Annotated in this window: 61 protein-coding genes and 2 tRNA genes (2 of these 63 running past the window's edge); 26 read left to right on the top strand and 37 right to left on the bottom strand. The window is 68.0% G+C overall.

Annotation, left to right across the window (positions count from 1 at the left end):
• Both M3M54_RS16635 and M3M54_RS16630 read left to right on the top strand, forming a co-directional pair.
• Nucleotides 1-300: the end of a transposase gene (locus tag M3M54_RS16635; protein WP_249019411.1), read on the top strand. Its footprint begins 1,050 nt before the window's first position; only the last 300 of its 1,350 coding nucleotides appear in the window; its start codon lies off the left edge, out of view; its stop codon occupies nucleotides 298-300.
• On the top strand, nucleotides 297-668 hold the full coding sequence (locus M3M54_RS16630) for a PIN domain-containing protein (RefSeq protein ID WP_249020134.1): 372 nt from the start codon (nucleotides 297-299) through the stop codon (nucleotides 666-668). Before M3M54_RS16635 ends, M3M54_RS16630 begins: the two co-directional genes overlap by 4 nt.
• Before the next feature lie 145 nt (nucleotides 669-813).
• Here the strand turns inward: M3M54_RS16630 and M3M54_RS16625 are convergent, their stop codons facing one another.
• Nucleotides 814-1,203, bottom strand: a complete 390-nt coding sequence (locus M3M54_RS16625) for a VOC family protein (RefSeq protein WP_249020133.1) — start codon at nucleotides 1,201-1,203, stop codon at nucleotides 814-816.
• Nucleotides 1,204-1,403: 200 nt separating this feature from the next.
• On the opposite strand from M3M54_RS16625, the gene M3M54_RS16620 reads away from it, so the two are divergent.
• Nucleotides 1,404-1,589, top strand: coding sequence for a hypothetical protein (locus M3M54_RS16620; RefSeq protein ID WP_249020132.1), 186 nt, complete (start codon nucleotides 1,404-1,406; stop codon nucleotides 1,587-1,589).
• 506 nt (nucleotides 1,590-2,095) lie between these two features.
• Nucleotides 2,096-2,569 carry a hypothetical protein gene (locus M3M54_RS16615; RefSeq protein WP_249020131.1) on the top strand — a complete coding sequence of 158 codons (474 nt, stop codon included), beginning with the start codon at nucleotides 2,096-2,098 and terminating at the stop codon, nucleotides 2,567-2,569.
• 112 nt (nucleotides 2,570-2,681) lie between these two features.
• Here M3M54_RS16615 and M3M54_RS16610 read toward each other — a convergent pair whose 3' ends face one another.
• Nucleotides 2,682-3,182 (bottom strand): N-acetyltransferase, encoded by a 501-nt coding sequence (locus M3M54_RS16610; protein ID WP_249020130.1) that lies wholly within the window; start codon nucleotides 3,180-3,182, stop codon nucleotides 2,682-2,684.
• Nucleotides 3,179-3,454: a DUF1778 domain-containing protein gene (locus M3M54_RS16605; RefSeq protein ID WP_256465800.1), complete on the bottom strand. Its 276-nt coding sequence runs from the start codon at nucleotides 3,452-3,454 to the stop codon at nucleotides 3,179-3,181. The genes M3M54_RS16610 and M3M54_RS16605 overlap by 4 nt, the downstream gene beginning before the upstream one ends.
• A gap of 213 nt (nucleotides 3,455-3,667) precedes the next feature.
• Here M3M54_RS16605 and M3M54_RS16600 point away from each other — a divergent pair, with 213 nt between their 5' ends.
• Together M3M54_RS16600 and M3M54_RS16595 are read left to right on the top strand one after the other, a co-directional pair.
• Nucleotides 3,668-3,886: a hypothetical protein gene (locus M3M54_RS16600; RefSeq protein ID WP_249020128.1), complete on the top strand. Its 219-nt coding sequence runs from the start codon at nucleotides 3,668-3,670 to the stop codon at nucleotides 3,884-3,886.
• 15 nt (nucleotides 3,887-3,901) lie between these two features.
• Nucleotides 3,902-4,192 (top strand): hypothetical protein, encoded by a 291-nt coding sequence (locus tag M3M54_RS16595; RefSeq protein WP_249020127.1) that lies wholly within the window; start codon nucleotides 3,902-3,904, stop codon nucleotides 4,190-4,192.
• A gap of 149 nt (nucleotides 4,193-4,341) precedes the next feature.
• On the opposite strand, the gene M3M54_RS16590 is transcribed toward M3M54_RS16595, so the two are convergent.
• Nucleotides 4,342-4,716 carry a transcriptional regulator gene (locus M3M54_RS16590; protein WP_249020126.1) on the bottom strand — a complete coding sequence of 125 codons (375 nt, stop codon included), beginning with the start codon at nucleotides 4,714-4,716 and terminating at the stop codon, nucleotides 4,342-4,344.
• Nucleotides 4,713-5,096 carry a hypothetical protein gene (locus tag M3M54_RS16585; RefSeq protein WP_249020125.1) on the bottom strand — a complete coding sequence of 128 codons (384 nt, stop codon included), beginning with the start codon at nucleotides 5,094-5,096 and terminating at the stop codon, nucleotides 4,713-4,715. The genes M3M54_RS16590 and M3M54_RS16585 overlap by 4 nt, the downstream gene beginning before the upstream one ends.
• A gap of 610 nt (nucleotides 5,097-5,706) precedes the next feature.
• Between M3M54_RS16585 and M3M54_RS16580 the strand changes: the two genes are divergently transcribed.
• Nucleotides 5,707-6,300 (top strand): TetR/AcrR family transcriptional regulator, encoded by a 594-nt coding sequence (locus M3M54_RS16580; RefSeq protein ID WP_249020124.1) that lies wholly within the window; start codon nucleotides 5,707-5,709, stop codon nucleotides 6,298-6,300.
• A gap of 301 nt (nucleotides 6,301-6,601) precedes the next feature.
• Here the strand turns inward: M3M54_RS16580 and M3M54_RS16575 are convergent.
• A tRNA-Thr gene (locus M3M54_RS16575) sits at nucleotides 6,602-6,674 on the bottom strand.
• Nucleotides 6,675-6,859: 185 nt separating this feature from the next.
• Here M3M54_RS16575 and M3M54_RS16570 point away from each other — a divergent pair.
• Genes M3M54_RS16570 through M3M54_RS16560 form a run of 3 tightly spaced genes read left to right on the top strand, consistent with a single transcriptional unit; the run spans nucleotide 6,860 to nucleotide 8,758 of the window.
• On the top strand, nucleotides 6,860-7,564 hold the full coding sequence (locus M3M54_RS16570) for a hypothetical protein (RefSeq protein WP_249020123.1): 705 nt from the start codon (nucleotides 6,860-6,862) through the stop codon (nucleotides 7,562-7,564).
• Between the two features lie 51 nt (nucleotides 7,565-7,615).
• Complete coding sequence (locus M3M54_RS16565; protein WP_249020122.1) at nucleotides 7,616-8,401, top strand: LLM class F420-dependent oxidoreductase; 786 nt, start codon at nucleotides 7,616-7,618, stop codon at nucleotides 8,399-8,401.
• Nucleotides 8,402-8,419: 18 nt separating this feature from the next.
• Nucleotides 8,420-8,758, top strand: a complete 339-nt coding sequence (locus M3M54_RS16560) for a hypothetical protein (protein WP_249020121.1) — start codon at nucleotides 8,420-8,422, stop codon at nucleotides 8,756-8,758.
• A gap of 2 nt (nucleotides 8,759-8,760) precedes the next feature.
• Here M3M54_RS16560 and M3M54_RS16555 read toward each other — a convergent pair whose 3' ends face one another.
• Both M3M54_RS16555 and M3M54_RS16550 read right to left on the bottom strand, forming a co-directional pair.
• A complete protein-coding gene (locus M3M54_RS16555) occupies nucleotides 8,761-9,519 on the bottom strand; it encodes a hypothetical protein (protein ID WP_249020120.1) in 759 nt (252 codons plus the stop codon).
• 11 nt (nucleotides 9,520-9,530) lie between these two features.
• The gene (locus M3M54_RS16550; protein ID WP_249020119.1) at nucleotides 9,531-10,658 is read right to left on the bottom strand and encodes a 5-methyltetrahydropteroyltriglutamate--homocysteine S-methyltransferase; all 1,128 of its coding nucleotides are present in this window, start codon (nucleotides 10,656-10,658) and stop codon (nucleotides 9,531-9,533) included.
• A gap of 111 nt (nucleotides 10,659-10,769) precedes the next feature.
• Between M3M54_RS16550 and M3M54_RS16545 the strand changes: the two genes are divergently transcribed.
• A complete protein-coding gene (locus M3M54_RS16545; RefSeq protein ID WP_249020118.1) occupies nucleotides 10,770-12,026 on the top strand; it encodes a D-arabinono-1,4-lactone oxidase in 1,257 nt (418 codons plus the stop codon).
• 70 nt (nucleotides 12,027-12,096) lie between these two features.
• Here the strand turns inward: M3M54_RS16545 and M3M54_RS16540 are convergent, their stop codons facing one another.
• On the bottom strand, nucleotides 12,097-12,804 hold the full coding sequence (locus M3M54_RS16540; RefSeq protein WP_249020117.1) for a metal-dependent transcriptional regulator: 708 nt from the start codon (nucleotides 12,802-12,804) through the stop codon (nucleotides 12,097-12,099).
• Nucleotides 12,805-12,888: 84 nt separating this feature from the next.
• Here M3M54_RS16540 and M3M54_RS16535 point away from each other — a divergent pair, with 84 nt between their 5' ends.
• The gene (locus M3M54_RS16535) at nucleotides 12,889-14,268 is read left to right on the top strand and encodes an NRAMP family divalent metal transporter (RefSeq protein WP_249020116.1); all 1,380 of its coding nucleotides are present in this window, start codon (nucleotides 12,889-12,891) and stop codon (nucleotides 14,266-14,268) included.
• Nucleotides 14,269-14,280: 12 nt separating this feature from the next.
• The gene (locus M3M54_RS16530; RefSeq protein ID WP_249020115.1) at nucleotides 14,281-14,490 is read left to right on the top strand and encodes a hypothetical protein; all 210 of its coding nucleotides are present in this window, start codon (nucleotides 14,281-14,283) and stop codon (nucleotides 14,488-14,490) included.
• A 200-nt stretch (nucleotides 14,491-14,690) separates the two neighbouring features.
• On the opposite strand, the gene M3M54_RS16525 is transcribed toward M3M54_RS16530, so the two are convergent.
• Genes M3M54_RS16525 through M3M54_RS16510 form a run of 4 tightly spaced genes read right to left on the bottom strand, consistent with a single transcriptional unit; the run spans nucleotide 14,691 to nucleotide 18,193 of the window.
• Nucleotides 14,691-15,491, bottom strand: a complete 801-nt coding sequence (locus M3M54_RS16525; protein WP_249020114.1) for a metal ABC transporter permease — start codon at nucleotides 15,489-15,491, stop codon at nucleotides 14,691-14,693.
• A gap of 2 nt (nucleotides 15,492-15,493) precedes the next feature.
• Complete coding sequence (locus M3M54_RS16520) at nucleotides 15,494-16,366, bottom strand: metal ABC transporter permease (protein ID WP_249020113.1); 873 nt, start codon at nucleotides 16,364-16,366, stop codon at nucleotides 15,494-15,496.
• 7 nt (nucleotides 16,367-16,373) lie between these two features.
• On the bottom strand, nucleotides 16,374-17,243 hold the full coding sequence (locus tag M3M54_RS16515; protein WP_249020112.1) for a metal ABC transporter ATP-binding protein: 870 nt from the start codon (nucleotides 17,241-17,243) through the stop codon (nucleotides 16,374-16,376).
• The gene (locus M3M54_RS16510) at nucleotides 17,243-18,193 is read right to left on the bottom strand and encodes a metal ABC transporter solute-binding protein, Zn/Mn family (RefSeq protein ID WP_249020111.1); all 951 of its coding nucleotides are present in this window, start codon (nucleotides 18,191-18,193) and stop codon (nucleotides 17,243-17,245) included. Before M3M54_RS16510 ends, M3M54_RS16515 begins: the two co-directional genes overlap by 1 nt.
• A gap of 72 nt (nucleotides 18,194-18,265) precedes the next feature.
• On the opposite strand from M3M54_RS16510, the gene M3M54_RS16505 reads away from it, so the two are divergent.
• Nucleotides 18,266-18,811: a Fur family transcriptional regulator gene (locus tag M3M54_RS16505; RefSeq protein ID WP_249020110.1), complete on the top strand. Its 546-nt coding sequence runs from the start codon at nucleotides 18,266-18,268 to the stop codon at nucleotides 18,809-18,811.
• A 9-nt stretch (nucleotides 18,812-18,820) separates the two neighbouring features.
• Nucleotides 18,821-20,362, top strand: coding sequence for an NAD(P)/FAD-dependent oxidoreductase (locus M3M54_RS16500; protein WP_249020109.1), 1,542 nt, complete (start codon nucleotides 18,821-18,823; stop codon nucleotides 20,360-20,362).
• On the opposite strand, the gene M3M54_RS16495 is transcribed toward M3M54_RS16500, so the two are convergent.
• Nucleotides 20,329-22,923, bottom strand: coding sequence for a hypothetical protein (locus M3M54_RS16495; protein ID WP_249020108.1), 2,595 nt, complete (start codon nucleotides 22,921-22,923; stop codon nucleotides 20,329-20,331). The two genes, M3M54_RS16500 and M3M54_RS16495, sit on opposite strands and share 34 nt — an antisense overlap.
• Before the next feature lie 365 nt (nucleotides 22,924-23,288).
• Between M3M54_RS16495 and M3M54_RS16490 the strand changes: the two genes are divergently transcribed.
• Genes M3M54_RS16490 through fdhF form a run of 3 tightly spaced genes read left to right on the top strand, consistent with a single transcriptional unit; the run spans nucleotide 23,289 to nucleotide 27,728 of the window.
• Entirely contained in the window at nucleotides 23,289-24,947 is a 1,659-nt protein-coding gene (locus M3M54_RS16490) for an NAD(P)H-dependent oxidoreductase subunit E (RefSeq protein WP_249020107.1), read from the top strand.
• Nucleotides 24,947-25,627 carry a 2Fe-2S iron-sulfur cluster-binding protein gene (locus M3M54_RS16485; protein ID WP_249020106.1) on the top strand — a complete coding sequence of 227 codons (681 nt, stop codon included), beginning with the start codon at nucleotides 24,947-24,949 and terminating at the stop codon, nucleotides 25,625-25,627. Before M3M54_RS16490 ends, M3M54_RS16485 begins: the two co-directional genes overlap by 1 nt.
• A 16-nt stretch (nucleotides 25,628-25,643) precedes the next feature.
• Nucleotides 25,644-27,728, top strand: a complete 2,085-nt coding sequence (gene fdhF / locus M3M54_RS16480) for a formate dehydrogenase subunit alpha (RefSeq protein ID WP_249020105.1) — start codon at nucleotides 25,644-25,646, stop codon at nucleotides 27,726-27,728.
• Between the two features lie 9 nt (nucleotides 27,729-27,737).
• Here fdhF and M3M54_RS16475 read toward each other — a convergent pair whose 3' ends face one another.
• Together M3M54_RS16475 and M3M54_RS16470 are read right to left on the bottom strand one after the other, a co-directional pair.
• Complete coding sequence (locus tag M3M54_RS16475; protein WP_249020104.1) at nucleotides 27,738-28,511, bottom strand: hypothetical protein; 774 nt, start codon at nucleotides 28,509-28,511, stop codon at nucleotides 27,738-27,740.
• Between the two features lie 33 nt (nucleotides 28,512-28,544).
• On the bottom strand, nucleotides 28,545-30,008 hold the full coding sequence (locus M3M54_RS16470; protein ID WP_249020103.1) for an AarF/ABC1/UbiB kinase family protein: 1,464 nt from the start codon (nucleotides 30,006-30,008) through the stop codon (nucleotides 28,545-28,547).
• Between the two features lie 99 nt (nucleotides 30,009-30,107).
• Here M3M54_RS16470 and M3M54_RS16465 point away from each other — a divergent pair, with 99 nt between their 5' ends.
• Entirely contained in the window at nucleotides 30,108-30,995 is an 888-nt protein-coding gene (locus M3M54_RS16465) for a DMT family transporter (RefSeq protein WP_249020102.1), read from the top strand.
• 13 nt (nucleotides 30,996-31,008) lie between these two features.
• Here M3M54_RS16465 and M3M54_RS16460 read toward each other — a convergent pair whose 3' ends face one another.
• Nucleotides 31,009-31,419 (bottom strand): MarR family winged helix-turn-helix transcriptional regulator, encoded by a 411-nt coding sequence (locus M3M54_RS16460; RefSeq protein WP_249020101.1) that lies wholly within the window; start codon nucleotides 31,417-31,419, stop codon nucleotides 31,009-31,011.
• Nucleotides 31,420-31,451: 32 nt separating this feature from the next.
• Between M3M54_RS16460 and M3M54_RS16455 the strand changes: the two genes are divergently transcribed.
• Both M3M54_RS16455 and M3M54_RS16450 read left to right on the top strand, forming a co-directional pair.
• A complete protein-coding gene (locus tag M3M54_RS16455) occupies nucleotides 31,452-33,236 on the top strand; it encodes a chloride channel protein (RefSeq protein WP_249020100.1) in 1,785 nt (594 codons plus the stop codon).
• A 35-nt stretch (nucleotides 33,237-33,271) separates the two neighbouring features.
• The gene (locus M3M54_RS16450) at nucleotides 33,272-34,282 is read left to right on the top strand and encodes a metallophosphoesterase (protein WP_249020099.1); all 1,011 of its coding nucleotides are present in this window, start codon (nucleotides 33,272-33,274) and stop codon (nucleotides 34,280-34,282) included.
• A gap of 6 nt (nucleotides 34,283-34,288) precedes the next feature.
• Here the strand turns inward: M3M54_RS16450 and M3M54_RS16445 are convergent, their stop codons facing one another.
• On the bottom strand, nucleotides 34,289-36,109 hold the full coding sequence (locus tag M3M54_RS16445; protein WP_249020098.1) for an MFS transporter: 1,821 nt from the start codon (nucleotides 36,107-36,109) through the stop codon (nucleotides 34,289-34,291).
• Between the two features lie 87 nt (nucleotides 36,110-36,196).
• On the opposite strand from M3M54_RS16445, the gene M3M54_RS16440 reads away from it, so the two are divergent.
• Both M3M54_RS16440 and M3M54_RS16435 read left to right on the top strand, forming a co-directional pair.
• Nucleotides 36,197-36,655 carry a MarR family winged helix-turn-helix transcriptional regulator gene (locus M3M54_RS16440; RefSeq protein ID WP_249020097.1) on the top strand — a complete coding sequence of 153 codons (459 nt, stop codon included), beginning with the start codon at nucleotides 36,197-36,199 and terminating at the stop codon, nucleotides 36,653-36,655.
• Nucleotides 36,639-37,160: a hypothetical protein gene (locus tag M3M54_RS16435; RefSeq protein ID WP_249020096.1), complete on the top strand. Its 522-nt coding sequence runs from the start codon at nucleotides 36,639-36,641 to the stop codon at nucleotides 37,158-37,160. The genes M3M54_RS16440 and M3M54_RS16435 overlap by 17 nt, the downstream gene beginning before the upstream one ends.
• A 320-nt stretch (nucleotides 37,161-37,480) precedes the next feature.
• Here M3M54_RS16435 and M3M54_RS16430 read toward each other — a convergent pair.
• Nucleotides 37,481-37,554 (bottom strand) — tRNA-Pro (locus M3M54_RS16430).
• Between the two features lie 238 nt (nucleotides 37,555-37,792).
• Between M3M54_RS16430 and M3M54_RS16775 the strand changes: the two genes are divergently transcribed.
• Nucleotides 37,793-37,915: a hypothetical protein gene (locus M3M54_RS16775; protein ID WP_256465799.1), complete on the top strand. Its 123-nt coding sequence runs from the start codon at nucleotides 37,793-37,795 to the stop codon at nucleotides 37,913-37,915.
• A 367-nt stretch (nucleotides 37,916-38,282) separates the two neighbouring features.
• On the top strand, nucleotides 38,283-39,566 hold the full coding sequence (gene dacB / locus M3M54_RS16425) for a D-alanyl-D-alanine carboxypeptidase/D-alanyl-D-alanine-endopeptidase (protein ID WP_249020095.1): 1,284 nt from the start codon (nucleotides 38,283-38,285) through the stop codon (nucleotides 39,564-39,566).
• Between the two features lie 9 nt (nucleotides 39,567-39,575).
• On the opposite strand, the gene M3M54_RS16420 is transcribed toward dacB, so the two are convergent.
• The 4 genes from M3M54_RS16420 to surE are packed head-to-tail and all read right to left on the bottom strand — an operon-like array spanning nucleotide 39,576 to nucleotide 44,580.
• On the bottom strand, nucleotides 39,576-40,130 hold the full coding sequence (locus M3M54_RS16420; RefSeq protein WP_249020094.1) for a MarR family winged helix-turn-helix transcriptional regulator: 555 nt from the start codon (nucleotides 40,128-40,130) through the stop codon (nucleotides 39,576-39,578).
• Nucleotides 40,127-41,632 (bottom strand): DHA2 family efflux MFS transporter permease subunit, encoded by a 1,506-nt coding sequence (locus M3M54_RS16415; RefSeq protein ID WP_249020093.1) that lies wholly within the window; start codon nucleotides 41,630-41,632, stop codon nucleotides 40,127-40,129. Before M3M54_RS16415 ends, M3M54_RS16420 begins: the two co-directional genes overlap by 4 nt.
• Nucleotides 41,633-41,683: 51 nt before the next feature.
• Nucleotides 41,684-43,753 (bottom strand): NAD-dependent DNA ligase LigA, encoded by a 2,070-nt coding sequence (gene ligA, locus M3M54_RS16410; RefSeq protein ID WP_249020092.1) that lies wholly within the window; start codon nucleotides 43,751-43,753, stop codon nucleotides 41,684-41,686.
• On the bottom strand, nucleotides 43,750-44,580 hold the full coding sequence (surE, locus tag M3M54_RS16405; protein ID WP_249020091.1) for a 5'/3'-nucleotidase SurE: 831 nt from the start codon (nucleotides 44,578-44,580) through the stop codon (nucleotides 43,750-43,752). Before surE ends, ligA begins: the two co-directional genes overlap by 4 nt.
• 89 nt (nucleotides 44,581-44,669) lie before the next feature.
• On the opposite strand from surE, the gene M3M54_RS16400 reads away from it, so the two are divergent.
• A complete protein-coding gene (locus M3M54_RS16400; protein ID WP_249020090.1) occupies nucleotides 44,670-45,116 on the top strand; it encodes a lysozyme inhibitor LprI family protein in 447 nt (148 codons plus the stop codon).
• On the opposite strand, the gene truA is transcribed toward M3M54_RS16400, so the two are convergent.
• From truA to rpsE, 14 genes are all read right to left on the bottom strand, one after another.
• Nucleotides 45,100-45,849, bottom strand: coding sequence for a tRNA pseudouridine(38-40) synthase TruA (truA, locus tag M3M54_RS16395; protein WP_249020089.1), 750 nt, complete (start codon nucleotides 45,847-45,849; stop codon nucleotides 45,100-45,102). The genes M3M54_RS16400 and truA overlap by 17 nt on opposite strands.
• A 91-nt stretch (nucleotides 45,850-45,940) precedes the next feature.
• The gene (gene rplQ / locus M3M54_RS16390) at nucleotides 45,941-46,294 is read right to left on the bottom strand and encodes a 50S ribosomal protein L17 (protein WP_249020088.1); all 354 of its coding nucleotides are present in this window, start codon (nucleotides 46,292-46,294) and stop codon (nucleotides 45,941-45,943) included.
• A 28-nt stretch (nucleotides 46,295-46,322) separates the two neighbouring features.
• Nucleotides 46,323-47,306, bottom strand: coding sequence for a DNA-directed RNA polymerase subunit alpha (locus M3M54_RS16385; protein WP_249020087.1), 984 nt, complete (start codon nucleotides 47,304-47,306; stop codon nucleotides 46,323-46,325).
• 104 nt (nucleotides 47,307-47,410) lie between these two features.
• On the bottom strand, nucleotides 47,411-48,031 hold the full coding sequence (rpsD, locus tag M3M54_RS16380; protein WP_249020086.1) for a 30S ribosomal protein S4: 621 nt from the start codon (nucleotides 48,029-48,031) through the stop codon (nucleotides 47,411-47,413).
• Between the two features lie 4 nt (nucleotides 48,032-48,035).
• The gene (rpsK, locus tag M3M54_RS16375) at nucleotides 48,036-48,434 is read right to left on the bottom strand and encodes a 30S ribosomal protein S11 (RefSeq protein WP_249020085.1); all 399 of its coding nucleotides are present in this window, start codon (nucleotides 48,432-48,434) and stop codon (nucleotides 48,036-48,038) included.
• 3 nt (nucleotides 48,435-48,437) lie between these two features.
• Nucleotides 48,438-48,821 carry a 30S ribosomal protein S13 gene (gene rpsM, locus M3M54_RS16370; protein ID WP_249020084.1) on the bottom strand — a complete coding sequence of 128 codons (384 nt, stop codon included), beginning with the start codon at nucleotides 48,819-48,821 and terminating at the stop codon, nucleotides 48,438-48,440.
• A 4-nt stretch (nucleotides 48,822-48,825) separates the two neighbouring features.
• On the bottom strand, nucleotides 48,826-48,939 hold the full coding sequence (gene rpmJ, locus M3M54_RS16365) for a 50S ribosomal protein L36 (protein ID WP_012932843.1): 114 nt from the start codon (nucleotides 48,937-48,939) through the stop codon (nucleotides 48,826-48,828).
• A 147-nt stretch (nucleotides 48,940-49,086) separates the two neighbouring features.
• On the bottom strand, nucleotides 49,087-49,872 hold the full coding sequence (gene map, locus M3M54_RS16360) for a type I methionyl aminopeptidase (RefSeq protein WP_249020083.1): 786 nt from the start codon (nucleotides 49,870-49,872) through the stop codon (nucleotides 49,087-49,089).
• A 30-nt stretch (nucleotides 49,873-49,902) separates the two neighbouring features.
• Complete coding sequence (locus M3M54_RS16355) at nucleotides 49,903-50,580, bottom strand: adenylate kinase (RefSeq protein ID WP_249020082.1); 678 nt, start codon at nucleotides 50,578-50,580, stop codon at nucleotides 49,903-49,905.
• 62 nt (nucleotides 50,581-50,642) lie between these two features.
• Nucleotides 50,643-51,791, bottom strand: coding sequence for an acyltransferase (locus M3M54_RS16350; protein ID WP_249020081.1), 1,149 nt, complete (start codon nucleotides 51,789-51,791; stop codon nucleotides 50,643-50,645).
• Between the two features lie 81 nt (nucleotides 51,792-51,872).
• Nucleotides 51,873-53,156 carry a preprotein translocase subunit SecY gene (gene secY, locus M3M54_RS16345; protein ID WP_249020080.1) on the bottom strand — a complete coding sequence of 428 codons (1,284 nt, stop codon included), beginning with the start codon at nucleotides 53,154-53,156 and terminating at the stop codon, nucleotides 51,873-51,875.
• Between the two features lie 69 nt (nucleotides 53,157-53,225).
• Nucleotides 53,226-53,750: a 50S ribosomal protein L15 gene (gene rplO, locus M3M54_RS16340; protein WP_249020079.1), complete on the bottom strand. Its 525-nt coding sequence runs from the start codon at nucleotides 53,748-53,750 to the stop codon at nucleotides 53,226-53,228.
• On the bottom strand, nucleotides 53,747-53,929 hold the full coding sequence (rpmD, locus tag M3M54_RS16335) for a 50S ribosomal protein L30 (RefSeq protein ID WP_256465798.1): 183 nt from the start codon (nucleotides 53,927-53,929) through the stop codon (nucleotides 53,747-53,749). The genes rplO and rpmD overlap by 4 nt, the downstream gene beginning before the upstream one ends.
• Nucleotides 53,926-54,099, bottom strand: the 3' end of a protein-coding gene (rpsE, locus tag M3M54_RS16330) for a 30S ribosomal protein S5 (protein ID WP_249020078.1). 408 nt of this gene lie beyond the right edge of the window; 174 of the gene's 582 nt are visible here — the last part of the coding sequence; its start codon lies beyond the right edge, outside the window; its stop codon occupies nucleotides 53,926-53,928. The genes rpmD and rpsE overlap by 4 nt, the downstream gene beginning before the upstream one ends.

The following is a 54,099-nucleotide window of genomic DNA, read 5'->3' as shown; positions in this document are numbered from 1 at the left end:
GTCGGTGATGCCCGCAACCGGACCGAGAAAGCCGTGCAACGGACCGTCCCATTCCAGTTCTTGGCGATGGACCTCACGATCATCTGGTACGCGCTCTACGGACATCACCCCGACATCGTCACAGAGCATCGCGCCCGCGCCCCCTGGTATGTCTCCAAGACCACCCCATCATTCCAGGACATGCTCGCCAAGCTACGACGAGTGATCATCGCCACCCAATTTCAACCCGAACAGGCCCGAACCCCCACAACCCAGGAAATCAACCAAGTCCAGCAAGCATGGGCAGCCGCCGGCCTATGAACTGCGAAACCCGAGTGCTGATCGACCCGGTCGATTTGCCCGAGGATGCGCAGGCGGCGATCAGCGCGGTCTCCATTGCCGAGCTGCACTTCGGGCTGCTGGTCGCCGACGAGACCACGCGTCCGTTGCGAGCCGCGCGACTGGGACTGATCGAGTCACGCTTCAGCCCGCTACCGCTCGATGACAAGGTCGCTCGCGAATGGGGGCGTCTACAAGCCGCCGTCGCCTCGCGCGACGCGAACCCTCGCAAATGCTCAGCGGACCTGGCGATCGCAGCAACAGCAAACGTTCACGACGCGACCCTCCTGACGCGCAACCTCAAAGACTTCACAATCATCGAGGACCTCGTACGCGTCTCGGGCGTCTGAGCCGTCGCCATGTAAGACACCAACGCGCGCTAACCGCCGCGAGCGCTTTTGTAGTTAGCACCGTCACGCGGCACGAGTGGTTCGGCGACTTCTGGAGCTACGCGGCACGCTGTTTGATCCGTCTCGCGCGGAGCGCGCTGCCTGGCTACATGGTGACTCTGCCCTCGTCATCCAATCCCCAGCCGGGATTGTGCGCGACCTCCCACACGTAGCCATCGGGGTCGGCGAACGCGCCCGTCGTTCCGCCCCACTCGGCAACCGCGCAGTGCCGTTTGATCGTCCCGCCGGCCCGTTCAGCCTCAGCCAGCACGACCGCAACCTCAGCGGGGGAGCGGACGTTGTGCGCGAGCTCTACACCGGGTGCGCCATGACCGCCGAGAGCGGTCCAGAGACCGAAGACCATCCCGCCCGTCTGAAAGAAACAGACCTCATCGTCAGGCTGTTTGGCCCCACGCCAACCGAGCGCCTCGTAAAACGCACGCGCTCGGGCAAGGTCGCTAACCCCGAGCGTCACGACACTGATGCGCTGTTCCATGATCAAAGCATCTCACCTTTCGAGGCGGGCGCGGTTCCTGTTCGCGATCGCTTCCACGCTTACGCCATCACCAAGAGCACGAGTCCTTTGACGACCAGGCGCGCGTCCTGGTTCTGGCGAATTGCGCGTCTGCTGGGGCGATTCTCGCCGGGTTGCGCTTTCGTGACCGCGCGGGCATCTGCTGAGGTCACGAGCGCGTCGTGAGCTCAGCCTCGAACACAGCGGCGAGTCCTGATCAGGCCTGGTTTTGGACGGGTGAGTGGCAGTCGATGGAGCGTGAGGCTGAGGAGGATCACCTCGCGGGCCGGGCTACCGCCTACGGCAGCGACGAGGAGTTCCTAGCGGCGCTGGACGCGCGCACCAAGCCGCTCGATGCCAACGCGTGAGGTGCTTGCGTCGTTCTGGCGCGATTGGGTCAGATCACTCGCCCGTCCGCGCCCCACATCCCCGATAGCTGCCCGCGTCCCGCGACTCGCCCGGTGGCGAGTGATCAACAGCGGCAGCGCAGCGGTCACAAACGCGCGACGGCAACCAGCTCGGCCCCTGACCCGCGGCCTTCGTTGCAAGCCGTTCCTCAGCACCCCGGGTTCTCTCGTTATTTCGTGCATCCCCCCTGATGCCGGATCACAGTGACCACGCCATGCCGAAACAGAGCGACGCTCGACAGGCGTAAGCATCGCAGCCTGCCCGCAGATACCGGGCCAGCATGCTCGAGACTCACGGTGTTCGGCTGCCTCAAGCGCCCCACTCGCGATCCCGGTACACCGCAGCGAGCCCTGCTTACAGCATCACACGCGAATCTAGGCTCGAGAGACAACCGACATGCTTGGCGCGGACTGGAGGGCTGCTGCCGCTCTATGACGGTCTCGCTCTGAGGGATAGGATCGGCGCCGTGAGCGCGGTTACTCGTCTGTTGGATCGTGAACTCAGACCGGTCGAGAATCGTTCGCGCTGGCTTGCCTGGGGGATCGCGCTGCAGGCTGTCGGTGTCGGCATTCCGACCACCGCCGCGTTGAGCCGCGCGAACAAGGACGGCGTCGGCGGAACGCTCACGCACTACACAATCCGGCTGGTCTGGCATGAGATGCTCCGCAGTCGTGCCGACATCGCGCTGATCGCGCTCGGGGTTGCCGTGTTCGCCGCTGGAGGGATCGTGCTGGCCCGACCGTTCGTCAGGCGCCCGATTGCGCTGTTCGTCGTTACGCCGCTGGCGGCCACCCTCGGCTTCGCCGTGCTCGGCGTGATCGCCCTGCTGTGCGCGGCTGTGATCGCGCTCGCCGAGTCTCCAGGAGACGTCAACTGGGCAGACCTGCTGAACAACGTCAACTGGCCGAGCGACGGCGATCACCGCAACCGACGCAGGTAACCAGTCTCGCTCCTCTCAAACCACGCGCATCTCAGCCGGCGGAGCTTTCGTTCTGCTTCGCGCGGGTTGTGCGCGTTCGGGCGAGCGGTCGTGGGCGCCGGACCCAGCGGCTTTACTGCGGCAGCGAGGTGCGGATGTCGCTGATTTTGCGAAACAGTCGGTGCGGGTTCTCGGGGACGTCGATGAAACCCCACCGTCTGTAGAAGGCGGCGGCCTGTTGGTCGATGGCGTCAACAACGACGAGCCTTGCCGCGGCGGTGTCGCTGGCGGCGACGGCGAGGCGTAGCGCTTCTGCCAAAAGGCGGCTGCCGAGCCCTTGGCGATGGTAGCGCCGGTCGATGGCAAGTCGTGCGATCAGGATCGTCGGAATCGGATAGCGCGGCATGCCTCTCGCGTAGCGCCTCGGTGCGGCCTCAGGACGGATCGATCCAGTTGTGAGACTCACATACCCGGCAACAGCGTCAGCCGAGGTGACGAGGTAGGTGCGCGCCAGGTCAGCCTTCTGGCTGGCCATCGCGTGATCGATCAGCCATCGATCAAGCTCGGGGTTGCCGCACTCAAACCCGCTGAGATCCTGGCCCGCGCTCAGCGGGACCAGCGACAGCCCACTCACGTGCTGCTGATTGGTGGCAACCCGAGCAGCTCATCCAACGCAGGGACACGCTCCCCAGGTTCATCCAGTGCGGCAGCGAACGCAGCAAACCCGCGGTCGCTCATCACCAGGTGGCGGCGTTCATCGAGCACCGACCGCGCCCGCCCCTCAGCGGCGCTGAGCAGAAACGCAGAGACGGTTTGTCCAGACGCCGCGGCGGCTTCACGGATGATCGCGTCCTGTTCATGTGTCACGCGAACATCGATCCTTCGGGAACGTGTACCTGTCGCCATGTCCGGACATTGTACCGACATCCTGCACGAACGCGACCGCTGCCGCGAGGCGCCCCAGTCGCGCTTTCGCTTCGCCTGAGGTGTCTTGAAGCACCTGCCGAGATGCGCGCTTAGCGCGGATCTCGCGCGCGTGTCTGAGGTCGCGGCTCACGACCTTGGATTCCTCGAACAGAAGATGTTGACGACGGCATCTAGACAAGCTAGCTTGTCTAGATGAGGATAGGTGAGCCGGCGCGCAGGCACGGAGCCTCGGACGATGACATCGAGCATGCGATACGAAACGCGATCCGCCAGCACGTCGCTGACGAGTTCGCGATGCTCATCGGCCCCGCGAGGGACGGCACTCTCCTTGAGATCGGGATCCTCGACCTCGAGGGCGAGGATCCGGTCGTCATTCATGCCATGCCAGCGCGACCGAAGTTCCTGCCATAGAGGACGGTGACCACGATGACCAAGCACACCGACGAAGAGATCAACGAGGCGGCCGCACGATTTGAGCAGTGGGCCGATGAGCTTGATCCCGCCAAGCTCGACGACGTCAGTGACCTACGCGCAATCGCCACCGCGGCCAGCGCAATGCGAGCCGACGAGGCAAGGCTCCGGGAGGCGGTTCAGATCGCCCGCGCCCGCGGCCACTCGTGGAACCGGATCGCAATCGCGCTCGGAGTATCTCGACAGGCAGCGCGGCAGCGCTACGCCGAGAAGACCACTGCCCGATCCGCGATCAGCAACCAGTAGCTGACACCTGGACACCCAAAGACCCGCAGTCGCGAACCGGTTTTGCTGCCACGACGCGATCGCCAGGGCTCAAGCGAACAGTTGCGCTTTGCGCGGATAGCGCGGCCGGTGCCGCCAAGGTTGGTGCATAGGTACCGGTGGTCGGCTACCTACGCGATCCGGAGGTCGACGGCGACTTCTCGACGCGCATGCTGGCGCTCTGGGCCAGGGGCGTCGGATGGCTCCTCGGCTATGGCCGCTGCGGCGGCGATCGCTTGCAGCGCAGCCAGGTGCCCGTGCAAGGCCGCGCGCCCCGGCTTGGTGAGTGTTACCTGCCGCCGGGAGCGTGAATTCGCTCGCACGCGGGACACCTCCACGTACCCGGCTGCGGCGAGCGCTGAGAGGTGCTTGCTCAGAACCGAATCTGAGATCTCCAGGCTGTCGCGTACGTCGGAGAACGGCAACGACCGTACCGGTGAGAGCATCGCGCATATTTGTAGACGCAGGGGCGCGTGAATCAACTCGTCGAACGCTGCTTCGCTCACCGCTGCCACGCCCGAGAGGCACGACGCCGATAGGAAGCCTGTGCGGCGAACAGGCAGGCTGCGACGATCACGCTCACGGCGCCACCGAGCACCCAGCTCGCAAGCGCCGTATTGCCGTGGCTGGCGAGCATATGGGGATCGACCACGCCGCCAACAAGCACCGCAACACAGATGAGCGTCACCTCTGTGATGTCCCACTTGGGCTTCGGGATCGAACCAAGCGGACGCCACCCATTACGAGCCGACACTCTCAGAAGCTCAGCGAGGAACCACACGACCGCGACGATCGACACCACATCTCCCGGCCCTTTGAACTTGGGCGTGATCGTTTGCGCTCCGCAGAAGACGCTCAACGCGAGGATGAACCCCGCCGGGAGCATCGCACGACGAGCCGATGCGTCGTGTGCCCGACGAGCGGCCCGTAGCTGCGCTCGGGCCGAGGCGGGCGGGACCGAACCCGACGACTGATTTTCCATACCGGAAAGCTAGCACACAACTTGCCGGTACGGAAAGTCACGCGAGCTTGTACGTCTCGATGCGCACGCCGAGTTGCGCTTTCACGAGGGCGCAAGCATCTCGCGCGATTACGGTCGGAGCCTCGTTTGCCCGGCAAGGAGGCAACTCGCTGACTATCGCTTCCGTGCTCGCGTACACGCGACCGACGCGATGCCTTTGGCGACCAGGAACCACTCGGCCCGGAGGCACGCAATTGGCGAAACTCGGGTGCGTCGGGCGGTGTCCTGAGACACCTGCCTCGAGCGCAAACCAGGTGAAGGGCGCAGGCGTCCTGCTGTCGTCGGGATAGCAGGGCAGTCGGCACGATCCCTCCGCCGGCGACCGCGCCGGTTGGCGACTGGCGACGAGCGCAACTGTCGCTCGGTGCCGGTCATGACCTGAGTTCGCGCTCGGACAGATATTCGAGTGGAGTCGTTCGGCGGGCTCCATCGGGTCTCCATACCAATAGTATTGAATACCGCTAGTATGGAGGCTGTGACCTCCACCCGGACCCGCCCCACCCGCGCTCAGACGCGCGATCGCATCCTGCGCGCGGCCGGCGAGGTGTTCATCTCGCGTGGGTACGACGGCGCATCATTGGACCAGGTCGCCGCTGCCGCGGGATTGACCAAGGGTGCTGTGTACTCGAGCTTCTCCGGGAAGGACGAGCTGTTCTTCGCCTTGGTCGCGGATCGGCTCGAGCAGCGCCTCGCGGCCGTCGCCGACGCCGTCGACGGGCAGCGCGATCTGCAACAGCTGTTTGAGTATGCCGAGGATGGCCTGGCAGCGCTGTTCACGACCCAGCGGGACTGGCAGCTGCTGTTCATCGAGTGCTGGGCGCGCGCCGTGCGCGACCCCGAACGAAGCGCGGAATGGGCCGGCCAGCGGCGTGCCGCTCGGGCTGTGATCGCCGGCTTCGTCGAGCGTCACGCGGCCGCGGCGGGCGACCCGCTCCCCGTCCCCGCCGAAGACCTCGCGGTCGCGGCGATGGCGCTGTCTAACGGCTTGGCGATGGAGTACATCGCGGACCCCGAGTCCGTGGACCCTGGCCTCTTTGCACGGATGCTCAAGCAGCTGGTCAAGGCATGAGGATCCACGCGCTTCCCATCGGCCACGTCGTGCTCAGGCAGTCATTCCTCTATCCCCGACTCGGGGTCCGGCGACGCCTTGACCTGTTCCTCCCCGGACCCTGGTCAGAACCGATGCCGATCCGCGCTTGGCTGATCGAGCACGATCAAGAGCGCATCCTGATCGATATGGGCGAGACCGCGGAGGTCAGGGACGCGCCGTTCGCGCGCCACACCGTCACGCCCGAGGACGAGCTGCCGTCCGCCCTGGACGCCGTCGGCCTGGGGTGCAAGGACGTGACCACCGCCGTCGATTCCACCAGAGCCCTCTGTCGGACTCGAACCGACGACCCCTTCCTTACCATGGAAGTGCTCTACCAGCTGAGCTAAGAGGGCAGGCCCGCTCAGAGTAGCGTGCAGCCACGCAGGCCGCCAGCGCGAGAACCGCGCCAGCGCCGTGCGGGCCCGCCGCACCGCCGGACCGCCCCATCGGGCCGACCCGACAGCATCGACCCGCTCGCCCAGCCCCGCATGGCACACTGGGGTCGGTCGCCCGTCAGGGAACCCCGGAAGACCAGCAGTTGAACGCAAACCCCGACCACATCTCGCTCGAGCAACCCCGCACGATTGGCGAGATCGTGCGTGCGGCGATGGGCATCTACGCACGCCGGCCGCTGCTGTTCCTGACGCTGACCGGCGCGATCGTCGTTCCCTACGAGGTCATCTTCGCGCTGGTCTCGGCGGGCAAAGGCAGCGGCACCGCCGCCCTCCTGCTGCTGCTCGGGCTGATCGATCTGGCACTGGTGAACCCGTTCGTGACGGCACTCGAGACGCAGGCGCTGGTCGACCTCGGCGACGGCGTGACGCCCAGCTTCGGAAGCGTGTTCGCCCAGGCGCTGCGTGTTCTGCCGGTCGTCGCCGCGGCCGAAATCGTGGCCGGGCTCTCTGAGTTCGTGGGCTTCATCTTTTTCGTGGTGCCGGGCATATATCTGGCCGTACGCCTGGCGGTGGCAGCGCCCGTGGCAGCAGTCGAGCAGACCAACTGGTTTGACGCAATCGGACGCACAATGGCGCTCACACGGCGCAACTTCTGGCGCGTGCTGGGGCTGCTCGTGATCCAGGGCTTCCTGACCTATCTGGTTGCGGTGATCATCGGCGACGGCAACACGCTGGCCTCGACGACCATCGGCCTGCTGTTCGCGGTGCTCGCCCAGTCATTCACAACGCTGCTAATCAGCCTCCTCTACTTTGACCTGCGCGCCAGGGCGGCCCCGGCCGCACCGTGAGCCTCCACCCCGGCCCGAACCCCGACCAACACCACGAAAGGAGCCGCCCGCGTGCCCGTCCGCATCGGTGTCCAAGTCCAGCCCCAACACGCCGACTTCGCCAAGATGCGCAGCACCTGGCAGGCCGCGGAGGAGCTCGGCGCCGACACGATCTATACCTGGGATCACTTCTACCCGCTCTCTGGCGAGCGGGACGGTAAGCACTTTGAGGGCGTCGTCTCACTCTCGGCGCTGGCCGCCAGCACCCAGCGCGCACGGGTGGGAGCGCTGGTGTTCTGCAACTCCTACCGCAACCCGCAGCTGCTGGCCGACGTCCACCGCACGGTCGACCACCTCTCCGGGGGTCGCGTGATCTTCGGGATCGGCGCCGGCTGGTTTCAGCGCGACTACGACGAGTACGGCTACGAGTTCGGCACCGCACCCGACCGCCTGCGAGCTCTCGCCCGCGACCTGCCGCTGATCAAGGCGCGCCTGAGCAAGCTCAATCCTCCCCCGCTCGGCGAGCTGCCGATCCTGATCGGCGGCCGCGGCGAGAAGGTCACCCTGCGCCTGGTGGCCGAGCACGCGCAGATGTGGCACACCTTCGTCGACAGCGTCGAGGAGTACCTTGGCCTCACGGCCATTCTCGCCCAGCACTGCGAAAAAGCCGGCCGCGATCCAAATACGATCGAGCACGTGCTCGGCTCCTTCAGCGACACGCTGGGACTCGCCGATGATCTCGCTGACGCCGGCGTGGCCGAGCTCACATTCCGCGTGAGCGGCCCCGATTACGACCTTGGCGAGCTGCGCGAGGCGATCCAGTGGCGCGACCGCTACAACGCCACCGCCGCTGCCTGAAGAACCCACACACCACCAATGCAGAGCCGCGTTCCCACCTCCCTGCTCGCCGCCACGGGCCTGATCGCCGGCTTCGGCGTCGCAGTGGGCACCGGCTCACGTCCGCTCGGCGGCCTCGTGATGGCTGCCTTCGGCCTGACCTGCATCTACGTGTGGGCGAGGCGCGACGGACGCGCGACCGCAAGGCGCCTGACGCTTGTCGGCCTGGCGGCGTTTGCGCTCTCGCACGTGATCGGCCTGGTGATCGGCGCCTGGCCGTCGGTGCTGCTGGTCTCAGCCGTCACCGCGTGGTTCTGCTGGCGCTGGTCTGACGCCAAGCTCCGCGCTTCAGCTGCTGGCCCGCTGGCCAGCAGCTGACCTCACCGCGCCCCGGGCTCAAACAGCGCCCCGTCGAGCACCGTGCGGCCACCGAGCGGCTCTGGCAGGGCCACGCGCACCGGTGTCTCATGCCTTCCAGCCCGCCCGACATAGCCGGCCAGCGGCCTCACGTACACACGCAGCAGCAGCACCTCGGTGTCGATGTAGAGCTCCGGCGCCAGCAGCCGCTCGGCCACGGGGGTGCCGCTGGCCATCGTCCGCTCGGTCACGAGAATGTGCAGCACCGGCGAGTCGGGGTCGAGTCGGATGGTCCGGTCAAGGCGCCAGGACGATGCCCGTATACCGTCCCTGACCGCCCGCAGCGGCCGCGAGTTGGAGGCGCCGAGCGGTTCCCAGCGCCCACCACGCGCACGCCTCACCGCGACGGTCAGCAGGTGCGGTGGCGCCCCACGGCCGAAGAGCGCCTGCTCGTCGTCACGCGCCAGCTCGCGCCATCCGTCCAGCATCACCTCGGGCGGAAGCGGCGTCGGCTTCGCCCTGGGTCGCAGCAAGCGTGCTGGCTGCGCGAGCTGGCGGCCGCGGTCGATCTGCACGAGCAGCGCCGTCACGGCAGCGTCCTGCGGATCGAGCGCCGCCGCTGCGCGCGTCAATCTCGCTGGCTCGAAGGGCAGCCCGCCGCCGTCACTGATCAGCCCCGGCAGGGCTGCCCCCGGGATGGTCTCGAGCAGCGGCGCGGACGCCCACGCGGCGGCGTCAGGCGGCCTGGGCAGCGACCGCTCGCCCTCAGGCACCGCGGGCACGCTGGCCGTTCCTACTGGCCCCAGACCTCGGCGGCAACCTCGACGATCAGCTCGAGCTTGGCCTTCTGCTCGTCAATGGTTAGCTTGTTGCCCTCCTCGGTCGAGGAGAAACCGCACTGGCCGGAGAGGCAAAGCTGGTCGATGTCGACGTAGCGCGAGGCCTCCTCGATGCGGCGCTTGAGCATGTCCTTGTCCTCCAGCTCCGGATGCTTGGTCGTGACCAGCCCGAGCACGACGCGCTTGCCCGCCGGCACGAAGCGCAGCGGCTCAAAGCCGCCGGAGCGCGCGTCGTCGAACTCGAGAAAGTAGCCGTTGACCGCGAGCTTGCCGAACAGCGCTTCGGCAACGAAGTCATAGCCGCCCTCGGCCGCCCACATCGACTGGTTGTTGCCACGACACAGGTGCGTGGTGACCGTGAGGTCCTCCGGCTTACCTTCCAGTGCCCGGTTCATCACGTCGATGTAGAGTTCATGCAGGTGCTCGGGGTCGCCGCCGATCGCCTCGATGTGCTCCCGCTGCGCGGGATCGTTGACGTAAGCGAGGCTCGTATCGTCGAGCTGCAGATAGCGGCAGCCGAGCGCGTAGACCCCCTCTATCTGCTTGCGGTAGGCGGCGGCCAGGTCGTTCCAGAAATCCTCGATGTCGGGGTAGACCTCGGGGTCGATGGCAGCATTACCACCGCGGTAATGGACCATGCTCGGCGACGGGATCGTCAGCTTCGGGGTTTGCTCGGGGCGGGCATGGTCGCGCAGGAAGCTGAAGGCGTCAGCGAAGATCGTGTGGCTCAGTCCGACCCTGCCTGCCACACGCATGGCCGGCGGCGCGTAGTCGTAGGTCCCCTGCTCGTTCTTGAACTGCACGTGCAGCGACTCGCCCTCCACCTGCGTGATCCCGTCGAGCTGGTAGATGAAGTCCATGTGCCACGAGCTGCGGCGAAACTCGCCGTCGGTCACGGTGCGCAGCCCGACGGCATGCTGCAGCTCGATCACCTCGATGATCGCCGCGTCCTCCACGGCGCGCAGCCCCTCGGCGTCCAGGCGCCCAGCACGGTGTTCGGCGCGGGCTTCGGTCAGGGCCGCCGGGCGCAGCAGGCTGCCCACGTGGTCTGCTCTAAACGGCGGCTTGTCGGTGGCGCTCAAGGAATCCTCCTGGTTGTGCGATCGTGTGACTCGCTGCGCTGGTTGAGGCTAGTGGATCGTCGACGGGCGCATCATTGAGCGCACACGCCACCACAATCACGGGAGGATGCCTTGACGGGCACGTCAGGCGGCTTGACCAACTGGGCGGGTAACCACAGCTACCGCGCCGGCGAGCTGCACCATCCACGCACACTGGACGAGCTGCGGCGGATCGTGGCCACGGCTCGCTCGCTGCGTGTGCTGGGCACACGGCACACGTTCAGCGACATCGGCGACGCGAGCTCACTGGTCGCGCTCGACGGGCTGCGCGGCTGCGACGAGATCGCAATCGACCACGACGCGGCGACGGTCACGGTCGGCCCCACGGTCACCTACGCGCAACTCACCCCGAGGCTCGACGCGGCGGGCCTGGCGCTCGCCAACATGGCGTCGCTGCCGCACATCTCGGTCGCCGGCGCGGTCGCCACCGCCACGCACGGCTCGGGTGACGCGCTCGGCAACCTCTCGACCTCCGTGCGCGCGATGGAGCTCGTGACCAGCGACGGCGAGCTCGTGCAGATCGCGGCCGGTGACCCGGAGCTGCCCGGTGCGGTCGTGCACCTGGGCGCGCTGGGAGTCGTCACGAAGCTCACGCTCGCCGTGATCCCGACCTATCGGCTCTGCCAACGCGTGTATGTGGGCATGGGCTGGGATGCGCTCGAGGAGAACTTCGACCGGATCATGGGCGCGGGCCGCAGCGTGAGCGTCTTTCACCGCCTGGGCGAACGGATCCGGGAGGTCTGGGTGAAGGCTGCCCCGGAGCAACCGGCCCCGACGGAGCTCTTCGGGGCGGTTCTCGCAGACAGCCCACGCCACCCGGTGCCCGCCGCTGACCCGCTCAACTGCACCCCACAGCTCGGCGTCCCCGGGCCCTGGTGGCAGCGACTGCCGCACTTCCAGGCCGGCTTCACACCAAGCGCCGGCGCGGAGATCCAGTCCGAATGGTTTGTCGCGCGCGACCAGGCCACGGACGCGCTCGCGGCTCTGCGGCAGCTGGCCGACAGACTGCGGCCGCTGATCCTCGTCTGCGAGCTGCGCACCGTCGCCGCCGACGAGCTCTGGCTGAGCCCCAACCACGGCCGCGACTCTGCCGGCCTGCACTTCACCTGGCGCCGCGAGCCCGCCGCGGTCGCGGCCGCGTGCGCTGAGGTTGAGCGCACGCTTGCCCCATTCGCCCCACGCCCGCACTGGGGCAAGCTGTTCACCGCCCGGTCCACAGAGCTTGCGCCGCACTACCCGCGTCTGGCTGAGTTCAAGGTGCTTAGGGAGCAGTTCGACGGGCGCCGCGCGTTCGTCAACCGCTGGCTCGAGCGGACGCTGGCGCTCTGAGCACAGGGCACGGCCGTGGGCCAGATCGGCCGCGCCGACCTGCACATCGATCAGCCGGCGCCCGCGCAGCTCACAGACGCACCACATGAATTGACTGCGCGAGCCTGATGCCGAGGCTGCGCTCGGACGCCTCTCCCACCCCGCCGAGCGCGACGCGACATGGCCCGTCAAACGGCTGGCGGTCCACGAGCAGCAGCTCGACGCCGATCCCGATCCCCTGCTCGCCCAGGTAGCGCAGCATCGCCGGTTCGGCGTCAGAGACGCGCGCGACGCGCGCGCGCTCACCCGGCGCAAGGTCGGCGACGGTGGGCTGCGCGCGGTCATCCACCTCGAGCAGGCGGCTCGGGATCGGATCCCCATGCGGATCTGCCACGGGGTCGCCGAGCTTGGCCGCGATCAGCTCAATCAGCTCGTCACTGGCGGCGTGCTCAAGCGCGTCGGCGAAGCGGTGCACGTCCTCCCAGGGTATGTCCAGGCTGCGAGACAGAAACAGCTCGAGCAGGCGGTGCCGCCGAATCACCCGCAGCGCGAGCTCGCGCCCGGCCGCGGTCAGCCGTACGCCACGGTAGGGGACGTGTTCGGCCAGCCCGGCGGTGTCCATGCGCTTGACCATTGTCGAGACCGAACCGGCGGTCACGCCAAGGCGCTCGGCGATCTGACTGGTTGACGCGGCCTGATCGGGCTCGAGCGTCAGGGCGTAGATCGCCTTGACGTAGTCCTCTGCGGGCGCAGACGCAGCGGGAGTCGAAGTTGGTGGCTGATCAAGAGCAGGTTGCACGAGGCCAAGGCTAACTCACAACGGCATCACATGATAGGTTTTGTGTATGTCAACTTCTGGCCATCGGGATATAAGAGCGTGAGTTTGGACGAGACAGGCGAGTTCGCGCTGCCGCTCCCGCTCCGTCCGCCCGAGCCGCAAGAGACGCTGACCGGCGAGGACCTCGCTCGCGCCCGTGACCGCGCCCGGGTGCTGTCAGCGCGCAGCAGATCCTCGCGCTGGTTCTTGCTGTGGCTGCTTGTCGGCCCCGGCATCCTGGCAATGCTCGGCGAGAACGACGGGCCCAGCATGATCTCGTATGCGGCCACCGGCGCCGCCTACGGCCTCGGCTTCTTCCTGCCGTTCATCGTCGTCACCTTCGCGATGGCGATCGTCTGCCAGGAGATGTGCATGCGTGTCGGTGCCGTCACCCATCGTGGCTACGGTCAGCTGATCCTGGAGCGCTACGGCCGGGCCTGGGGCTGGCTGGCGGCCGGCGACCTGGTCTTCACCAACCTGGTGACCCTGATCGCGGAGTTCGTGGCGATCAGGGTGGGGCTCGCGTTCTTTCACCTCGGCGCGGGCGTGGCGGCGCTGCTCGGCGTCGCGCTCGTGCTGATGGCCCAGAGCGGTGGCCGCTACTGGCGCTGGGAGCGCATCGTGCTCGGCCTCGCTGTCTTCAACGGCCTGTTCCTCTTGAGCGCGGTGCTGGTGAAGCCGAGCGTCGGACACATCGGCCATGCCCTCCTGACCTTCTCGCCGCTGCCCCACGGCAGCTTCAACGAGATCCTGCTGCTGCTCGCCTCTACGATCGGCGCGACGGTCACTCCCTGGATGATCTTCTTCCAGCAGAGCGCCTCGGCCGACAAGGGCCTGACGCCCCACGACCTTGCGCACGGACGCATCGACACGGTGGTCGGCGGGGTGCTCGCCGCGATCTTCGGCTGCGGTGCGCTGGTCGCAGGCGCGGCGCTGCTCGGGCACGGTGGCGCCTCCGTCGACGGGCTGGCCGGCGCCGGCTTTCCCGAAGCGCTCAGCCACGTCGACGGAAACACGGTCGGCGCCCTGTTTGCGCTGGGTTTGATCGAGGCGGGCGCCGTCGCGATCTTGACGATCTCGGCCAGCACCGGCTATGCGATCAGCGAGTGCACGGGCGCCAGCAGCAGCTTCAACCGCACGCTGCGGGAGGCGCGCTCGTTCTACTCAGCCAACGTGCTGGTCGCCGCGATCGCCGCCGCTGTGATCCTGATCCCGGGCGTTCCACTGCTCGCGATCGCGCTGAACGCCAACGTGCTCGCCACGGTCCTGTTGCCGGTGACGCTGGTCTTCATGGTGATGCTCGCCAACGACCGCCAGCTGATGGGACGCTTCGCCAACGGCCCCTTCGCCAACCTGGCCGTGGGCGTCACGGTCGCGGTCGTGGCAGTCTGCGGCGCCGCCTACGGGATCGACTCGTTCCTGAGTCAGTTGCACCTCATCGGGTGAGGCCGACAGTCGATGCCCTCCGATCCGCAGACCCCAGAGCCGCCCCGCCTCGACGAGGAGCTCTTCATGTCGCTCGAGCGCGACCAGCTGGTCGCCGGCCGCAGCCGTGCGCTGGCACCTGCCCGGCTCTCGCGCCGTGCCCGCATGGCTCTCTGGGCGCTGCGCATCTTCGTGCTGGTGGTGGGCGCAATGGTGATCTACACGTTCGTCGCCCAGCTCTAGCCGCTGCGCGCTGCGCGGGCAGCTCGGCTCGCCTCTCACCGCCCCCCGACCGCCCCGCGGCCCCAAATCACCACGCAAACGCGAGCTTTGTGCATTTGTGGCGATGGGAGCGCTCGGAATGCACAAAGCGCCCTTGGTGGAAGAGATTTGGGGGCTAGAGGCTGCTCACGGGCCGCCCTCAGGCCGCTCACAGGCGGCCGTCACTGGGCTTGCACGGACCGCCGGTCACGTGACCAGGCGACGACCCGGCTCGCGGCGTAGGCACTGGCCCCGAACGCGCCGACGAAGAAGCCCACCGGCCAGTTGGTGGTGTAGGAGAGCGCGATCGCAGCCCACACCGTGACCAACGCGAGCAGCGCCGAGAGCGCCAGCGCAAACCCCGGGCGCGCGGTCAGCGCGCGCGCCGCCGCGGCGGGGGCGATCATCAGCGTGAAGATCAGCGTGGTGCCGACCACCGGCACGGTCATCGTGGTGGTGATCGCAACCAGCAGCAGAAAGGCGAGATCGATCGCGAGCGCACGCCTGCCCGAGGAGCGGCCCGGCAGCACCGAGTCAAGCAACAGCGGCCGCCACAACAGCGCGAGCACCAGCAGACCGAGCGCGCTCAACGCCAGTGTGGGCGCGATCTCGTTGGCGCTGATCCCCAGCACCTCACCGAACAGCAGCGAGTACGCGGCCTCAGAGTTCTCAGCACTGAAGCTGAGGAACAGGGCGCCAAGCCCGAGCATGAACACCAGCATGAGCGCTGTGGCGACGTCGCGGCGACCACGGCGGCCGAGCAGGCCGATCCCGAGCGCACCGGCGACCGAGAAGAGCCCAAGCCCGGCGAGCGTGGAGCTGCCGATCAGGGTGGCGCCTGCGGCACCTGCGAACGAGCCGTTGGGGATCGCGTGAGCGACGAACGAGGCGCCACGCATGACGACGAAGAAGCCAACGGCCCCACCAACCACGGCCGCGAGGCTCGCGACCACCCAGGCGTTGACCATGAAGCCCGAGAACACCGCTAACCCCGCAGGCGCCGGCCGCGGGCGAGCGCGCCCGCGGCCAGGTAGACGATCAGAACGAGTGTGACTATGAAGAAGCTCACGGGCCAGCCGTGGCGCAGCGGCGGCCAGTAGAAGCTGTCCCACGCCAACAGCAGACCGAGCCAGGTGCAGGCCAGGCTGATCGCGGCCGCCAGCAGCGCAGCTCGGTGGGGGCGGCTGGTCAGGCGCAGCGCAGCAGCCGCCGGACCGACCAGCAACGCCGTTGAGAGGATCGCGCCGATCGTGAGATCACACAGGGCTACGGTGATCGCCAGAGCCAGCAGATAGGCGGCACCGACCAGGCGCACGCGCACCCCGCGCGCGGCGGCGAGCTCCGGACTGACACTGGCCAACAGCAGCGGCCGATACAGGGTCAGCGCGACCAGCAGCGCCACCGCTCCAAGGCCGATGACCAGCGGCAGCTCAGCAGCCGAGAGCGTGAAGACAGATCCGAACAGGATCGTCGGAATCTCGCCGCTGCCGTTGTGGTAGGTCATGCCGAGGTACAGGAAGAGGGAGGCGAGCGCGAACCCCACCCCCAGCACGATCCCGGTCGCGACATCACGCCCGCGAGCGCGCTGCACCCCGATCCGCTCCATGGCGGCGGCGGCGAGCACCGAGATCCCGACGAACCCCCACAGCGGCGCCAGCCCGACGAGATAGGCGCTGGATCCGCCGGCGCTGCCGATGTCGCTGAGTGCATGGCCGGCAAACGCCTGGCTGCGGATCACGGTGAACACACCGATCAGGCCGGCCACCACAGCTACGACGCCGCCAAGCGCGGCGGCGGTCTGGACCGCGCCGTCAGCGAAGAAGCCGGGTTCGACAATGGCGCGCAGTAACGCGTGCACAGCCGTCTCAGTGCTCCTCGGGGTCCAGGTGGTGCGGGTGTGAAGGCTCCGCGTCATCGCCCTCGCCGGCCACCACCAGGACGCGGCCGGCGGCATGGATCACCTCGACGCGGTGGCCGTAGAGGCGGCTGAGCACGTCGGCGCGAACCACGTCCTCGGCGCGTCCGCAGGCGGCACGACCGTCGGCCAGGTACACCACGCGGTCCATCACCGGCAGCAGCGCGTTCATCTCATGCGCGGAGATCATCACCGCGATCCGCTGCTCCCGGGCGATGCGCGCCAGGAGGTCAACCACCTCGCGGGCGCTGCGCAGATCGAGGTTCGCCAGCGGCTCGTCGAGCAGCAACAGCCGGGGCTGGTTGATCAGCGCGTGCGCGATCAGCACCCGCTGCTGCTCCCCGCCCGAGAGCCGTCCGATGCGAGCATCGGCGAACTTGCCCGCACCGACCGCATCGAGCATGCGCTCGACGCGCTCGCGGCGTTCGCGGCTGGGGCGAGGCACCCCCAGTCGGTGGCCGTCTATGCCAAGCGCGACCAGGTCACGGGCGCGCACCGGGAGGTCGGGGTCGAGCATGAATTTCTGGGGCACGTAGCCGACGCTGTGGCGGGCATCGGGCCCGCTGACGGTCACGCTGCCAGCGGTCGGCGCAAGCAGCCCGAGGATGACGCGTATGAGCGTTGTCTTGCCCGCGCCGTTTGAGCCGATCAGGCCGGTCAGCTCACCGGCCCTGAGGCTGAAGGCGACGTCGTCGAGGATCCGTCGACCACCGAGCTCGACGGTCACCCCGGCGAGCTCCAGCACGTTCTCCTCGCCGCCGCCGCACCCCGCACTGACGGGCGCGGACTGGGCGAGCGTGGTCAGTGGCTGGTCGCTCATCAGAGACTGTTGGTAGAGCGGTGGGCGGTCACGGCAGCGCTGAGCGCCCGGGTCTCGGCGAGCATCCAGGAGCCGTAGCTGTAGCCCGCGGGCATCGTCTCGTAGACGCCGACCACCGGAATGTGGTCCTGGTTTGCGAGCCTGAGAAAGGACTGCGTGACCGTGTTGGTCACCTGGCGGTTGTAGAGGAAGACCTTGACCCGACGCTGTTTGAACAGGTTGTCCTCCAGGGTCACGTCCTGTGGCGCCGGGTCAACACCGTTCATGATGTCGGCCTGGAGCACCCACGGCGTGCGGATGTCGGCGCCGGCCGCCTGCAGCATGTAGTCAGCGACCGGCTCGGTGACCGCCACCGGCGTGCCCGCATGAAGCCGTTTGAAGCTCGCGACCGCACGGAGCCATGGCTGCAGGGTCGCGTCGAAGCGCCGCCCGTTGGCTTTGAAGTAGGCGGCGTGCGCGGGCGCGAGAGCTGAGAGGTCGCGCACGATCGCCGCTGCAACCTTGGGCATCGTGCTCGGGTCGTACCAGAGGTGCGGATTCCTGGTGCTGTCGGGCAACCCGAGCAGGGTCTGCACCTCGATCACGCGACGCGAGCGACTGGGCGAGGCGGCCTCGATCTTGTTCATGAACGAGTCGTAGCCGAGGCCGTTCTGGACGATCAGCTTTGCGGCGCCGACAGTGCTGGCGACGCTGGGACTCGCCTCGAAGCTGTGCGGGTCGGTGTTGGGGTTGCTCATGACCGCCGTCGCGTTCACGTACCGCCCACCGATCTGGGAGATCACGTTGGCGTACTGGCTCTCGGCCCCGACCGCGGTGATCCGGCCTGGAGCACTATCGGACCTGGCCGCCGAGCCGCTGGCACCGCAGGCACTGACGGTGATGGCGACGGCCAGCGCCGCCAGCGCGAGCACCGACCTTCGGGCAACGGGCTCTATGGAATTCACGCTCATGGGACAGAAGATATCAGTAATGATTTCGCTTCTCATTATCATTTATACGGATGGCCCATTAGACTGATCGCCATGGAACCGATGACAGCGCCACAAGCAGCGCCAGGTGACAATGCCCACGCTGCGCCCACGACCGCGCCGCAGACCTGGGCCGAGCGCGCCCGCGCTGAGCTTCAGCGCGCCGGATACCGGCGCGGCGGCGCTCGCGAGCAGCTGATCGACCTGCTCGCGCGGGAGCGCTGCGCGCTCACCATCCAGGAGATGGCTGCGCGACTGCAGGATGCGTACAGGCGCGGCGCCAATCCCCGTCCGGTCGGTATCGCGAGCGTGTACCGCGGCATCGAACTGCTGGCCGAGCTTGCGCTGGTCGCCCGCGTGGACGTCGGCGACGGGATCGCACGCTACGAGCGAGCGAGCGTCGAGAACAGCGACCAGGACCGCGACCACCATCACCACCATCACTTCATCTGCGACCGCTGCGGACTGCTCATGCCGTTCGACGACCAGGCGCTCGAGCAGGCGATCGTCGCACTGGAAGACCGAGTCGGCTTCTCGGTCAGCGGCCATGAGGTCCTGCTTCACGGAGCCTGCTCTGACTGCCGCGACGCACGGCGCTAGAACTTGCCCATGCACGGCAGGAGCCCCGACGTCGCCGGCCAGCACTTGGACGTGCTCATCATCGGCGCGGGGATCTCCGGGATCGGCTGCGCCCACTATCTGCGTGTGCACCACCCGCGGCGGCGCTTCGCAGTGCTCGAGGCCCGTCAGCACATCGGCGGCACCTGGGACCTCTTCCGTTACCCCGGCATCCGCTCGGACTCCGACCTGCACACGTTCGGCTTCGAGTTCAAGCCCTGGGTCGGTGAGCATGCCTTCGCCAACGGCGGCGAGATCCTCGACTATCTGGCAGAGGCGGTCGTGGAGGACGAACTCGAAGAGGTCATCCTGAGCGGACACCGAGTGGTCACACTGGACTGGTCATCCGCTGAGGCACGCTGGCGGGCCACGGCGCAGCGGGGCGACCGGAGCACTGTCGAGCTCACAGCGGACTGGATCTTCGCCGGCACCGGTTATTACCGCTACGACGCCGGCCACCTTCCTGAACTACCCGGTATCAACGCCTACAGCGGGCGCGTCGTCCACCCGCAGAGCTGGCCTCAGGATCTGAACTGCACGGGCAAGCGCGTCGTGGTGGTTGGCAGCGGCGCCACCGCCGTGACGCTGGTGCCCGCACTCGCCCAGAGCGCCGCGCACGTGACGATGCTGCAGCGCTCACCTAGCTACATCCTGTCGCTTCCGCGCCGCGACGAGGTTGCGCTGTGGCTGCAACGCAGGTTCGGACAGGAGCGCGGCTACCGACTCGCCAGGCACAAGAACATGCTCATTCAGTCGGGGATCTACGGACTGTGCCGGCGCCAGCCACGCCTTGCCCGCAGGCTGATCCGACGCCTGACCGCGCGGCAGCTGCCAGCGGGCTATCCGGTGGATGAGCACTTCAACCCCACCTATGAGCCCTGGGACCAGCGACTCTGCTTCGCCCCCAGCGGCGACATCTTCCGGGCGATCCGTGACGGCAGAGCGTCGGTCGTAACCGACCGGATCGAGACGTTCACGACGACCGGCGTGCGGCTGGCATCCGGCAAGCAACTCGACGCCGACGTGGTCGTGACCGCCACCGGACTGCAGCTGCAGGCTCTGGGCGGGATCGCGCTGCGACTCGACGGCGTGCCGGTCGACATCCCCGCGCGCGTCTCGTTCCGGGGCATGATGCTCGACGGCGTTCCCAACCTCGCATACCTGATCGGCTACACCAACGCGTCCTGGACGCTCAAGGTGAGTCTGGTCTGTGGCCACCTGTGCCGGCTGCTTGCGCACATGGACCAGGGCGGATATGACACATGCGTGGCGGAACTGCCCTACCCGCACATGCCGACACGCCCGTTGCTGGACCTGAGCTCGGGCTACGTGACACGCGGGCTGCGCTCGATGCCACGCCAGGGACCGCGAGCGCCGTGGGTCCAGCCGATGAACCTGCGGGCCGACAAGCGGATGCTGCAAGACGGCCCGGTGACCGACCGCAATCTCCACTTCCGCCGGGCACGCGAGGCTCCGTCACGGACCGACCTGCATGGCGCTCAGAGTCTGGCGGTGACCAACACCAGTGTCTGACCGCGTCCGAGCCCCATTGCCAGCACGAGTGGACGGCGCAGCGCGTAGTCGCGCGTGCTGCGGACAACGGCCCTCCTTCTGAGGAGATAGGCCCACACCACGGTCGCCCCGCCTCTCGTCGCCCTGATCTCCAGCCGGACGTGGCGGTGTCGTGTGCCGATCACCCGCACGCGCGCCAGCGTACGCCCACGAGCCCCCCGGATGACCGTGGACCGGCCCTTCGCCACCCGTGCCAGGTCGGCAAGCCTCAGGCATCCGGTGGCCGGCGCGGCGATCGGCCCGATCCAGGCGACGCTGGTGTGCACCTCGCGCCGGACGCCGAGCGTGCTCGTGACCCTCGTGACCAGCTTGACGTAGCGGCCGTAATCGGCATGGAGCCTCCGGAAGGTCGCCACGGCATCGGCGGGAAGCGGTGTGCAGGTGAGCGCGCAGCGATAGGCCCGCGTGCGCCTTACGGTCTGAGTTCGCGCAACGACCGCGCCACCGGCGGCCACCGAGCTGGTGGCCGCACCAGAGCTGGATGTCGTCCCCGAGCCTGCCGAACCCGAGCCCGTTCCGGTCCCGGCGGAAGCCGAGAGCGTCGTCCCATCAGACGACGCTCCGCCAGCCGGCTGAGCCGACACCGGGCCAACCGGGGCCGAGGCGGTGGTTGTGCCCCCGGCCGCATTGCTCTCCGTAACCTCCAGGCGCAGGTACTCGCCGGCCTGCGCGATCGTCGGCTGAAAGCTCACGCCACTTGCCACGGTCGTCCAGGGTCCAGTGCTGCCGGGTGCCTGCTGCCACGCGTAGACCGGCGAGCTGTTGCAGCTCGAGTCGATCCAGACGGCGTTCTGGGCGCTCAGCGTCTGCCCCACCTGGGCGCTTCCGCTGATCGTGGGCGAGCCCGACACGACTGGGGCCGACTCGGTCGCAGGGGTCGTCAACGAACTCGCGTAACCGGCGATGTTGCCGCTCGAGTTGCTTGCAACGAGCTCAAAGTCGTAGGTTGTGGCGGGCTGCAGCTCGCCACAGAGCGTGACCGAGACGCCCTGGACGCCGCGGCCGGCAACGCCCGCCGCGGCCGTCTGCACGCTCGCCGCAGCGTCGGCCGCCGGCCAGTACTTCCAGCTGTAGGTGGTGGCGAGTCCGTTGGGGTAGACGCCTCCGGTGAGCGTCACGTCGTTGGCGTTCACACCGACCGAATCGCTGGCGCCGATGCCCGGGCCGCCCGTAACAAGGTCGCCGTTGATCGAGCCGTTGCCCGTGGGCCCGTCCCATCCGGGCCCCGCGTTGCAGATCGTCAGCTGCCCCGCTGGGCAGCTTCCGTCCGTACCGGAGACGATGTCGTTCAGCAACGGCGCGTCGGCATAGGCCCAGGCAGGTGTCGCACCACCGGTACCCGTGATCGCCTCGAAGGCCGCCGTCAGCGGCGTGGCGAGGCTCGTCCCGCCGACTATGCACCAGTTGTTGGTGGTGCCACAGCCCTCGCTGCCGGGCTGCGAGTCGTAGATCGCAAGCCCGCTGTTGGGATCGCCGTCAGCGGCGATGTCGTTGTAGCCCCGCCCGTCACATTCCGTGAGAAGGCCCTGCTGGTAGGCGGGGATCGCCTGGCTCGTGTCGCAGCCGGAGCCGGTGCCACACGCGCCGGTCGCGCAGCTGGAGGCCGACCAGGCCGTCTCGTCAAATCCGCGCGGCACGGTGGCGTCGGTTGCAAGCGAGGTGCCGCCCACCGCGGTCACGTCCGGGAGCGCGGCTGGATACTGGACGAGATTGGCTCCGGGGTAGGCGCCGTCACCAGCGGCAGCCAGGATCGACGCCGAGCGGATCGTGTTGTAGGGCCAGCTGTTTACGGCTGCGTTCGGCGAGCTGAGCGCCCCCCAACTCAGTGAGATCTGGTTGGCACCGAGGCTGGCGGCGGTCTGGACAGCGGTCTCAAGGTCCGGGCTGCCGTTCGAATCATCGCTGTTTGCCTCGACCACGAGGATCTTGCACAGCGGGCACAACGACGAGACCGCATCGATGTCCAACGATTCCTCGATGTTCCAGGAGCCGGTCTCGTCGTTTGTGTTGCCGGGCAGCGGCGTGGTCTGACCGTATTCGTTGACGAGCTCGAAGCAGCTGGTGGTGACGGTCGCGCTGCACTGTGGTTGGGAGGGCAGGCCGTTGGCGGCGCGGAAGGTCTCCATGTCGCTGTAGGCGCTCGGGTCGCCATAGGCGTCGACGATCGCCACGGCGTCCGAGCTGCCACGGTAGGCAGATAGCCAGGTGGTGTCGTAGGCCCATTGCAGGTAGGCGGCCGTGAACTGCTGCGGGGCGCTGGCGCCGGGTGTAGCCGCAGGCACGACGACCGCCGAGCTTGCCACCCGCCTGGCCACCCGCATCGGATGAGCGTGCACGCGCTCGCGCAGCGTCGCCGGGTGCCCGCCGCCCTTGAGCGTGAGGATCAGCGCAAGGCAACCGGCCCGCCCAGGCTGCGCCAAGCCGCAGACCGCACGGACGCCAAGCTGAGCGACGCTCCGCCCGGTCGCCTGCGAGAGTGCGGATGTGACGGTGCCGGCGCGCGCGACACCCGACGGGCTCACGCCTGAGAGAGCCAGGACGAGCGTGAGGGCGAGGAGCGTGAGCGGTCCTCGCCGCGAGCGCGGCTGCGGGTCAGCGCGCGGCAGGGTCGATACGGTTTGACTGGCTATGGGTACGGATTCGGCCACGCACGCGGCGCGCTTGAGCTCCGGAACTCCGCCTGGCCACGATGGCAGGACCGGCGGGCCGCGCGGAACGCCACGCGAACAGGGCCGATGTGAACGATGCTGCGCGACCAGCGGTCGGCGGCGGCGGCCGTGCCACTGCGCGAGCTGGGTCGCGTCCGGCAGTGGGCGACACCAGATTGACACCGCCGCTCGGCGGATACCTGGAGCAGACTTGCGGGTAGTGGCACACTAGGAGTTGTATGTCGCGCAACCTCGTAGAGCTGATCCGCCGCCACGACCAAGCGCAGGCGCCCACGGCGCTGGACCTTCTGAAGTCCGCCGTTGCGGATCACGGCAGCGTCACGGCTGAGGATGTCCAGGACGCGGCCGCCGCGTCCGGGCTGCCGGAGGCGACCGTTTACGGCGTTGCCACCTTTTACGACGATCTCCAAGGACCGAGAGGCGCCCGGCACGTTCGCGCCTGCAGCGGCACCGCGTGCTTCGCCGCGACCGCGGGCAGGCACATCAGCGAGCTCGGCGCCGGGCTTGGCCTTGGCGTGGACGAGGTCAAGGCCGACGGGTCCGTGTCGTTCGGCGAGGTTGTGTGCCTGGGCTTCTGCCACAGCTCGCCCGCGCTGATCGACGGCAGCACGGTGAGCGCAGGCGCGGACGCGGTCACGGCGCTGCTGGCGGGGTCTCCGGCGGAAGCCGCCGAACCGGACTGGGTCAGCCTGCTCGAGGAGCCAGTGCTCACGCGCCCCGGCGATTGGTCCGGGCTTGAACGCACGCTGCGCGAGCTGGAGCCCGAGCAGCTGCTGGCGGAGGTCGTGGCGGCAGAGGTACGTGGCCGTGGCGGCGCGGGCTTTCCTGCCGGGGTCAAGTGGCGCTTCACGCGGGCCGCCGCCGGTGCCGAGAAGTTCATCGTCGCGAATGGCGATGAGGGTGACCCGGGCTCCTACATCGACAAGTATCTGATGGAGCGCAACCCCAATCTGGTGCTCGAGGGCATGGCCCTCGCGGGCTACGCGGCTGGGGCTGCACACGGGTACATCCTGGTGCGCTCGGAGTACCCGCTCAGCAAACCGAGCCTCGATGCGGCGATCCGCCAAGCCCACGCCGACGGCTGGCTGGGCAGCGACATTCGCGGCAGCGGCTTTGCCTTTGACATCACCGTTGTGGAGGGTGCCGGCTCCTACGTCGTGGGCGAAGAGACCGCGCTGCTGGCGTGTTTGCAGGGTCTGCGCGGCACGGTTTCAGCGCGGCCGCCGTTCCCGGCCGAGCGTGGCGTGCACGGCATGCCGACGGTGGTCAACAACGTCGAGACGCTGGCGAACATCCCCCACATCGCCCGACACGGAGCCCAGGCATACCACGACCTCAGCCCTGACTCGAAGACCGCCGGCTCAAAGCTCGTCTGCTTCAACGAGCGCTTCAACCGGCCGACCGTCTACGAGGTTCCGTTCGGCATGAGCATGCGCAGGCTCTGCGACGAGGTCGCCGGCGGGCTGCGCGACGGTCGCACAGTCAAGGCGTTGCAGATCGGAGGCCCGCTCGGCGGGATCCTGCCGGCGCGCCTGCTGGACACGGCCTTTGACTTCGACCAGCTCGCCGCCGAAGGCTGCATGGTCGGCCACGGCAGCATCGTCGCCTTCGACGAGACGACCGACATGCGGGCGCTCACCGTCCATCTGCTCCAGTTCGGTGCGCACGAGAGCTGCGGCAAGTGCTTTCCCTGCAGGATCGGCCTGCGGCGCGCACACGAGATGTTCAGCTCCGGCGCCCCGGTCGACCAGCAGCGGTTCGAAGAGCTGCTTGAGGCGCTGGAGCTCGGCTCGCTCTGCGCCCACGGCTCAGGGATGCCAGCGCCGCTGCGCAGCTTGCTTGCGCACTTCCCCGACGAGCTTGGACTGGCCGGCTGATGCAGGTCACGGTCGACGGCGTAGCGGTTGAGGTCAGCGACGGCGCCACCGTGCTCGAAGCAGCACGGCAGGCGGGCTCCTGGGTTCCCACGCTCTGCTTCGATGACCGCCAGGCGCCTTTCGGCGCCTGCCGCGCCTGCATGGTCGCCGTCGACGGTGCGGCCAAGCCAGTTCCCGCCTGCACCACCGTCTGCCGCGACGGCATGACAGTGGACACGAACGATCCGACCGCCAGGCGCGTGGTCTCGGCCGTCGTGGAGCTCGTCATGTCGGAGCTGCCCTCCCCACCGGCACCGCACACGGAACTCGCCCAGGTGGCCACCAGGCTGGGCGTCAGCGGTTCGCGCTGGCCCGGGGTAACCCACCAGGTTGAACATGACCTGCGTCACCCATACCTGGCCTTTGAGCACGAGCTGTGCATCTCCTGCGGGCGCTGCGTACGCGCCTGCGACGAGGTCCAGGGGACGTTTGCGCTGACCGCCGTGGGCCGCGGCTTTGGCGCCAACGTCGCCGCCGGGATCGGCTCCGGTTTTCTGGATTCGGCCTGCGTCTCGTGCGGAGCCTGCGCGGACACCTGCCCCACAGACGCGATCACCGAGCGTCTGCTGCTGGACGGCGGCATCAACGGAGGACCACCACCGGACGCTCCGCGCCTGCGCAAGCGTCTGAGCACTACCTGATCAGAGGTGAAGGAACATGGACACTGAGCGTTTCGATCGAACTGTCACGACGACCTGCGGCTACTGCGGCGTCGGCTGTCGGCTTGAGGCGCACGTGCGCCAGGGGCGGATCGTCTCGATCTCACCCGCGTCCGATGGTCCCGCCAACCGCGGGCACACCTGCCTCAAGGGCCGTTTCGCACACCAGTTCACCCGCTCCCGCGAACGGCTGACGACGCCCCTGATCCGCGAGGGCGACGGATTCAGGCCGGCCAGCTGGGAGGAGGCCTACACTCGCATCGTCTCAGAGCTGCAACGGATCAAGGGCGAACACGGACCGGACGCGATCGCAGGGCTTGCCTCCTCGCGCGCGACCAATGAGGACTGCTACGCGATGGCGCGCCTGATGCGCGGCGCGATCGGCACCAACAACATCGACAACTGCTCGCGCGTCTGCCACTCACCCACATCCTTCGCGATGCGGAGGTCCTTTGGCCTGTCGGGCGCGACCGGTTCGTTTGACGACATTGACCATGCGGACGTGGCGATTCTGATCGGCGTGAACCCCACGCAGGGGCACCCGGTCGTCGGCGCCCGCATCAAGCAGGCGGCACTGCGCGGCTGCAAGCTGATCACCATCGACCCGCGCCGGATCGAGCTCGCCGACTACGGCGAGCTGCACCTCTCACCCCGCCCCGGAACCAACGCGGCCGTGGTGCTTGGGCTCTGCCACGTGGTCGCACGCGACGGCTACACCGACCCGGCGTTCATCGCCGAGCGCACGGACGGCTATGAGGCCCTGTCGGAGCTGCTGGCAAACTACACGCCCGAGGCGGTGGAGGAGATCACCGGGATCCCGGCCGCCGACATCGAGCGGGCTGCCCACATCTACGGCGAAGCGAACCGCGCCAGCCTGCTCTGGGGCCTCGGCGTGACCGAGCACAAGTACGGCTCCGAGGTCGTCCAGCTGATCTGCAACCTGGCGATGATGACCGGCAAGGTCGGCAAGGTCGGCTCGGCACTGCTGCCACTGCGCGGCCAGAACAACGTGCAGGGCTCATCCGACATGGGCGCGCTGCCGGACACCTACACGGCCTACCGACCGGTCTCGGACGAGGCGACCGCCCGCCAGTTCGAGCAGGCATGGGGTGTGCCGCTGAGCCGCAAGAAGGGCTACACGATCCCGCAGATGTTCGACGCCGCGATCGCCGGCGACCTGAAGGCGATGTACATCTTCGGCGAGGACGTCGCCCAGACCGACCCGGACACAGCGCACGTCGTCGCGGCGCTCGAGAACCTGGAGTTCCTGGTCTGTCAGGACATCTTCGAGAACGAGACCAGCAAGTACGCGGACGTGATCCTGCCCGCCTCATCCTTCCTTGAGAAGGCCGGCACCTTCATCAACGCGGAGCGCCGCTTCCAGCTCGTCGAACCGGCGATCGATCCTCCCGGCGGCGCCAAGACGGACTTCGAGATCATCACCACCGTCTCGAGGATGCTCGGGCACGACATGGGCTTTGAGACGCCGTGGGACTGCCTGGACGAGATCGCACGGCTGACTCCGCAATACGCCGGTGTCAGCCGGGAGCGGATCGGCCGCCACGGCCTGCAATGGCCGGTGCGGGCCGACGGCTCGGACTCGCCGGTGCTCTACGACACGTTCTTCGACAACCCCGAGCTGCTCGGTAAGTTCGCGGCGCTGCCCTACAAGGAGCCCGGCGATGCCGCTGACGACGAGTTCCCGCTGATCCTTGTCACCGGCCGTGTCCTGCAGCATTACAACGCCGGCACGATGACGCGCCGAACCAGCAATGTCGAGCTGGTCGACAAGGATGTCCTCGAGATCCACCCCACGGACGCCGCACGGCTGTGGGTCTCAGATGGCGATGTCGTGTCGCTGCGCAGCCGGGTCGGGCGGATCGAGCTCGAGGCGCACGTCACCGAACGCATCCAGCCAGGCCACGTCTTCACAACCTTCCATTTCCCGGAGACGAGGACCAACCTGCTCGTCGGCCAGTCGGCCGACATCAATACGTCCTGCCCCGAGTACAAGGTCGTTGCCGTTGATGTGCGGCCGGTGTCTGAGCACCCGGCCTATGTGCCGCAGCTCGCGGCCATCTGATCGCGGCGCTCAGGCGTGAGGACAGACGGCAAGGTTCTGTGGTCGACGCGTCTCGACCACAGCCTTGCCGGCGACCATGAAGGCGCTCGCGTCGGCGGTGATCTGCGCGACGTTCAGTGCGCCGGCCGGTAGCGTTCCAGCCGCCACGCGACTGATCAGCACAACATCGTGGACGAGGCGCCGACTGGTCGCGAGAAACGTGCGCTCGCGCTTGAGCTGCACGATCGTTGGCGCCAGTGTGAGCAGGCAGCGGCCACTGAAGCCGCGCAGGAGCACCTGCCGCCGCAGCCCGGCCTGCCGCTCGTACAGCGAGCCGGTGGCGCGGCTGATCGCCTGGTACTCGGGCTCCAGACACGCGATCAGCGAAAGCTGCGCCGGCGTGAGGGTGCTGGGCGTGGTCGACGTGCCGGTTGTGGAGGTGCCAGTCGTGGACCCGGTGGAGGTCTGGGTGAGCGCGGCGCAGCGCTGCGCGTCGGCGTTGAAGCCGGCGAGCGCCTGTTCGACGCCGAAGCCCGTGTTGCAGTTGCTGCGGACGCTGCGCAGCAGGGCGGTCGACTCACCTACCTTGCGACACGAGGCGTAGAGCTCGCTCCAGGTCAGCCTGCCTGATCTCACGACACGCTTGAACGACGTCAACTCGGCATTCAGCTGGCGGTACTCGGTCGCTGTCAGCTCGCCTCGGTGCGCTGCCATCGGCTGCGTGGCACTGGCGCCGCCGGCCACCGCGCCCAGGGCTACGGCTGACACAGCCAGCGCCACCACGATCCGTTCAAGCGCACGCACGAGTCAGAGCGTACTAGGGGTCATCCCCGCGTCCTATCGACCCACGCGAGCCGCATAAAACGCGGCTTCGAGCCGGCCAAGCTCGGTTGCCGGCGGCTCGCCGTGCAGATACTCAGCCGCGATCGCGCCCCAGTCAGCGCCCGCCCGCAGCGTCTCAAGCACAGCTGCCACGACGCCGTGCATCCGTCTGATGAGGATCGCCTCGGGTGGCAGGGTCAGCTGATTGACCTGTTCGCGAGCGGCGCCACCGCGCTCGTGCCCACCGCGCTCGTGCCCACCGCGCTCGTGCCCATGCGCGGCCGGCGCCGGCTGGCTCCCGTTCCCGGGATCAGCAGCCGCAAAGCGCCGCTGCCCCGGCAGCGCGTACCAGCCGGTGGCACGCCGCATCAGCGCCAGCAAGAAGCTCGCGTCAACCGCGCCGGCGCGCTCGGTCGGCAGATAGCCCGCTCCGACCAGGGCCTCCTTGAGAGCCCGCTCATCGTCCTCGCGCACAGCGCGCGCGACAGCAGCTTCGCCGCCCACACGCTCCCGGCTGACCTGACGCAACAGGCCGAAGTCAAGAAAGCAGACATGCCCGTCCGCACAGCTCAGGTAGTTGCCGGGGTGCGGGTCACCGAGCGCGATCCGATCTCGGTAGAGCAGCCCAAAGAAGAAACGGAAGACGATCTCCGCGTAGCGGTCGCGCTGCGCTTGCGAAGCGGCCCGTACCGCCTCAAAGCGTTCGCCCTCGACGTAGTCTGAGACCAGCACGCGCCGGCTTGACAGCTCGCTGTGCACGCCGGGCACGCGCATGAACGGGTGCCCCCGCAGAAGCCGCTCGACCCGCCGCTGGTTCTGGGCTTCAAGCTCGTAGTCGAGCTCTTCGCCGATCCGCTCGCGCAGCTCCGCGCCGAGCGCCCTCGCGTCCAGCCCGGGAGCCAGCCTCCGGATCAGTGGCACCAGCAGCATCGCGTTGCGCAGATCCGTCTCGACCGCCTCGGCCACCCCCGGGTACTGGACCTTGACGACCACCTCCGCGCCCGTGATGGTCGTGGCCCTGTGCACCTGACCGATCGACGCTGCCGCCAATGCGCGCTCGTCAAAGTCCGAGAAGAAGCGCTCGAGCGGGCCGCCGAGCTCCTGCCTGAGCAGCCGCTCGATGCTCGCGAAGCTGACCGGCGGCACGTCGTCGCGCAGACTCGCGAGTTTGCGCTGCAGCTCGTCGCGCTGCTCCTCCGGCAAGCCGTCGAGATCCGCCAGCGAGAGCATCTGACCGACCTTCATCGCCGCGCCGCGCATCTGCGCGAGCCGGTCGACCAGCTCGTTGATCAGCGCAGCCGTCCTGGCCTGCTCCGCGGCGGCCGCGCGCTCCGGTGTGCGCACACGGTTGGCGGCCCGCATCCCGGCCCAGCGTGCGCCCTGGCTGGCGGCGAGCCCACCGATTCGTGCGGTCCTCGCAACCCGGCCCGACGGCAGCGTCGCCGCCTCGGGCACCAGCTCGTCTGCAGGCTCGGCCATAGGGTCGAGGCTAGCGTTCTCACGCGGCGTGACATCCTCTCTGTTGATGGGGGCACACGCAACCTGGCCGGACGGCCACCCTGCAAGGACCGGGCACGGTTGAGCCGGCGCGGCGCGCTGCTGTTCGCGGCGCTGTGCATCATCTGGGGCCTCCCCTATCTCCTGATCCGCATCGCCGTGCGGGATGTCTCGCCGGCCTTTCTGGTCTTCTCAAGGACCGGGATCGGGGCCCTTCTGCTGCTACCGCTGGCCGCACGCCGTGGGCAGCTGCGCGAGGTGCTTGATCACTGGCACTGGCTGGTCGCGTTCACCGTGACGGAGATCGCGGTGCCCTGGTTTCTGCTCTCGCGCGCCGAAGAACGCCTGACGAGCTCGCTGACGGGCCTCATGATCGCGGCCGTGCCGCTGATCGGCGGGCTGCTCACCGCCGCCGGCGGCAGCGACCACCGACTCGACCGCCGCGCCTGGAGCGGCCTGCTGGTCGGTTTGTTGGGTGTCGGTGCGCTGGTTGGCCTGGACTTCGGCCGGGTCGGGACGGGCCCGCTCGTGGAGGTGGTCGTGGTCGTGACCGGCTACGCCTGCGGCCCGCTGATCCTCGCCCGGCGCCTGATGCATCTGCCTGCGCTCGGCGTCATGGCGCTGGCGCTGGCGCTGACCGCGCTCGCCTACGCCACACCGGCGCTGCTCACGCTGCCAACGCACCTGCACACCGACGCGGCGCTGTCGATCATCGGCCTGGCGGTCATCTGCACCGCCCTGGCCTTCCTGGTCTTCTTCGCGCTGATCGCCACGATCGGTCCGGTGCGCGCGACCATCGTCACCTATGTGAACCCTGCGGTGGCGGCGGTGCTGGGGGTGGTGGTGCTGGATGAGCGCTTCACGGTCGGCATGGGCGTGGGCTTTGCCCTGGTGCTTGGCGGGTCGGTACTGGCAACAGGGCGCCGCCGACTCGAGCGCGAGCCGGCGGACGCGGCAGGCGCCGCCTGAGGCGCGCTCCTGTTCAGCGCGTATCCTCTGTCTCAAGACCGTCAGCAAGGTTCGGGAGCCTCAGCTTGAGGCGCTCAAGCTCCACCAGATGCACCGCCGAGAGGCGCTCGAGACGGGCGGCCCCGTCCTCTGTGAGGGCCAGGCGCACGACGCGGTGGTCGCTGTCGTCACGGCTGCGGGTGACCAGGCCAGCCGCGTCGGCGCGGTTGACGAGCTCCACCGCGCTGTTCTGACGCAGCAGCAGGTAGCCGGCAACCTCACCGATCGTCGGTCCGCGGGGATCGGCATGCCCCCGGATCGCCAGCAGCAGCTGGTGTTGTGAGCCGGTGAGCCCCTCGGTCGCCGCCTGCTGCTCGCTCCAGCGCAGGAAACGGCGCAGCTCGGTGCGCAGCCGCAGCAGCTGAATGTAGGTCTCGTCTGGCAAACTAGCTCGTGTCACGATAACATCGGGTTACGATGGAATCTCAGCGTTCCGGTGAACATCTGGGTGATTTCACAGCAACGCCGAACCTGTTGTGGCTGGTTCCAGTGGCGCTCTTCATCGGGGTTCTGGCGACGGCCATCGCACTCGTGCTGCTCGACATGATCGCGTTCTTCACGAACGTCCTCTACTTCCAGCGGCTCAGTCTGCATCTCGTCTCACCGTACGGCAATCGGCTCGGCTGGGCGTCCGTGGCGATCCCGGTCATCGGCGGCTTGATCGTCGGGTTGATCGCGCGCTACGGATCTGAACAGGTGCGTGGGCACGGCATCCCCGAGGCCATGGAGCGCATCCTGATCAACGGCAGCAGCGTGCAGCTGCGCCTGGCGATCCTCAAGCCGATCGCCAGCGCGATCAGCATCGGCACCGGCGGCCCCTTCGGCGCCGAGGGGCCGATCATCCTGACCGGCGGGGCGTTCGGGTCGATCGTCGCCCAGGTCCTGCCGCTGACCGCCGCGCAGCGACGCACGCTGCTGGTCGCGGGCGCCTCCGCGGGCATGAGCGCCGTGTTCGGGACGCCGGTGGCAGCGACGCTGTTTGGCGTGGAGCTGCTCGTGTTCGAGTGGAAGCCACGCTCGATGACGCTGATCGGCCTCGCGTCGGCGACAGCTGATGCGCTGCGCATGCTGCTCGCCAGCGCGGGTATGGTCACGCCGCAGCCGCTCTTTCCGATCCCGCACCACGCCGCGATCGCCGGCCTGGCCCTGTTCGGCGCCGCCCTCATCGGGATCGTCGTCGGCCTCGCATCGTGGGTGATGACGGAGGCTGTTTACGGGGCCGAGGATCTGTTCCGGCGGCTCGAGGGCCGGCTGCACTGGATGTGGTGGCCGCTGCTCGGCGGGCTCGTCATCGGCCTGGGCGGCATGGTCGACGCCCGCGCCCTGGGCGTCGGCTACGACACGATCCACGCGGAGCTGCTCGGCCAGCTCGGCCTAGGTGCGCTGATCCTGCTGCTTCTCACCAAGCTGACGATCTGGTCATTCGGTCTGGGCGGCGGCACGAGCGGCGGCATCCTGGCGCCGATCCTGATGCTCGGGGCCGCGCTCGGCGGCATCGTCGGGCATTGGCTGCCCGGTACGCCCGTCGGCCTGTGGAGCCTGATCGGCCTGGGCGCAGCCCTTGCCGGCGTGACACGCTCACCCTTCACCGCGATCGTGTTCGCCTTCGAGCTGACCGACGACCCAGGCAGCCTGTTGGCCCTGCTGGTGGCCACCAGCACCGCGCAGCTGGTGAGCGTGCTAGTGCTCAAGCGCTCGATCCTGACCGAGAAGGTCGCCCGCCGTGGTTACCACGTGATGCGCGAGTACGGCGTCGACCCGCTGGAGACGACCTTCGTACAGGAGCTCACGCGAACCGACGTGTACACGCTCGACCCCGACCGGCAGATCCACTCGATCCACCTGCTCTGGGGCGATGGCACACACGCCCACCAGCAGCGCCTCTATCCAGTGATAGATGAGGGCGGACGCCTTTTGGGAGTCCTCCCCTGGTCGGCGGTGCGACGCCACCACCGCGACGCATCCATCGTCGGCGAGGTGATGAGCCGCGAGGTTACCGTGGCGGCCCCCGATGAGACGATGCGCGCAGCCGCCGACCGTATGGCCGAGCATCAGCTGAGCGTGCTACCGGTCGTGGAGCCCAGCGCCGGCGGCAGGCTGGTCGGCCTGATCACCGCTGAGGACGTGCTGCGAGCCAGACGCAAGCTGCTGGCCGAGGAGCACGATGCGCAACGGCTTCTGCCCCACGCCAAGCAAGCCTGAACACCCCAGGGGCCAAGGCAACTACCCTGTGGTGCGTGACGCTCGCTCAGTTCGGCCAGTACCCGGCGGCACGCTTTGCGATCGCCCACATCTCGGACACACACCTGCTCGCCGACGGAGCTCGGCAGTTCGGGGCCATCGACACCGAACCGCACCTGCGGCGTGCGCTCGAACTCCTCGGTGACCTGGAGCAGCCACCACAGGCAATCATCGTCAGCGGCGACGTGGCTGACCGCGGCGAAGTGAACGCCTACCGGGTCGCAAAGCAGCTCGTGGAGACGGCCGCGGGACGGCTCGGCGCCCGCGTCTTCTGGACGATCGGAAACCACGACGACCGCCGCGCCTACTCAAGCGTGCTCTTCGGCGAGGAGTCAGAGGCACCGCAGGACCGGGTGCACGAACTTGACGGCCTGCGGATCATCAGCCTCGACACCACGCTTCCCGGCCACCACCACGGTGAGCTTGAGCCAGGCCAGCGGGCCTGGCTCAAAGAGGTACTCTCGGCCCCGGCCCGTCACGGCACGCTGCTGGTGATGCACCACCCGCCGCTTGCGATGGCGCTTGACCGCGTCTCGCACGTGATCGAGCTGGACGGTCAAGCGGCGCTTGCCGACGTGCTGCGCGGCAGCGACGTGCGCGCGATCCTCTCAGGCCACCTGCACTATCCGATCTATTCGACCTTCGCGGGGATTCCAGTTTTCACCGCATCCGCCACCTGCTCGACAATGGTGCTGGCGGGGCCCGAGCGCAGCTACGGCGTGCACGACAGCGGCCAGGCGATCGCGATGCTCCACCTGTTCGACGCAGGCGCCGGCGGCATGCCCGAGGCCCCGGTCACGCACACGGTGCTGCCACTCGCTCAGGCGCCGCTGGTGATCGCCCACCGCTTCGCCGAGTTCGCGGCGCTGGAGCAGATGACACACGCCCAGCGCCGGGAGCTGCTCTCGCGCCACCGCGACCGCGACGCCACAGACGACGACGGCCGCGTGCACGCGTGGCTGGACGACGCAGCCGCCGCGCCCGGCGCCGGCGGCACACAGGCGTAGAACACGCTACTGGTCGGTGTCGAGCGCGTCGACATAGGCGGCGCCAACCTCGGCCGTCGCAACCTCACCGGCGCCCAGCATGCCCGTCCCCAGCTCGTCGACCAGCGAAGTCTCACCGTGGATGTACTTGGCGCCGCGCAGCCAGGACGCAACGGCCGCGAGCAGAGCCAGCGCCGCACCGAAGTCGAAGGCGAGCCGCAGGCCGCTGCGGACCGACGAGGCGATCAGCCTCGGGAAGAACGCGCGCCCCGTGACATAGCTCATGCGCGCCGGCCCCAACGACACAAGCACCGCGTGCGGGATCTCGGTCCTGATCGGGTTGTAGCCCAGAAAGGCCGCAAACAAAGTGCCGATCGGGGGCAGGTGCGAGAACTTGACCGCCAGCGCGAGCGGCAGTCCCTGCGCCCTCAGCCCGTGCTCGAGGTGCCCTGGCAGGGAGGCCGCCAGCCCAAGCGTCACGATCGTGAAGAAGACACCGATCGAGAGCACCGAGGCGGAGTTGAAGAAGGTCCCGTTCATGCCCGCGCCGGCGCCGCGCTGGTTGGGCGGCAGGCTGTTCATCACCGCGGTCTGGTTCGGCGTGAAGAACATGCCGGAGAAGATCGAGAAGCAGAGCAGGACGGCTGCGAAGGTGACGTAGTTGAAGTCCATCGGCAGACTCTCCAGCAGCAGGAAGCCGACCGCCGAGCCGACCAGGCCGACCGTGGCGATGCCGCGCGCACCGTAGCGATCGGCGAGGATCCCCGAGAGCGGCCCGGAGAGCAGGAAGCCGACCGTCAGCGGGACCATTGCGATGCCGGCCCACAGCGGTGTCTGGGAGAAGCTGTAGCCGTGCTCGGGCAGCCAGATGCCCTGCAACCAGATGATCAGCATGAACTGCACGCCGCCGCGGCCAATGGAGGAGAGGAAGGCCGCAACGACCCCGGAGGCGTAGGGCCGCACGCGGAACAGCTCGAGGTGGAACATCGGGTTCTTGACCCGGCGCTCGATCACGATGAACACCGCGAGCACCAGCAGGCCGCCGAAGACGCAGGCGAGCACGAACGGGTTGGTCCAGCCCATCGTGTCACCGCCGTAGGGCAAAAGGCCGTAGACGATGCCGACGAGCACGGCGGTCAGGCCCAACGCGAAGGTCAGGTTGCCCCACCAGTCGATGCTCGACTGCTGGCGTACCCCCGTGTCCTTCAGCTTCAGGTACGCCCAGACGGTACCGAACACACCGAAGGGCACCGAGACCAGAAAGACCAGCCGCCACTCCACGGGGGCCAGCACGCCGCCGAGGATCAGGCCGAGGAAGGAGCCGGTGACCAGCGCGACGCCGTTGATGCCCATCGCCTTGCCGCGCTCATCGGGCGGAAAGGCGTCGGTCAGGATGGCGCTCGAGTTGGCAAACAGGAAGGCGCCGCCGAGCCCCTGGCCCGCGCGCATCACGATGATCCAGATCGCCGCCGAGGCGCCCGTGGTGAAGGTGATCGACAGCAGGATCGAGAAGACCGTGAAGATCGCAAAGCCGAGGTTGTACATGCGCACGCGGCCGTACATGTCACCGACCCGGCCCAGGCTGACGACCAGCACCGCGGTCACAAGCAAAAAGCCCATGAAGATCCACAGGAAGTACGAGGTGTTGCCCGGGGCGAGCGGCTGCAGGGCGATGCCACGGAAGATGTCGGGCAGCGAGATCAGCAGGATCGACTGGTTGATCGTCACCATCAGGATCCCGAGCGTCGTGTTGGAGAGCGCGATCCACTTGTAGTGATCGTTGGGCTTGCGCTCGCCCGCTGACTGGACGCGGTTTGAACCTGCTCCGTTGCTCGCCGTCGCTTCCATACCTTCCCCGTTCCGCAGGCGACCGCTCAACACGCGGCCAAACCTGCATCGCCAACACGCTTGATCGATCGACTATATAGTGCTTCGATGCGTTTGGCCGACACGTCCGCCACCTCCGAAGCCGACCTCGCACGCGAGCTTGGCGCGACGCTCACACGCCTCTACGCGTTCCTGCGTTCGGCGATCCTGCCCCAGGGCATGACCCTGACGCAGGCCTCGGCGCTGGCCACCCTGCGCCGCGAGGGACCTCAGCGGGTGACCGACCTCGCGGCCCGCGAAGGGGTGCGTCAGCCGACCTGCACCGGCCTCGTGAACGTCATGGAGGAGCAGGGCTGGGTGCGCCGGCGCGACGACGCAAGCGACCGGCGCGCCGTGATGGTCGAGCTGACCGAGGCCGGCCACCAAGCACTGGAGGACATCACTGCCGCCAGGGTCAGCGTGCTCGAGCAGCGCCTGGGAGCGCTCGATGAGGGCGAGCGCGCAGCGCTCGCCCTAGCGCTCCCCAGCCTGCTGCGCCTGATCGAGTCACGTGGCAGCGGCGCTTAGCGTGCCGCCGTCGGACAGCACGGCGCCGCCGTACGCCAGCGGCCTGCTCGAAACCGAGCCTGGCACCTTCATCCACTGGGAGCGGATCGTAGAAGCGTACGCGCGCCGACTCGCGGGCTCCGACCTCGTTGAACGTGAGGCGGCGGCGGGCGAATGGGACCGCTGGGAAAACACGCACATGCGCCTTGCCCCGGGGCGGCGTGAGCGCGAGCTGCTGCACGAGGACCCGGTCGAGCGGCTCGTGTTCGCCACCCTCGTCAGCCACTACTGGTCCAGCGATGCGTTCCTGCCGGCCGAACAGGCGATCCTTGTGCGGCTCGACAGTCTGCGCGACATACCGCTGCGCATGGTTCACGGCCGCTACGACATCAGCAGCCCGCTCAGCACCGCGTGGCGCATCAGCCAGGCGTTGCCCCACAGCAGGCTGGTCATCGCCGAGGACGCGGGGCACGGTGGCCCGGGGATATACGGGCGCCTGCGCGAGGCCGTGCTTGAGCTCCTCTGAGCTGGCCGCCGGGGTGCTTGAGACGGGCCGCGCCGCTGTGAGCGCTCCCCCCACTGTGAAGTTTGTGAGTTTGACCACCAGATCTGGTGGTCAAACTCACAAAGAACGCACGGGGGGTACTGGGCGGCGGCGTTCACAACGCGCTCGACCCCGCGATCACCTGTTGGGCGCGGCCCACCGACCCCTTGCAACCAACCCCTTGCGCGATGATGCGCCCTGGCGACGCCGGTTGGGCCTGAGGCGGCTCACGCCCAGGCCCGCAGCGACCGAAAAGGCTCCCAGCCTGGAGGGATGACGCTGCGGGCCTGGTGTGATAGTTATCGGGGCGCCCGGATTCGAACCGGGGACCTCACCGACCCGAACGGTGCGCGCTACCAGGCTGCGCCACGCCCCGAGTTGACCCATTGTGGCACGCGCGCCGCGCGGGCACTGCCTTGGGCGGCGTTGCGCGGTGGCCTGCGCGCCACGCGCCCTCCGCTCAACGTCAAACCGCGTCGACGTCCGGTTGCGTCCGTCTGGGCAAGGCGCAATAATTAGTCCATGTACTGATCGTCACAAGGAGGCAGGGTCCAATGGCTAATCACCTGACGCCTAGCGAACTCGCACGAGAGTCCGGACTTGAACGCTCGGAAGTGATCGCTAAGTGCGTCGAGTGGGGTATCCCGATCTTCCACGGAAAGATCGACAAAACCCTGTTCAGCTCCAACATGCGGGAGCTGGCCGATGTCGGCACCCGCCAAGCTCTCAGCGTCTAGCGCACAGGAGGGTTCACCGGCCAATCACGGACACCAAGCGCGCCGCCGGGGGCGCGCCGAGAACGATCAGCCAGCTTAGGCGCCCCAGCCAGGGGCGCAGCGCCGCCTGCACAGCGCGAGTCAACACGATGACGTCTATGACGCAGACTCGCCTTCAGGCGGCGCGTCGTTTCGCCCCGCGTCGTTTCGCCCCGCGTCGTTTCGCCCCGCGTGGTTTGATAGTCAGATGCCCCCTGGATCCGTACGCCAGCCGATAGTCGCGATTGCCACGGTCACCTGTGCCACGCTCCTGGCCGCGGGGGGCTTTGCTCTAACAGGAGGCCAACGCGCAGACGCAGCCAATCCCGCCACCGGCACAACGACTCAGGTGGCAACGGTCCCAACAGGCTCGACCACCCAGCGCGCGGAGCTGCCGCTGCCGCAAGGGATCGGCCGACGCTCGGACGTGCCACCGCCGCCGGCCCCGCCGTCAACTGCACTGAACGCCTTGCAGCACAAGCTGCGGGCCGACATCTCCAGCGGGCCCGGGAGCAGCAGCGGGCTGGTCGTGGACATGACGACAAACCGCACGCTCTGGGCCTACAACGACAACACGCCGCGCCTACCCGCCTCGGTTGAGAAGCTCTGGACCACGACCACGGCGCTGCTCGAACTCGGGCCCAAGGCCACCTTCCAGACCCGCGTGTACGGCAACGGCAGGCTCACCTCCGCGGGCACCCTGATCGGCACGCTCTACCTGCGCGGCGGCGGTGATCCGACGTTCGGTTCAACCACCTTCGACCAGGAGATGTATGGCACGGGTGCCACCGTGCAGAAGCTCGCCGCAGACATCCGCGCGTTGGGCATCACCCGCATCCAGGGCCGGATCGTCGGCGACGATTCCTACTTCGATTCGCTGCGCGGCACGCCCGCCACCGGCTACCGCGCCAACCTCGCGGTGGAGGGCGAACTCAGCGCGCTCTCCTACGACGCCGGCTTCACCAATCTCCAAGAGGATCAGCTTCAGGCAAACCCGCCGCTGTTTGCGGCGCAGGCGTTCGCCGCCGCGCTGCGGGCTGACGGCGTGCGGGTCGCGCCGAGCACGAGCATCGGGACCGGACGCACCCCACCCACAGCCACACAACTTGCCAGCGAGAGCTCGCCAAACCTGGCGCAGCTGATGGCGCTCACCAACAGCCCCTCGGACAACTTCTTTGCCGAGACACTGCTCAAGGACATCGGCGCGCAACTCGGCGGGGGCGGCAGCACCGCACGCGGGGCAGCCGTCGTGCGCCGCTTCATCGGCGCCACGTTCGGCCTGCACCCGCGCTTGGACGATGGCTCCGGGCTGTCGCGCTACGACCGCACCAGCGCCCGCCAGATCGTGCTCCTGCTACGCGAGATGCGCGACCAGCCAGCGTTCTTCGACTCGCTGGCGATCGCGGGCGTCCGTGGCACCTGGCGCTACCAGATGGTCGGCACGCCGGCGGTCAACAACTGCCGCGGCAAGGACGGGACCCTGCACGATGTGGCCAATCTCGTCGGCTACTGCCGCGCCGCCAACGGCCACCAGCTGGTCTTCGCCTTCTTCATGAACGGCCTGAGCAACCCCGCCGCCGGCCACCAGCGGGAGGACAGGGCAGGCGCGGCGCTCGCCGAGTATCGCGGCTAGCGCCTCGCCTCAGGTGTCGAGGTCGTCGCTGGAGAGCGAGTCGAACACCGAGGCGATCCGCTCGAGCACGGCGGCCGCCGTACTGAGCTCCTCCTCGGAGAAGCTGGCCAGAGCGCCGCGCCAGTGCGCGTCGAGCCGGCGCTGACGCTCGCCGACGAGCTCCGCGCCACGCTCGGTCAAAACCGACAGCACGACCCGTCGGTCCTGATCAGAGCGCGTGCGGCGCACGAGACCGGCGGCCTCCAGGTGCTCGAGCATCTGGGCAACGGTTGACGCCGAGAGATCGGTCTGCTCGGCCAGCTCCCGAGCTGAGCGTTCACAGGCGCCGGCGAGCCCGTGCAGGAGGCCGTACTGGGCATAGCTGATCTGCCCCGCTCGCTGCGTCTCGCGCCCGCGCAGCCTGCGCACCGCGACCATCGCCCGCTTGAAGGCCAACCCGAGCCGACCGCTGGCTGTCTCAGGGTCGTAGAAGGCGCCCACTCCCGCCGGCGGCCCCGCTGGGCCGCCGGCGTTCCCGCCCGTCACCGGACTCTCGGCCCCGGCAGAGGGCGCACCATCGCTCATGCGAGCGCCTCCGCCACGGCACCGCTCGAGATCGCGATGCGATCTGGATTCTCACCGGCGGGCGCCGCGATGCGCGCGCCGCGCTCGGCCCGCATCAGCACCACACACGGGATCACCGCCAGCGCGGCGATCCCCACCGACCACCAGAAGGCGGTGCCGTAGGCTGATGCCGCACCGGCGGCCGTGTGCACACCGCGCTCGGCGTTGGCCAGCACCACCGCGAGGATCGTCGTGCCGACGGATCCACCCACGCGGTTGAGCACATTGAGCTGCGGGGTGGCGTCCGCGACCTCGCTGCGGTCGAGCGCCGCGAACGCGGCCGTCATCGCCGGCATGAAGCTCGCGCCCATGCCCGCACCGCGCATGAACATCGCAAAGCAGAGCAGGACCACCGAGGTGTGGGCGCCGATCAGCCCGAAGGGCACGGTCAGCACAGCCGTCGCGGTCACGCCAACGAGCGCCACCGGCCCACCGCCGTAGCGGTCGGTCAAACGCGCCGCGAGCGGCATCGTGACCGCCATCCCGAGACCCTGCGGGCCGGTCAGCAGTCCTGTATCGATCACGTTGTAGCCGCGCAGCTCCTGCCAGTAGAGCGGCATCAGGATCATCGCGCCAAACACGGCCGCGCCAAGCGCGAACATCACGATCGATGCCGCCGAGAAGTGCAGGCGCCGGTAGAGATGGAGGTCCAGCAACGGGCTCTTGATCCGCAGGGCGTGCAGCACGAAGGCGGCTACGAGCACCACTCCGACCCCGACCGGCAGCCACACGTGGGTGTTGTTGAAACTCCCATAGGTGCCGGCCTCCGCGAGGCCATAGGTGATGCCGACGAGCCCGGTGGACATCAGCGCAAGACCGAGGAAGTCAAGCGTCTCGGTCGTCCGCTGCGCGCGCGCCGGCGAGGGCAGCAGCCTGAACGAGAGCGGGATGGCGAAGGCGCCGACCACGATGTTCACGAAGAAGATCCAGTGCCAGCTCAGGGTCTGGATGAGGACACCGCCGATCAGCGGTCCAAGCGTCGGCGCGAGCATCATCGGCACCGCGACGAGCGCCATCACCCGCCCCATCCGCCTGGGGCCGGCGGCATCAGCCATCAGGATCTGCGCGAGCGGCATGATCATGCCGCCACCAACGCCCTGCAGCACGCGGAAGAAGATCAGCTCGGTGGCGGAGGTCGAGAGCCCGCACATCAGTGAGCCCAGCGTGAACAGCGTCAGCGAGATCAGGAACAGCGGCTTGGCGCCGAAGCGCCGGGATGCCCAGCCGGTGACCGGGATGACCGCGGCCAGCGCGAGCATGTAGCCGGTGATCACCCACTGGATGTTGGCGAGGCTCGAGTGCAGCTGCTTGCCGAGCGTGGCGAGCGCCACGTTGACGATCGTCGTGTCCAGGATCGACATCACGGCCCCGAGCATGGCCACACCGGAGATGATCCAGACGTGGCGGGGAATGCGGTCTGTGTCTTGCGCCTCGAAGGCGGCTGCGCTCAATGTCTCTGTCATATAAGTGATGCTAGCAAATCATTTGCTACCTCTCGATTAGCCCCCTCATCATCAGCTGCTTGACGACTCTACTCCCCCACCACCGTGACCGGCCAGCAGCTCCAGCAGCCCCGCCTCGTCCAGGACCGGTACCCCCAGGGCCTCTGCCCGCGCAAGCTTTGAGCCATAGCTGTCACCCGCCACAACGTAGGCGGTCTTCTTGGACACCGACCCCGTCACTTTGCCGCCGGCGTCCACGATCAGCGCGGTCGCCTGTTCTCGGGTCAGCCCCGGCAGGGTCCCGGTCAGGACCAGCGTCAGCCCCGCCAACGGGCCTTCGCGGCCCGGGGTGCGGTCCTGCGCGAAGTTCAGGCCCTGCGCACGCAACGTCGCGATCAGACTGCGCATCGCCGGGTCACCGAGCTGCGCGTGGATCGCCGCAGCCATCTTCGGCCCGACGCCCGGTGTCTGCGCGAGCTCCTCAGGCGAGGCCGCAAGCAGCGCGTCGACGTCGCCAAACTGCTGGGCGAGCGCGCGGCCGGTCACGTCACCGACCTCCTCGATCCCGACCGCGAACAGAACACGACCAAACGGCCTTGCCTTGGACGCTTCGATCGCATCAAAGAGCTTGCGCACCGAGGTCTCGCCGTAGCCAGTCAGCGCGAGCAGCTGCTGCTCTCGCTCCGGCAGACGGTAGACGTCGGCGGCACTCTGCAACCAACCGCGCTCCATGAAGGCCAGCACCTGGCGCTCGCCAAGCCCTTCGATATCCATCGCCTCGACGAAGTGCGTGAGCAGCTGGAGACGGCGACCTGGGCAGTCACGATTGGGACAGCGGGTGAAGACCGAACCCTCGGGCTTGACGGTCGGCGTTGCGCAGACGGGGCAGCGCTCCGGGGGGCGCGGCTTGGGCGGACGGTCGGAGCGTTCCGCGACGTGCGGCGCGGGCCCGACGACCTGCGGGATCACGTCGCCGGCCCGCAGCACGATCACCGGCTCGCCGATCCGCAGATCCTTGCGAGCGAGGTCCTCCTCGTTGTGCAGCGTCGCCTGTTTGACGGTGACGCCGCCGACGTGTACCGGCGCAAGCATCGCGTACGGGTGAAGGTCACCGAACTTGCCGGGGTTCCAGCCGATGTCGAGCAGCGTGGTGAGCGCCGTTGTGGGAGGAAACTTCCAGGCCACGGCCCAGCGCGGCTCGCGGCCAACCACGCCGAGCCGTCGCTGAAGCTCGAGATCGTTGACCTTGACGACCACGCCGTCGATCTCGAAGTCAAGCGAGCCACGCCGCTCCTGCCAGCGCTCGCACTGAGCCACCACCTCGTCCTCACCAGAGATCACACGGATGTCGGGATGCACCGGAAACCCGAGCTCGCGCAGCCACTCGAGCGCCGCCCAATGGGTCGCAAAGCCAACACCCTCTGAGACCACGCCGAGCTGGTAGGCCCAGAACGAGAGTGGCCGCTCCGCGGCGAGCCTGGGGTCGAGCTGGCGTACGGTCCCGGCGGCCGAGTTGCGCGGGTTCATGAAGGTCGACTCGCCCGCGGCAGCGCGACGCTCGTTGAGCGCCTGAAAGTCCGGCAGCGACATGTACACCTCGCCGCGCACCTCCACCAGCGGTGGCGGCGCAACGGCGCGCAGACGCAGCGGGATCTGCGCGATCGTGCGCAGGTTGTGGGTCACATCCTCGCCGGTCTGCCCGTCACCGCGGGTGACGCCACGCGCCAGCAGCCCATCCTCATAGACCAGCGACATGGCCAGACCATCGATCTTTGGTTCGGCCACGAACTCAAAGACAGGGTCCTCGATTCCCTCCCGCGCAAGGAAGTTGCGCATGCGCACAATCCACGCGCGCAGCTCCGCGGCCGAGCGGACGTTGGCCAGCGAGAGCATCCGCTGCAGATGTTCAACCTTGACGAGGTCGGACACCGGCACCTCGCCGACTCGCTGGGTTGGTGAGTCCGGGGTCACCAGTTCGGGATGCTCTGCCTCGAGCTCACGCAGCTCGCTATAGAGCGCGTCGTACGCGTCATCGCCGATCTCCGGATCGTCGAGCACGTGGTAGCGATAGGAGTGGTGAGCGATGAGCTCGCGCAGCTGCGCGACCCGGTCAGCTTCGCTGTCGCCGTCAGCGAACGTCACGACTCGCTGGTTCGTCGTGCCGGCTCGAGCAGGTGGTCCAGCCCGTGTTCAAGCAGCGCCCGCACACCGGTGTGATCGGTCAGATCGAAGTGCAGCGGCGTCACCGCGACCCGGCCGGAGGCAATCGCGGCAACGTCCGTGTCCGCCTCCTCGTCACTGGGTTCGACGGCTTCGCCGTAGACCCGGTAGAGACGACGGTTAGGCTGCGCGGGGTCTCTCTCAAGCAGCGCCAGCGCGTCGCGGTAGAGGCGCCTGCCGAGACGTGCCACCTCGATGCCCTCCGGCGCGCGCCCGGGAAAGTTGACGTTGAGCAGCGTGCCCTCAGCCAGCGGCGTGGCCGCGAGCTCCGCGACCAGCCGGGCGGTGAAGGCGGCTGCGGCCGTGAAGTCGAAGCTTTCGCTCTGGCGAAAGTCAAGCTCGAGTGCGGCCGACTGCTGTGAGACCGCAATCCCGGGCAGGCCGAGGACGATCGCCTCGAGCGCAGCCGCGACCGTGCCCGAGTAGGTGATGTCGTCGCCGAGATTGGAGCCGTGGTTGACCCCCGCGACCACCAGTTCGGGCGCCCAGCCGTCCACCAGGCCCAGGCTCGCCAGGCGCACACAGTCAACGGGGGTGCCGTCGGTCGCGTAGCCCACACCGCCGTCGGCGAAGCTGAACTCCTGTACCCAGAGGGGGCGGCGGACGGTGATCGACCGTGCCATCGCGGAGCGGTTGCCGTCCGGGGCGACCACCAGCAGATCGATGCCGGGCAGCTCGAGCAGCGCCTCCCGCAGACGCCCGAGACCCTCGGCCTCGATGCCGTCGTCGTTTGTCAGAAGCACGCGCATGACACCAAGGCTAGAGCGCGCGGCGGCGGGCCGATGTGCCGCCGCGCGGGTTGCTTAGATGGTCGTGCATGTTGCTACGACGGTTCCCCATGGCCACGGCACTCGGCGGTGCCCTGACCGCCTGCGCAGTCGCGCTCGCCCTGACGCTGCTCGCCCCCGCGGGCAGCCAGGCCAAGACGCGTATCGCACCGCCGCTGGTGCACGAGCACTTCACGCTCCTTCACTGCCCCAAGAACCCCCGTACCACGCTGCAGATCGAGGGCTGCGCCGAACACCGGGTGCTGAGCATCGACAGGACGATCGACACGCTCAACGCGAAGGCGTTTGCCCGACTCGGCACCTCCGGCCGGCTGGCGTTCATCCGGGCCACCACGGACTGGTTGGGCTACCGCGACGCGGAGTGCACGAGCGAGGCTTCGATCTATGCGGGCGGCAGCGTCCAGCCTGTGGCCTACGCCAACTGCCTGGTTTCGATCGACAGCTCGCACGTCAGGGATCTGCGCAGCGCGCTGGTCGCGCTCAGCCCGGCCGGCTGAGCAGCCGCCGGCCGCCGTAGCCGGCGCCGGCGAAGCAGAGGCCGCACGCGGGGGCCGTGGGGCCAGCCTGCGCCCGCGGGGCGCCGTCCAGCAGCCGCCCGAACTGCTCGAGCGATCGTCGGCCGCGAGCGACCTCCAGCATCGTGCCGACGAGCACGCGGTTCATGTGGCGCATGAAGGTGTCAGCCTCGATCCAGAACTCCAGCACGTCGTGCTCCGTGACCAGCCACCGCGCCGCGTAGACGTCGCGCTCGAAGCGCACGTGGTAGGTGTCGGCCGGCGTGAACGCGCGGAAGTCATGCGTGCCGACCAGCAGCGCCGCGCACGCCTCGAGCGCCGCGCGGTCGATTGGGTAGCGCCAGTGCAGCGTTCGCGCGCGATCGAGTGCCGGCCGTGCCGGCCGCGCCAGGACGCGGTAGCGGTAGGCGCGCGAGGTGCAGTCGCGTCGCGCATCAAAGCCTTCGGCCGCGGGCTCGGAGGCGATGACCGCCACGTCGGCCGGCAGCAGGGCGTTGAGGCTGCCCAGCGGGGCAGCCTCACCTGCATGGGAGGCGACCTGAGCGCTGGCGTGCACACCGGCGTCGGTGCGCCCGGCCACCGTGAGCGCCACCGGGTGGCGCAGCACAGTCTGCAGCGCGCGCTCGAGCTCAGCCTGGACGGTCCGCTGGCCTGGCTGGGCGGCCCAGCCCGCGAAGTTCGTGCCGTCGTATTCGATCGTCAGCCTGGCGCTCACCGGCGCAGTATCGCGGCACGGCGCGTCTGCGCGCCTGTCCGACCGCCTCGCTCCGCTCCCGTGAGCGGTGACCAGCGCTAGCCGGCGCCGGTCAGACCAGCTCGAGCAGGACCATCTCGGTCGAGTCCGAGCGCCGTGGCCCGAGCTTGAGGATGCGGGTGTAGCCGCCATCACGAGCGCTGTAGCGCGGCGCAACCTCCTCGAAGAGCTTGTAGACCGCGAACTTGTCCTGGCCGAGCGCCGACAGAGCCTGCCGGCGGGCGTGGAGGTCACCGCGCTTGGCGAGCGTGATGAGCTTCTCGAGCTCGGGCTTGACGGCCTTGGCCTTGGCCTCGGTCGTCTCGATGCGCTCATGCTCGATGACTTCCTTGGAGAGGTTCATCAGCAGCGACTTACGGTGTGCGGAGCTGCGCGAGAGCTGGTATCGGTTTCGTTGGTGACGCATGGAATAGGTCCTTGTGACTCGCGATAGCTTAGCCGTCGCGCAGCGTGAGGCCGCGTGCCTGCAGGGTCTCGATGACCTCGTCGATCGACTTCTTGCCGAAGTTCGGGATCGCGTTGAGCTCACCCTCGCTGCGGGACACGAGGTCTCCCACTGTCTGGATCCCGGCGCGCTTCAGGCAGTTATAGGAGCGCACGCCAAGCTCGAGCTCCTCGATCAGGATGTCGTCCATCGCGCTCGGCGCGCGGCCGCCAACACCGTGCAACGCGTCGATTCCGGCCAGTCCGGTGTCGAGGATGCCGCTCGTGTGACTGTCGCGCAGCTCGATCACGCGCTCAGCGTCGGTGAAGATCGCCAGCTGCGAGATCAGGATCTCGGCCGCTTCGCGGAGCGCGGCGTGCGGGTCGATCGAGCCGTCGGTCTCGATGTCGAGCGTGAGCTTGTCAAAGTCGGTCCGCTGCCCCACGCGCGCCTGCTCGACGTTGTAGGCGACGCGTCGCACCGGCGAGAAGATCGAGTCGATCGGGATCACGCCGATGGGTTGGTCAGGCGACTTGTTCTCCTCGGCGGGGCGGTAGCCACGGCCGCGCCCGATCGTGAGGTAGACCTCGAGCTTGGTCTGCTTCTCGAGCGTGGCGATGTGCGCGTCGGGATTGAGGATCTCGACACCGGAGGGCAGATCGATGTCCTTGGCGGTGATCTCGCCGGGGCCGCTGACGACCAGTGGCGCCTCGACCTCGCTGGCATCGGAGTGCATCCGGCACACGATCCCCTTCAGGTTCAGGACGATGTCGGTGACGTCCTCCTTGACACCCTTGATCGTGGAGAACTCGTGCGCGACACCCTCAATCCTCACACTCGTGACCGCCGCGCCAGCCAGCGACGAGAGCAGCACGCGCCGCAACGAGTTGCCGAACGTGTAGCCGAAGCCGCGGTCGAGCGGCTCGATCGTGAAAGAGCCGCGGTTCTCTTCGACTGACTCGCTGGTGATTCGGGGGACTTGGAAGTCAAGCATCGCGCGTTCCTAGCATCGTGGGTTCTGGTGCCGGCCCGCAGACCGGCGCTTCGAGGCCGCGCGCGTGGCGGCTGCGCCACCCGCACGCGGCAGGGAAAGGTTGTTTACTTCGAGTACAGCTCGACGATCAGCTGCTCCTGCACCGGAGCCGCGATCTCTCGCCGTTCCGGCCGTCGGAGCACCTTCGCCGTCAGCGAGTCGTGATCGGCCTGCAGCCAGGCGGGAACCTGGCCGGTGAGCTCGGTCGCGTCGCGGATCAGCTGGGTGGCAGACGAGCTGGCCGCGATCGCAATGACATCGCCGTCGCGCATCTGGTAGCTCGGTATGTTCACCCGGCGACCGTTGATCGTCCAGTGCCCGTGCAGGATCAGCTGCCTGGCCTGGCGTCGCGAGGCCGCGAAGCCAAGCCGCACGAGCACGTTGTCAAAACGGCACTCGAGCGTGCGCAGCAGGTTCTCACCGGTGATACCGGGCTGGCGGGAGGCCTTCTCGTAGTAGATCCGGAACTGCCTCTCGAGCACGCCGTAGTAGCGCTTGGCCTTCTGCTTCTCGCGCAGCTGCAGACGGTACTCGCTCTGCTTCTGACGCCCGCGGCCGTGCTCGCCCGGCGGATACCCGCGACGCTCGACGCCGCACTTGTCGGTCAGACAGCGCTCGCCCTTGAGGAACAGTTTCTGCCCCTCGCGCCGGCACTGCTTGCACTGCGGTCCAGTGTCTCTAGCCATGCTCCTAAACCCTCCTGCGCTTGCGGGGACGGCAGCCGTTGTGCGCTTGCGGCGTGACGTCCTTGACGCCGGTGACCTCCAAGCCCGCAGCCTGGAGCGAGCGGATCGCCGTCTCGCGCCCCGACCCAGGACCCTTGACGAAGACTTCGACCTTCTGCAGGCCGTGCTCAATGCCCTTGCGTGCGGCCGCATCGGCCGTCACCTGCGCGGCGAAGGGCGTGGACTTGCGCGAACCCTTGAAGCCAGCGCCGCCGGCCGACTCCCAGGCAATCACGTTGCCCTCGCGGTCAGTCAGCGACACGATGGTGTTGTTGAACGAGGTCTTGATGTGCGCTTGGCCGACGGGAATGTTCTTGCGAACGCGACGGCGGCCTCGCTGCGGCCTACGGGGAGCGGGGCTCATTGGCTACTTCTTACCTGCCTTCTTCTTGCCGGCCACCTGCATGCGCTTCGGGCCCTTGCGTGTACGCGCGTTGGTCTTTGTGTTCTGGCCATGCACAGGCAGGCCGCGCCGATGGCGCAGGCCGCGGTAGCAGCCGATCTCCTGCAGGCGTTTGATGTTCTGGGAGCGTTCGCGACGGAGGTCACCCTCGACGACCGCCGATTTGTCGATCAGGTCGCGCAGTTTCACGACCTCGTCCTCGGTGAGGTCCCTGACCTTGCGATCGGGCTCGATCCCGAGCTCCGCCAGCAGGCGATTGGAGGTCGGACGGCCGATGCCGTAGATGTAGGTCAGACCGATCTCGACACGCTTGTTGAGCGGGATGTTGACTCCGGCAATGCGCGCCATGCTCTCAGCCCTGCCGCTGTTTATGTCGCGGGTTGGAGCAGATCACCAGGACACGCCCGTGACGGCGGATGATCTTGCATTTTTCGCACATCGGCTTGACCGACGGTCGTACTTTCACGTCGCTTCGCTCTCGTCGTGAGTTATTGGCTCTGGATCCGCGCCGACGGCTCTGGCGACCGCTTCAGGTCGCCGCTACCGCGACGGGCTACGCACGCAGCGCAACCAGGCGCCGCGAGCGCAAAGGGTCATAGTAGCAAGCTGGTGCTCACGCCGCAGCGCGCGCCCCGGCCTTCGCCTGGTGCCAGGGCGTGAGGATCCGCGGCCCCTGCGGCGTGACCGCAATGGTGAACTCGAAGTGCGCGGCGAGCGACCCGTCGTCTGAGTAGATCGACCAGTTGTCTTCGCCCACGTGCACATCGCGCTGTCCCACGGTGACCATCGGCTCTACCGCCAGCACCATACCCGCCTCCAGCAGGACGCCGGTACCGGCCTTCCCGTAGTTGGGAACCTGAGGATCCTCGTGCATCTGACGACCAACTCCGTGCCCGACCAATGTTCGAACCACGGAGAAACCGTTTTCCTTTTCCACGTGGTGCTGGACCGCGTGGCCGATGTCGCCCAGATGCTTGCCGGGCACACACTGGGCCACGGCAAGGTGCAGAGACTCCTCGGTAACCGCAAGCAACCGCTCGGCCACGGGCGAGATGGAGCCGACGGGAAAGGTCCGCGCCGCGTCAGCCACCCAGCCATCTTTCACGACACCCACATCGACTGAGAGGATGTCGCCCCGTTCCAGCCGGTAGTCGCCGGGGATGCCGTGCACGACCATCGAGTTCGGCGAGGCACAGATGGAACCGGGGAACCCGTGGTAGCCCTTGAAGGCCGGTTCGCACCCCTGCGAGCGGATGAAGCGCTCTGCCGCCTGATCAAGCTCGAGCGTGCTGACGCCAGAGCGAATCTTCGACGCCAAAAGATCCAGTGTGCGAACCAGAACCTCTCCGGCTGCCGCCATCTGTTCGATCTGCTCGGGTGTCTTCTTGATGATCGCCATTGGTGCTCACAAGCGTAGCCGTCGGCCCGCCTACAGCGAGTCCTCCAGCAGCAGCGTGGCGATCAGCGCCCGGATGTGGTCGTGCACCTCGCCCGGTGCTCGCATCCCGTCGACACGGCGCAGCAGGCCACGGTCCTCGTAGTAGCTGATCAGTGGGGCTGTCTGTTCGTGGTAGACCAGCAGGCGCCGCTGAACCACCTCAGGCTTGTCATCGTCACGCTGGATCAGGCGCGACCCGTCCTGGTCGCAGACATCAGGCAGTTTTGGGGGGTCGTAATCGACGTGATAGTTGTGCCCGTTCTTGACACAGACCCGACGCCCGGCAATGCGCTTGACGATCTCCTCGTCCGGCACCTCGATCAGCAGCACGGCCGTGATGCGACGACCCTGCTGCTGCAGCTGGCGCTCGAGCGCACCAGCCTGGGCCAGGTTCCGCGGGAAGCCGTCCAGGATGAAGCCATCGCGCGTGTCATCCTCCTCCAGCCGCTCGGCCGTCATGGCCAGGATCAGATCATCCGGTACCAGGCCGCCAGCGTCCATGTGTTGCTTGGCGGCCATGCCGAGCTCGGTCTGAGCCTTGACATTCGCACGCAACATCTCCCCGGTCGCTATGTACGCCAGCCCGAAGTCCGACTGGAGGCGTTCGGCCTGCGTTCCCTTACCGGCACCGGGGGGTCCTACCAGGATCAGGTTGAGCTGCCGGGCCATGGGGTGGGGATCATATCGGGCAGGGACACCGACAGGCCGTCGAGAGCGTACGCGGGCAGCGCTCATGAGGCACGGGCCGGCTGCAGACGGTGGCGCTGGCGGCGCCGCAGCTTGCGTTGCCGCACCGAGGCCGAGCCGTACAACACCCGCGACTCGATAAGCCGCCAGCTGAGCGTCGCCAGACCGATGCTGATGGCGAATGTGACGGCCGCGTTCACATAGACGGAGCCTGCCGGTAGGTAGTGATACACAACGTTGCGCACCAGCAGGTGAAACAGGTACAGCCCGTAGCTGATCCGGCCGAGAAAGCGCAGGGGGCCGAGCGAAAGCGCGCGGGCCGGCAGACTTGCCGGGGCGCCGAGAAGCAGCACGATCAGCCCGATGCCGATCCCGCAAGTGCTCAGATAAGCCTCGACGCTGGGCAGCTCACGGTCAAGCAACAGCCCCATGAGCAGGCAGGCCAGGACCATGGCCAGCGTCGCGCGCAGGCCTGTGGCACCCGCCGCGACGGACCGCATCCGCACCGGCAAGCGGGCCAGGGCACACTCGGGCAGCCGCGCCAGTCGGTGCCGCCAGGCGACAGCCGCGAGGCATCCGGCGAGCAGCTCAGCCGATCGCGCCGCGGGCGAGTAGTAGATCCCGTAGCCATGACCACGGCCGATCGGCGCCAGCACCAGGAGCAGCACGATTGCCGCCGCGAGCAGCATTGCCACCTGTCGTGGCCCGGTCCCGCGCCGCAGCACCAGCAGCAAGAGCGGCGGCCAAAGCAGGTAAAACTGCTCCTCCTGCGCCAGCGACCAGGTCGGATTGAAGCTCCCGAGGCTGGCGCCGTGGCCGGTCGCCGCCAGCCAATTGCTGACGAACGTGACGCTGGCCAGCGCCTTGACGGCAAACGGCCATCCCGTGAGCTGGTAGCAAACGGTGTTGGCAATCAGCGCGAGCACGATCAGGACTCCGAGCGCTGGCAGCAGACGCCGTGCGCGACGAGCATAGAAGTGCTGCAGCCGGATGACACCGTCGCGGTCCCACTCCTCATACAGGAGGCTGGTGATCAGGAAGCCCGAGAGCGCGAAGAACAGGTCGACGCCAACGTAGCCGTTGTGCAGCACGTCGGTGTGCATCAACATGACCAGCAGGATCGCCAGGCCGCGCAGACCATCCAACACTGTCCTGCGGCCCAGCCTGCGCGGACTCTCGGACTGGGCAACCATTGCCCGAGCGCTACCCGCTCCGCCCGAGTGTCACCGCCCGACCAGCGTTCCGCTTACGCTGGCCTTACGCCGTGTTGACGCTTACTTTAGGAAGCCCTCGTAGTTGCGCATCATCAGCTGGGCCTCCAGCTGGCGCATCGTATCCAGCGCCACGCCGATCACGATCAGGATCGCGGTCCCGCCAAAGGCAAAGCTGGCACCGGTCTGCGCGATCAGAATGGTCGGTAGCGCTGCAATGAAGGCGAGGAACAGCGCCCCAGGGAACGTCAGCCGCGCGAGCACGCGGTCCAGAAACTCGGCCGTCGGGCGGCCCGGTCTGATACCGGGGATGAAGCCACCGTACTTCTTGAGGTTCTCGGCCTGATCGATGGGGTTGAAGACGATCGCGGTGTAGAAGTACGTGAAGAGGATGATCAGGATCGCCTCGCCCACCACGTAGTGCCAGCCGTCGGGCGAAAGGAAGTTTGCGAGCTCGGTGCCGAAGTTGTGGATGTGGTTCTGCCCGATGAGCTGCCCGACAGTCGGCGGCACCGCCATCACCGTCGCGGCGAAGATCACCGGAATGACGTTGGCCATGTTGACGGTGAGCGGGATGTATGTCTGACCGCCCTGAGTCATACGCTGGCCGATCACGCGCTTGGCGTACTGCACGGGGATGCGCCGCTGCCCAGTCTGGACGAACACGACCCCGGCCACGACAGCGAACACGATGAAGGGCATCATGACCTTGAACGACTGGTCAGGTGAGTTCCACCAAGACTGGACCCCGGTCGGGATTCCCGACACGATCGACGCAAAGATCATCAGCGAGATGCCATTGCCGATGCCTCGCTGCGTGATCAGCTCGCCGAGCCACATCACGAGCACCGATCCGGCCGTCAGCGTGATCGCGATCATGAAGACCTTGCCGACGTTGAAGTTGGGGATCAGATTGACGCCGGCCTGGGTCTCCAGGCTCTTGAATAGGAACACGTAGCCGATCGACTGCGCGAACGCCAGCGCCACGGTGAGATAGCGGGTGTACTGGGTGATGCGTGCCTGGCCAACCTCGCCCTCCTTGGAGAGCTTCTCGAGCGACGGCACCACCGCCGTGAGCACCTGCAAGACGATCGATGAAGTGATGTAGGGCGTGATCCCCAGCCCGAAGATCGCCACGCGGGCGAGCGCGCCTCCCGAAAAGGTGTTCAGCAGGCCGAGCACACCGGTGCCTCCCACCGACTGCTGGATCTGTCTGAGCGCGCTGGCGTTGACTGCGGGCGCGGGTATGTAGGAACCGAGCCGGTAGAGCCCGAGCATCGCAAAGGTGAAGAGCACCTTGCGACGAATCTCGGGCACGCGAAACGCGCCGAGGATTGTCGACATCATCGCGCCAGCTCTCCTCTGAGCGCCGCTCTGATCAGCTTCGGATGCGTGGCGCGGGCCACCACAGCCTGCTCAGGACTCGGGGTTGGTGCTCTCGATGAGCGTCACCGTTCCGCCGGCGCGCTCGATCGCGGCGCGAGCGCCCGCACTGACGGCGTGGACGTTCACGTTGAGCGCCTTGCCAAGCTCGCCGTTGGCGAGCACCTTGATCGGCACGCCTTTGCGCGTGGCAAGCCCGCTGGCCGCCAGTGACGCAGCGTCAACCACCGCGCCTGCTTCAAAACGAGCCTCGAGGTCTCCGACGTTGACGGCCTGAGTGCGCGTCCGGAATGGCTCAAACGGCATTGACTTCTTCATGTGCGGGCCGCGTAGCTTGCGCATCCGCATGTGGATCGGCATCTGGCCGCCCTCGAAGTTGGGGCGCGACTTCGAGCCCGTGCGTGCCCCGGCCCCCTTCTGGCCTCGGCCAGAGGTCTTGCCGGTACCAGAGCCCTCGCCGCGGCCGACCCGCTTGCGCGGGCGCCGCGAACCCGGCGCAGGCTTGAGGCTGTGCAGGCCGATCGCTTCCGGCGCGAGTGTCTCGTCCAAGTTGCTCATCCCTCCCGCACCTCCACCAGATGCCTGACCTTGTGCAGCATGCCACGCATCTGCGGCGTGTCACTGACCTGGACGGTATGACCGATACGCCGCAGCCCGATCGAGCGCAGCGTGTCCAGCTGACGCTTATCCGCTCCGTTTCGAGATTTCAGCTGCGTGACCTTCAGGGCGTCGCTCACGCGGCCTCCCCTTCACTTGCCTGGCTGTCCTCGCCATCCAGCGTGGCGGTCTCGCGCTCGACGGTGTTCAGGCCCAGCACGGTGTTGACCGACAGGCCGCGCAGTGCTGCGACCTCCTCAGGTGTGCGCAGCGACTCGAGCCCGGCCATCGTCGCCTTGACCAGGTTGAT

Origin of the sequence: Conexibacter sp. S30A1, assembly GCF_023330665.1 — a bacterium.
Lineage (GTDB): Bacteria > Actinomycetota > Thermoleophilia > Solirubrobacterales > Solirubrobacteraceae > Palsa-465.
The sequence above is the reverse complement of the archived record's forward strand: the minus strand, read 5'-3'. Positions and strand labels throughout refer to the sequence as shown.

What these genes read in the sequence shown, in the direction of transcription:
- M3M54_RS16630 (WP_249020134.1), top strand. Translation starts at nt 297, where the DNA reads ATGAACTGCGAAACCCGAGTGCTGATCGACCCGGTCGATTTGCCCGAG.
- M3M54_RS16625 (WP_249020133.1), bottom strand. Translation starts at nt 1,203, where the DNA reads ATGGAACAGCGCATCAGTGTCGTGACGCTCGGGGTTAGCGACCTTGCC.
- M3M54_RS16605 (WP_256465800.1), bottom strand. Translation starts at nt 3,454, where the DNA reads ATGGCGACAGGTACACGTTCCCGAAGGATCGATGTTCGCGTGACACAT.
- M3M54_RS16600 (WP_249020128.1), top strand. Translation starts at nt 3,668, where the DNA reads ATGAGGATAGGTGAGCCGGCGCGCAGGCACGGAGCCTCGGACGATGAC.
- M3M54_RS16595 (WP_249020127.1), top strand. Translation starts at nt 3,902, where the DNA reads ATGACCAAGCACACCGACGAAGAGATCAACGAGGCGGCCGCACGATTT.
- M3M54_RS16585 (WP_249020125.1), bottom strand. Translation starts at nt 5,096, where the DNA reads ATGCTCCCGGCGGGGTTCATCCTCGCGTTGAGCGTCTTCTGCGGAGCG.
- M3M54_RS16560 (WP_249020121.1), top strand. Translation starts at nt 8,420, where the DNA reads ATGCAGAGCCGCGTTCCCACCTCCCTGCTCGCCGCCACGGGCCTGATC.
- M3M54_RS16530 (WP_249020115.1), top strand. Translation starts at nt 14,281, where the DNA reads ATGCCCTCCGATCCGCAGACCCCAGAGCCGCCCCGCCTCGACGAGGAG.
- M3M54_RS16515 (WP_249020112.1), bottom strand. Translation starts at nt 17,243, where the DNA reads ATGAGCGACCAGCCACTGACCACGCTCGCCCAGTCCGCGCCCGTCAGT.
- M3M54_RS16510 (WP_249020111.1), bottom strand. Translation starts at nt 18,193, where the DNA reads ATGAGCGTGAATTCCATAGAGCCCGTTGCCCGAAGGTCGGTGCTCGCG.
- M3M54_RS16505 (WP_249020110.1), top strand. Translation starts at nt 18,266, where the DNA reads ATGGAACCGATGACAGCGCCACAAGCAGCGCCAGGTGACAATGCCCAC.
- M3M54_RS16500 (WP_249020109.1), top strand. Translation starts at nt 18,821, where the DNA reads ATGCACGGCAGGAGCCCCGACGTCGCCGGCCAGCACTTGGACGTGCTC.
- M3M54_RS16490 (WP_249020107.1), top strand. Translation starts at nt 23,289, where the DNA reads ATGTCGCGCAACCTCGTAGAGCTGATCCGCCGCCACGACCAAGCGCAG.
- M3M54_RS16485 (WP_249020106.1), top strand. Translation starts at nt 24,947, where the DNA reads ATGCAGGTCACGGTCGACGGCGTAGCGGTTGAGGTCAGCGACGGCGCC.
- fdhF (WP_249020105.1), top strand. Translation starts at nt 25,644, where the DNA reads ATGGACACTGAGCGTTTCGATCGAACTGTCACGACGACCTGCGGCTAC.
- M3M54_RS16470 (WP_249020103.1), bottom strand. Translation starts at nt 30,008, where the DNA reads ATGGCCGAGCCTGCAGACGAGCTGGTGCCCGAGGCGGCGACGCTGCCG.
- M3M54_RS16455 (WP_249020100.1), top strand. Translation starts at nt 31,452, where the DNA reads ATGGAATCTCAGCGTTCCGGTGAACATCTGGGTGATTTCACAGCAACG.
- M3M54_RS16445 (WP_249020098.1), bottom strand. Translation starts at nt 36,109, where the DNA reads ATGGAAGCGACGGCGAGCAACGGAGCAGGTTCAAACCGCGTCCAGTCA.
- M3M54_RS16440 (WP_249020097.1), top strand. Translation starts at nt 36,197, where the DNA reads ATGCGTTTGGCCGACACGTCCGCCACCTCCGAAGCCGACCTCGCACGC.
- M3M54_RS16420 (WP_249020094.1), bottom strand. Translation starts at nt 40,130, where the DNA reads ATGAGCGATGGTGCGCCCTCTGCCGGGGCCGAGAGTCCGGTGACGGGC.
- M3M54_RS16415 (WP_249020093.1), bottom strand. Translation starts at nt 41,632, where the DNA reads ATGACAGAGACATTGAGCGCAGCCGCCTTCGAGGCGCAAGACACAGAC.
- surE (WP_249020091.1), bottom strand. Translation starts at nt 44,580, where the DNA reads ATGCGCGTGCTTCTGACAAACGACGACGGCATCGAGGCCGAGGGTCTC.
- M3M54_RS16400 (WP_249020090.1), top strand. Translation starts at nt 44,670, where the DNA reads ATGGCCACGGCACTCGGCGGTGCCCTGACCGCCTGCGCAGTCGCGCTC.
- rplQ (WP_249020088.1), bottom strand. Translation starts at nt 46,294, where the DNA reads ATGCGTCACCAACGAAACCGATACCAGCTCTCGCGCAGCTCCGCACAC.
- M3M54_RS16385 (WP_249020087.1), bottom strand. Translation starts at nt 47,306, where the DNA reads ATGCTTGACTTCCAAGTCCCCCGAATCACCAGCGAGTCAGTCGAAGAG.
- rpsD (WP_249020086.1), bottom strand. Translation starts at nt 48,031, where the DNA reads ATGGCTAGAGACACTGGACCGCAGTGCAAGCAGTGCCGGCGCGAGGGG.
- rpsK (WP_249020085.1), bottom strand. Translation starts at nt 48,434, where the DNA reads ATGAGCCCCGCTCCCCGTAGGCCGCAGCGAGGCCGCCGTCGCGTTCGC.
- rpsM (WP_249020084.1), bottom strand. Translation starts at nt 48,821, where the DNA reads ATGGCGCGCATTGCCGGAGTCAACATCCCGCTCAACAAGCGTGTCGAG.
- map (WP_249020083.1), bottom strand. Translation starts at nt 49,872, where the DNA reads ATGGCGATCATCAAGAAGACACCCGAGCAGATCGAACAGATGGCGGCA.
- M3M54_RS16355 (WP_249020082.1), bottom strand. Translation starts at nt 50,580, where the DNA reads ATGGCCCGGCAGCTCAACCTGATCCTGGTAGGACCCCCCGGTGCCGGT.
- M3M54_RS16350 (WP_249020081.1), bottom strand. Translation starts at nt 51,791, where the DNA reads ATGGTTGCCCAGTCCGAGAGTCCGCGCAGGCTGGGCCGCAGGACAGTG.
- secY (WP_249020080.1), bottom strand. Translation starts at nt 53,156, where the DNA reads ATGATGTCGACAATCCTCGGCGCGTTTCGCGTGCCCGAGATTCGTCGC.
- rplO (WP_249020079.1), bottom strand. Translation starts at nt 53,750, where the DNA reads ATGAGCAACTTGGACGAGACACTCGCGCCGGAAGCGATCGGCCTGCAC.